We start from the raw sequence: 57,671 nt of genomic DNA, 5'->3' as shown, positions 1-57,671 counted from the left end.
TCGCTGGCCGGGCGGGTATGAGCGCGTGCGAACGGGCGGCAGTGAAAGCGACATGCTGACCAGCACGATCGAGATTCCCTCCTACGGCGCGCGGCCTGCCGTGATGCTGCAGGTGGCGGCCGGTTATTCGGCCAACGCACGGACCATGCGCGTGTTCGGGTTTGCACTCGCCGCCTTGTCGGCTTTGGGTAGCCTTGCCGTGCTGCTGCTGAGTTATTCGGTCACGCGGATCGGGCTTGCGCCGTTGACGCGGCTGACCCGGGACGCATCGGCGGTCAGTCCGAACAATCGTTCGCAGCGGCTGAACACGAGCTCGCTGCCCCTCGAACTGAACGATCTCGCCAACTCGTTCAACGGGGCGCTTGAACGGCTCGATGGCGCATATGGGCGGCTGGAATCGTTTAATGCCGATGTCGCCCACGAGTTGCGTACGCCCGTCACCATCCTGATCGGGCAGACTGAAGTGGCGCTGACCCGCAACCGCTCTGTCGACGACTTGCGCCATACCTTGCAGTCGAATCTGGAAGAGTTCGAGCGCATGCGGGCGATCATCAACGACATGCTGTTTCTGGCCCGAGCCGATCAGGGTGAACGGGCGACAGGACTTGTCGATGCATCGCTTGCCGCGGAAGTCGCCCATACGCTGGAATTTTTGGAGATTGCGTTCGAGGAAGCGCACGTGCACGCGGCATTCACCGGCGACGCGCTCGTGCGGGTGAACAAGTCCTTGTTCGGCCGCGCGTGCATCAATCTCCTGATGAACGCGATCCAGCATTGCGAGGAAGGATCGACCATTACGGTCTCTATCACCCGCGAGGACGACCAGGTGCGCGTGGCCGTCGCCAACCCGGGCGCGCCGATCGAACCCGCGGTGCTCGATCATCTGTTCGACCGGTTTTATCGCGCCGAGGTGTCGCGGACCAATAGTCGCGAGAACCACGGACTGGGCTTGGCTATTGTCAAGGCGACTGCGGAGATGCATGGCGGCAAGGTATTCGCTACTAGTGTGGGAGGCATCAATACGTTTGCATTTTCAGTCGCCGCGTCGCGCGGTGGGCAGCAGGACTCACCCGGAACACCCACTGCCACGCCGTCTGCTGGCGTACCGATGGAGCCGGCTTCGGCGAGCCACTAAGTTGACGTTAGCGTCAAAGCTTGCCCGGCGTTTCGCGCGCCGGGAAGCGGCCCTTTCGGGCAAAACCTCCCTATGCTTGTCTGCCTTGCTGCACTGAAAGTTGCGTCCTGTCGCTGATTCAAAAGATAGGTTGTCGTACAACATGGGCGACTGCATCCGCAATTGAACCCACTGCAATACTTCCTCCGATCTCACGTGGAGCTGTTCTAGCTCAAATCGTGGGAGTGACCATCCAGAGAGGCTAGGGCGATATCCATCCGATTTTTCTCTGAAGCTCGAAAGCATCGCTGTTAAGGGTTAACGGTGATGGAAAGTGCGTCGTGTCACGGTTATGTTCTCATACGACAACATACATCGATAAATGCGCCGCGAAGAGCGCCTTCCTGCGTCCCATTTGTGTCGTGTGGCCGGCATCGGCCTCAATCGATCCGCAATAAAATCCATACAAAGAGCGAGGAGACGAAATGATTCTGTCCGGCCGTTTGTCCGCGAAGCTGGCGGTCCTGTGCATGGCATTGAGCGCCGTGGCTGCGGTAACCGTCGTCACTGCACCTTCTGCGCACGCCGCGGATCCGGTGGCGATCAACATAGTCGATGTGGCGGGGAATTTGCAACTGACCCAGAAGGCGTTCGAGGCCTTCAAGGCCAAGTACCCGCAACTCGTCTCCAACATCACGTTCACCAACGCACCCGCGCCGCAGTTGCCCGGCAAGATCAAGGCGATGCAGGCAGCCGGCCGCTCGGATATCGACCTCGTGCTGACCGGCACGGACGCGCTTGCCGCAGGTATCGAACAAAAGCTCTGGATGAAACTGCTGCCGGATCAAGCCGCTGCGTTCCCCGGCGTACTCGATAAATACGCACCCGGTCCACGCAAGATGCAGGACGTGGCGCAAGGCTATGGCATCGAGGTGACGTACATGCCGGCGGGGCCGCTGATCGAATACAACCCGGCGAAGGTGACCGATCCGCCGAAGACGCCGGAACAGTTGCTCGCGTGGTGCAAGGCCCATCCGGACAAGCTTATCTATGCACGCCCGGCTAATTCAGGTCCCGGCCGCACCTTCCTGATGGGCTTGCCGTATGTGCTCGGCGACAAGAATCCGCAAGACCCGATCAACGGCTGGGACAAGACCTGGGCCTTCCTCAAACAACTGAACGACTGCATTCCGTATTACCCGGGCGGCACGTCGGCGGTGATGAAGGAACTGGGCGAAGGCTCGCGCGACATGACGGTGACCGTGACCGGCTGGGACATCAACCCGCGCGCGCTTGGCCTCGTGCCGGCCGAATACAAGGTCCAGGCCTTCGACAACATGACGTGGGTCAACGACGCTCACTACATGGTGATCCCGAACGGCGTGCCGAAGGAAAAGCTCGACGTGCTCTACAAGATGATGAACTTCATGCTTGAACCCGCGCAGCAGGCAATGACTTTCGACGATGGCTACTTCTATCCAGGCCCCGCAGTGAAGGGTGTCACGATCGAGTCCGCGCCGACGAAGAGCCAGGATGTCATCAAGAAGTATGGCCGGCCGGAATACGCGCAGCTCCTGGCCGACCGTCCGCACGTGGTGCCGCTGAATGCGGCCGCGATGGTCGCCGCATTCCAGAAGTGGGACCGCGAGATCGGTGCGCAGAAGTCGAAGTAGGTTGTTCATGACTGTGCGGCTTGTCGATGGCATTAAGCTCGCCGCACGGCGTCGTTCCATGTATCGGGAATCTGCCATGAAGCATCAGTTTGATGAGTTGCGTCTTGATTCGGTCAGCCGCAGTTTCATGAACGCCGAAGGCCAGGCGGTCGCTGCGCTGCGCGGTCTTGCCTTGAACATCCAGCGGGGCGAGTTCATCGCACTGCTAGGGCCGTCGGGATGCGGCAAGTCGACGGCGCTGAATTGCATCGCCGGCTTGCAACCGCTTACCGGAGGACGAATCTGGCTCGACGATCAGCGTATCGATGTCCTGCCACCCGAGAAACGCGGCTTCGGCATGGTGTTCCAGAACTATGCGCTGTTCCCGCATATGTCCGTGCTCGATAACGTCGGCTTCGGTCTCAAGATGCGCGGTGTTGCGAAGAGCGAAGCCGCTCGTCGCGCGTATGAAGCGCTGCAGATGGTGCAGCTTGTCGGTCAGGAGAAGAAGCTGCCGGGGCAGTTGTCCGGCGGTCAGCAACAGCGTGTGGCTATCGCCCGGGCAATCGTGATCGAGCCGGCGCTCGTGCTGATGGACGAACCGCTGTCGAATCTGGATACCAAGCTGCGCATTGAAATGCGTGCCGAGATTCGGCGCATTCACAGCCAGCTCGGACGCGCGACAATTTATGTGACGCACGATCAGGACGAAGCGCTGTCGATGGCTGACCGCATCGTCGTGATGAGGGAAGGTACGGTACAGCAGGTAGCGTCGCCGAAGGAAATCTATGAGCGGCCGGGCAACCTGCATGTCGCGCGCTTCATGGGGTATCGGAACGTAGCCGAATTTGCGCTCGAAGGCATGCAGGGCGAAGGCGTTGCCGTGAGTGCGCACGGCGTTCGTCTGACCGGTATGCCGATGGCCGGTTTCGACAGCAAACGCGTAAGCGTTGCAATGCGTCCCGAAGACCTGGACCGCGCCTCACCCGGTGCAGAAAATTCGTTCGATGCGCAAGTGCTCACGGTGGAATACGGCGGCCACGATTCGTTGATTCGCGTGAAGGCCGCGTTCGGTAGTCTATGGGCGCGCGTGACCGGTGACGTGGCCGTCGGCGAAACGATCTGCCTGCGTGTGCCGCCATCGCGCACGCTGGTGTACGACGGGGAAACGCCATGAACCTGCCGAACGTAGTGCTACCGGCCGCCGTCCCACGCGACGCCAAAGCGTGGCTGGTTTCTCCCGCGCTGATCTTCATCCTCGCGCTGTTCGTCTATCCGTTCTTGTATGGCCTCGTGCTGTCGTTCCAGCCGATGAACGGCGGCTCCGCGTTCGCCAATTACATCGCCTTTTTCACCGATACGGCGATGTGGCCCACCATCATCGTGACGTTGAAGCTCGCGGTGCCGGCGACGATCATCAACGTGGGTTTATCGGTTCCCGTCGCGTTCGCTTTGCGCCGCAATTCGCCGTATCAGAAGTTCGTGACCACGTTGCTCGTGATTCCTGTGACCCTTGGCACGGTGCTGATCGCGGATGGCATGCTGACGTACTTCGGCCCGAACGGCTGGTTCTCACAAGCGGTGCACGGACTGCATTTTTATAGCGATGAAGTGCGTCTTACGCATAACTATTGGGGCGTGTTGATATCGTTGATCGTGTCGGGATTTCCGTTTGCTTTCCTGTTGACGCTCTCGTACGTGACAGGCATCGACCCGACGCTTGCGCGTGCCGCCGCCACGCTCGGCGCGAGCCCGTGGCAGCAGTTTCGCCAGATCTATCTGCCGCTGCTGATGCCGGGCCTGACGATGGCCGCGTGTCTTTCGTTCGTGCAGGCGTTCTCGGTGTTCCCATCGGCGGTGCTGCTCGGTGCGCCTGCTGGACCCACACGCGTGATTTCGATAGCCGCCGCCGAAGCCGCATTCGAAAGCTACGATTATTCACTCGCCTCCGCGATTGCGATGGTGATGGGCTTCGTGCAGTTGCTGGTGGTGGCAGGCATGCTGAGTGCACGCCGCTTCTTCTACACGGGTCCGGTGACCGGAGGTAAAGGCTGATGGCGACCGATAACCACGCATCTGTCTGGACGGCGCCTGCGTCTCACGACAGCCGTAACGACGGCGCACAACCGGCGAAGCCGATGAAACCGCGCGTAAGCCTTGGCGATCGGCTCTGGAAGATGTTCGTCTGGGGCGCGATGGCGTTTTTCCTGTTCAACGTCCTGTTGCTGATTGCGACCGTCGCGGTCAACTCGGTCGCGACGCGCTGGTTCGGTACGCTGCTGCCGCCGGGATTCACGCTGCACTGGTACGCGCAGGCATGGAACGACTTCCAGCTCGCGAGCGTCTTGTGGGTGACGATCGAGGTGGTCGGGGCGGTCGTGATTCTATCGATCGCACTTGGCGTGCCCGCAGCCTATGCGCTCGCCCGCGTGCAGTTTCGCGGCAAGCGTTTCGCGATGCTCGTGTTCCTGCTGCCGTTGATGGTCCCGCCCGTCACCTACGGCATTCCGATGGCGACCGTCATGTACAAGGTCGGCCTTGCCGGCACGTTGAGCGGCGTGATCCTCGCGAACCTCGTCCCGGCGCTGCCGTTCGTCATTCTCGTGATGACGCCGTTTATCGAGCAGATCGATCCCAATCTCGAAGCAGCTGCTCGCATCTTCGGTGCTAACACCGCGAAATACTTTCGTTATGTGCTGTTGCCGCTCTTGATGCCGGGCATGCTTGCTGCAGGTTTGCTCGTGCTCGTGCGTACCATCGGTATGTTCGAACTGACGTTCTTCACCGCTGGGCCAACGACGCAAACGCTCGTCGTCGCACTGTATTACGCAGTCTTTTCGACGGGCGTGCGCGCGCCTCAGTCAATCGATGCAATGGCGATGATCTACATGGCGATCACGCTCGTGTGGGTGCTGATCGCGCTGCAGTTCGTGAGTCCGACGCAACTCGTTTCGCGTGTCAAGGAACAGCGGCAGTGACATGATCTGCTCGTTGTTTGAAATGCGTGCCTCTCGATTATGGGACCCTGCCAGCCGATAGATACATCGACAGGCAGCAGTGGTCTCTTTACCCTTCGCTTCGCCATCCTTTGTTTCACTTTCAGACTCGCAATCACGCGGCGTCTCGACACCCATCTCCGTAGATTCGAACCGGCGCTCCGATTGCATCGCGAACGCCTGGATCCATCGACAAGAAGACCCGATAACCACGACGAGAACATCGTTGACGACGGACCTTTGCGCTGCCGAACTTAAGCGTTTGGGCGTGGCAAGGGTTCGCCCGGATCGAATGATCGACGGCGGTTCAAAGCCGACAGAACCCGTATAAAACAAGGCTCATATCAGGGTTTCCGATCACAACATCGGGTTTCCCATACCGTCCTGTCTGTTGTGGCGCAAACGTTCTCTGCGCTCTCTCGTACTCTTTCCAACCAACTTCTCCCGATCGCGTGGCGTAGCGCACGGAACGCTTCCTTGAGGGTGCCATTCTGGGACCACATCGCGTCCCTGACTGACGGGAACGCGGGACAAAAACGCGTTTCATTCCGGGGGAAATATGAGTACTACTTATAAAAAAACGTTGAAGACCGCTCTTAGAGTGAGTTGCATTGTCATCGCCAGCGCTATCCCGCCGATGGCCAATGCGCAAACTGGCGTCACGCATCTTTCGGCAGCGCCGTTGCCTCCTTGTTACGACAACCACCACAAGATCGTCCCGGGCGATTGCGGACCGGCGAACGACGGATATGGCATGGAGTCCGATACATCGACCGTGGGCGAATCGGGTTCCGCCGTCGCGGCAGCTACCGAGTCGAACACCGATAGCGTCACCGAAGGACATGGTGACGATGCATCGAATGGGACTTCGGGTAGCGGTGCTGGGTCAGGCAATCGCGGCAACGGCAACGAGAGCGGCGGTGGGGGCAGGGGTTCCGGTGGTACCTCGGGTAGTACGTCAGGCGGCAGTGGTGCGGGTGCGAATAGCGGTGCTGGAAGCAGTGCGGGGAATTCGGGAAGCGGTTCGGGGGCAGGGGCAGGATCGAACTCTAGTAGCGGCGGGTCAAATGGCGCCGGGTCGACGGGCGGCACCTCGAACGGAAGTGGTGCGGGCACAGGATCGGGCAGCAATGGCGGACATGGCAGCGGTTCGTCAAGCGGTAGTTCCGGTGGCGGTGGGTCTGGTGGTGGGTCTGGGTCTGGGTCGTCAAGTGGTGGCAGTGGCGGCAGTGGCGGCAGTGGCAGCGGCGCGTCCGGTGGGAGTTCGGGCGGCGGCGCTGGTGCAGGTGGTGGATCGGGGTCATCAAGTGGCGGGAGTGGAGGGTCGGGGAACGGCGGCGGGAGCGGCAGTGGCAGTGGCGCGTCCGGTGGGAGTTCGGGCGGCGGCGCTGGTGCAGGTGGTGGATCGGGGTCATCAAGTGGCGGGAGTGGAGGGTCGGGGAGCGGCGGTGGAAGTGGCAGCGGCAGCGGCAGTGGCGCGTCCGGTGGAAGTTCGGGCGGCGGAGGTACGGGCTCAGGTAGCGGGTCCGGGTCCACTGGCAGTGGTTCTGGCGGTAACACCGGCGGCAGTACGGGAAGCGGCTCGGGTCATAGCAGCGGTGGTCACGGCAACGACGGTGGTCACGGCAACGACGGCGGTCACGGCAGCGACGGTGGTCACGGCAGCGATGGCGGTCACGGCAACGACGGTGGTCACGGCAGCGATGGTGGCCACGGCAACGATGGTGGCCACGGCAACGACGGTGGTCATGGCAACGACGGTGGTCATGGCAGCGCAGGTGGTCACGGCAGCGACGGCGGTCATGGCAGCGACGGCGGTCACGGCAGCGATGGTGGTCACGGCAACGATGGTGGTCACGGCAGCGCAGGTGGTCACGGCAGCGATGGTGGTCACGGCAACGACGGTGGTCACGGCAGCGATGGCGGTCATGGCAGCGCAGGTGGTCACGGCAGCGACGGTGGTCACGGCAGCGATGGCGGTCATGGAAGCGACGGCGGTCATGGCAACGATGGTGGCCACGGCAATGACGGCGGTCATGGCAACGATGGTGGCCACGGCAACGACGGCGGTCACGGTGGCGACAGTGGTCACGGCAACAACGGTGGTCATGGAAGCGACGGCGGCCACGGCAGCGATGGTAGTCACGGAGGCAATGGCGCCCACGGAACTGGCTCATCGGGTCACGGTTCCAACAGTGGTGAAGGTTCCGGCGGCCATGGCGACAGCAACGGTTCATCGGGCGGCAGCGGAAACAATGGCGGGCAGGGAAAAAGCTCATCGGGCCACGGTTCCAACGGCGGTTCCAGCGGAGGTCACGGCGACGGCAACGGCAACGGTTCATCCAACGGCGGCGCTGCATCCGGCAAAGGATCTAGTGGTAGCAGCGGCGGACACGGCGGCGGTAGTGGTAACGGTGGCAGCCACTGAAGCAACAACGCATGACTGCTAGGAGAGGGCGCTGCCACCGCAGCGCCCTCTTCGGTTTACGCCCGTTGCTATCCGGTCCTTCTGCCAACCATTCCCCATGAGAGCGCTTAGCGACGATCCCTGCCACGAGGATTCGTTTTGATCGAACGAACCCCTGACCGCGCCTGCCTCGCAGCGATGGCATCCTGATCACCAAGAACAACACCGCCCTACTCGCAAGTAAAAAATGATAAGGGAAAATCACGCTATAATTGATTCGTAAAACTAAAAAAATAACGTACAGCCGGAGCGCGCTCGTGCCGACGAAACAATACCGCAACCAATGACCCAGGCCGCGGGCCGAGTTGCGGTTGAAAACGGCCTCGGCGACCGACTTCAAACGTACCGAAATCCTGCTCAGGCAACGCAAAACACGGTCGCGCAACTGCGCAGGCGAAACGCTCGCCGATTCCGCCAGCACTGAGTCTTCGGGCACGGCCAGGATGAAATGGTCGCCGCGGTGATCGCTGCAATCGTATGGGTTTTAGCCGGTCGGCGTGTGCGCCCGGCCGCACAACCGCTAGGGTAGGAACGAAGGCAGTTCGATCCTATCCAGACCTTTAAGCGTTTATTCAGCTTCTTGGCGAAATCCTTAAGATCCAGTGAATAGCCGGCTTAGCCGTTTTGCTTAAATGCAACGCGAGAAGATGTATCGGGGGAATACACGTCTTCACTAATATTAAGGGGACGGTCAACAAGCGGCTGGCATACTAAAGCATCGGGCGCACTTAGGCCACGGACATGTACTCGGTTAATTACGCACTAAGCATCGCGTCCGCCAATGGCTCTACGGATAACGCCGGGAAAACCGTAGAATGCGAAGGCATTCAGGCACCGCAACACGCGACCACACACGACCACACGCAACCGTTCGTTGCGCCGTCATACCGCAGGTCCTTTCTGTCGGGAGCAGTCTTGTGAAAGATCCCCTGGTTCTCGGCTTCGTGCTGGTCGTGGTGGACGTCGTGCTTTGGCGCGCCGCGTTCCCGCGCCACGACACCGTTCGCTTGCTGCTCAGATTGGTGATCTTCGCGCTGCTTAGCGCATTGTTGTTCGGGTCGGCCTTGAGTCCTTTCACGCCGGCGCCGTGGCCTGAATCTCCGGGCCGCCATCTCGCCGCTCAGATCCTCGAGGTTTCGTGGTGGCTCATCGGGGCGCGGCTCCTTACCCTGTCGCTGGATGCAGCGTTCCGATCGCGTCACTGGCACAGGGAGCGCCTTTTCCAGGACGTGCTGGGCGCGCTGGTCTTTCTCGCCGCCGTAGTCGCTTCGCTTGCATTCGTGCTGGGGCTACCGGTGACGGGACTGGTTGCGACATCGGGCGCGCTCGCCATCGTCCTGGGCCTTGCAATACAGAGCACGCTTAGCGACGTGTTCGCCGGGATCGTGCTGAATACGACCGAACCTTATCACATCGGGGACTGGGTATCAGTCGATGGTGTGGACGGCAAGGTGCTGGAAATGAACTGGCGCGCAACGCACCTGCTCACTGCCCAGGGCAATATCGTCATTGTTCCAAATGCTGTCGCGGCCAAAACGAAAATCACCAACAGCAGCCGTCCCGTGGCGCTCCACGGCGTGTCCATCGCACTGCAGATATCGCCGGAAGAACGCCCGGCTACCGTCCTTGGCGCGTTGGAACGCGCGGTGACGGGAAGCAGCATAATGCTGCAAACCCCGGCCCCATATATGCTCATCAAGAAGGTTTCGATCAATTCGATTGAATACGAAGTCACGGTTTATATCGACGACATGAGCAAGACAATTGCCGTCACGAACCAGCTTTACGATCTATGTCACCGTCATCTCGCGGCGGCCGGAATCGAGCTTTGGCCATTGGGTGTCCCGCGGCCGCCACGTCGCGACGTGGCCGACAGCCGGCAGCGGCTCCTGTCACACGTCGATCTTTTCCGCGCCTTGCAAGGCGAAGAACTCGAAGCATTGTCCAAGAGACTGTCTCGTCATGAATACGAGGCCAATCAGGTGGTGGTCAAGTCCGATGCTGTGACCGACTACCTGATGATCGTCGAGTCAGGTGTCGTCTCAGTGGTGGTTGCCGGACCCTCTGGTCCGGTCGAATCCACGCGCTTGGGACCGGGAGATTCCATCGGTGAAGCCGGTGTGCTTGCGGGGCTGCCTGTTCAAGCGCAAATCACCGCTTTGACACGTGCCGTGATTTACCAGCTCGATAAAGCGGACCTGACGCCTTTGCTGAAGAGCCGGCCGGACATCGGCCAACAGATGTGCCAGCTTCTGTCGCAACAGCAAGACTCCTTGCGCAAGCTGAACGCCGAAGTACCTGTGCCTGCCGGCACAGAGCACACAGTGCTGAACTGGTTGCGTGAAGGCATGCGCAAGCTGCACGATTTGACCACCTAGCGTTTCTGTTAAGCCGTGCCTTAAGAACAATTCAGGTCGTGCGTGCGTACCGTCGCGCTGCCTGGAAAAAAACTAGAATCTCCACAGAGAACAGAGGTTCGAACAAATCGATCAGGAGACAGCGTGGACCTTTTCATATCGATGGAAGCATTCGTGCGCGCAGCCGAAGCGCAGAGCTTCGCCAACGCGGCACGCCAGCTCGGCGTCGCGAAATCGGTCGTGACGTCGCGCGTCAAGCAGCTTGAAGAGCATTTCAACGTCGCGCTCTTTCACCGCTCGACGCGCGCCGTACGTCTGTCCGAAGCGGGTGAGTCGTATTATCGCGACTGCGTCCAGCTCGTCAATAAAGTCCACGAACTGTCCGGCCGTGCGAGCGCCGAAACGCATTCGCTCAGTGGAACGCTCAACGTTCACGTACTGCCCGGTTTCGCGCTGGGTCACTTTTCGCACGCGCTGATTGCCTTTCGCGAAGCGCACCCGCGTATCGAGTTCGTGGTCACGGTCAACGATCGCGTGATCGATCCGGTGCAGGAGGGATTCGATCTGGCGCTGCAGATTTATCCGCCCGCGTCGAATCTGCTGGTCGAGCGCAAGCTCTTTCCGGTGCGCGGCGTCTTGTGCGCGGCGCCCGGTTATCTCAAGGAGGAGCCTGTCATAGAAACGCCGCTCGACCTCGTGCGGCACGACTTCGCGCGTTATTCGTATTACCCGTGGGGCGACAAGTGGCCGCTCATGAAAGGCAACGAGTGCTTCGAGATCGCGCTCAACCCGGTGCTTAAAACGAACAGCGTGCACCTGCTGCTCGAATTTGCGCGAGCCGGGGCGGGCGTCGCGTATCTGCCCACCATGGTCGCCGCCGCCGATCTGCTCGAGCGACGCCTTGAACGGGTGCTGCCCGAGTATGCTGCACCGCCGCTATGGCTCTCGGCGGTCTATCCGGCGTCGCACCGGTCGACCACAAAAGTGAAGGCCTTCGTCGATTTCCTGCGTGCGCGCTACCTGCGCGAGCCGCAGTGGGACCGGGCGCTCGGCATCTCGCCGCCGGACGACGAAACCAGGAACGTCGACGACGAACTCGGCGACGCGTGAACCGGCTAACCGGCACGCGGTAAGCGTCTCAGTACTTTCCCTAGCGTCTTTTGCGAGCACGCATGGTTCGCCAAACGCGAACCTCGATCCATTGCCGTGTTGCGCGCGCCGCCCTAATCTTCGTTCCAAGGCAACGCGATCACAAACCGTATTTCACGGAGCAATGGAGACAGACATGCAAGAGACCTATCTCGGCAGCCTCGGCAATTACCGCAAGGGCTCCATCGAAATCATCAAGGGCAAACCCGGACATTACGCCATGTCCAATGTATTCGAGGTAGCGAGCCACGCTGCGCCGTACGAAAAAGTGGTGGTCGGCAAGAACCTCAAATACGTGATCGAGACGCTCCGGGCGGAAGGGTCGTCGCCGTGGTTCAGCGCATCGCACGACGAGTTCGCGGTAGTGCTTGACGGCGAGATCGACGTGCATTTCATCAAGCCATCCGAAGGTTCGCTCGTCAATGCCGATACAGAAGGCAGCGTGCGTCTCGAAGGCGAACCTGCGGGCCAGCCGATGGGTTATGTGCGTCTGCGCCGCGGCCATCAGGCGCTGCTGCCCGCCGGCGTTGCCTATCGGTTCGAAGCGCGCGAAACAGGCGTCCTGCTGATCCAGACCATCCTGGGTCCGTGTTCCATCGAGAAGTGGGCCGAAATCTGCATTCAGTGAGTGAGGCGCGAGCCGCCTTATTGACCCGATCAACCTTCGAGGAGTAAGTCATGGATCAGACAGCAGTGCTTCAAAGCGTCACCGCAACCGACCCGGACAAGACGAGCGGTTACCGCACTTTCACGCTAGGCGATTTCGAATTCAGCCGCGACGCTTATTTCGTCACGGTCAAATGGCCGTCAAAGGGCGAGAGCCGTTCCCACCAGATGCACGCCGACGACTTCCTGCGCGCCATGATGCGCGACGTGGCGTGGGGGTTCTTCTACGGCTGGGTCAACTTCGACGAAGTGATCGGCACGCGCAATCACTACGGCCGCGTGGACATGTATGCCGGTTCGTATAACGCGAGCTTCAAGGAAGCCGGCGTCGACTACACGCAGCAGTTCGAAACGCCGCTGATCATGGCGACTTTCAAGGCAATCCTGAAGGACTGGGTCAACGAAGGTTTCGATCCGTTCGCCGCTCCCGAAGAAACGGGTTCGGCATTCGGTATCAAGCATGGCGACAACATCGGCGCAATCGAGCGTACCCGCATTGCAACGAAGCGCATGCCGGGGATCGAAGGAGATTCGCCGTTGCGCGATGACCTTCCTGTCAACCGCCAGTTTGCGGATGTCGGGCAGGACGAGCCGGAGATCCACGCTGAACCGGGTTTCGAACATGAGCTGCACGCATTCAGTCTCTTCAAGTACCTGTCGCGTTCGGACGTGACGTGGAATCCGTCGGTGACGTCTGTGTGCAAGCAAAGCCTCTTTTGCCCGACGACCGAGGAATTCGTGTTGCCGGTCTTTCACGGCAACGATCGTGTGGAGTGGTTCCTGCAACTCTCCGACCAGATCATCTGGGACGTCGGGGACAAAGACACCGGCGAACCGCGCGCCCGTATCACGATGAACGCCGGTGATATCGCGGCCATGCCCGCCGATATTCGCCACAAGGGATATTCGCAAAAACGCTCGATGCTGCTCGTCTGGGAGAACGCCACGCCTGATCTGCCCAAGCGTTATGAAAGCGGTGAACTCCCGCCGTACCCCGTGCCGCTCTAAACCCGATTCCCCTCTCGCTGTCCCGAACGACGCCAGTCTTGCTGGCGTCGCGGGCAGGGCTTTGTCTTCAGATTCCTTCAGGCAGGACCATCATGCAAACGCAACTCTTCATCAATGGTCGTTTTGTTTCCGCCGAGAGCGGAGAGACGCTGGCCTCGCTCAACCCGCACGACAACTCGGTGATCGCAAACGTCTCGATGGCCGGGCACGCCGATATCGACCGCGCCGTCACCGCAGCGAAAGCTGCGTTTCCGAAGTGGAGCAACATGGCGGCGATGGATCGCGGCCGTCTGCTGCTCAAGCTCGCCGATGCAATCGAAGCGAATGCGGATGAACTGGCCCGGCTCGAGTCGCTGGATACGGGTCATCCGATTCGCGATACCCGCAATCTCGATGTGCCGCGCACGGCCGTCACGTTCCGCTATTTCGGCGGTATGGCGGACAAGTTCGAAGGTTCGGTGGTTCCGGTCGAGGCGGGCTTTCTAAACTATGTGACGCGCGAACCGGTCGGCGTTGTCGGCCAGGTGGTGCCGTGGAATTTTCCGCTGATGTTCACCAGCTGGAAGATGGCACCCGCGCTTGCCGCCGGCAATTGCGTGATCATGAAACCCGCCGAACTCACGCCGCTCTCCAGTCTTGCGATCGCCGAACTGATGGTCGAGGTTGGTTTTCCAGCGGGTGTGGTCAATATCGTGCCGGGTCTCGGTCAGGTGGCAGGGCAATACATCGCCGAGCATCCGGAGATCAGCAAGGTGGCATTTACCGGATCGACGGCGGTCGGGCGCAAGGTCGTGCAGGCCTCGGCCGGTAATCTCAAGAAGGTGCAACTCGAACTCGGCGGCAAGGGCGCGAATGTCGTATTCGCCGACGCCAACCTCGACGCCGTCGTGCAAGGCTCCGCGTTCGGCATCTTTCATAACCAGGGCCAGGCGTGCATTGCGGCATCGCGGCTGATCGTGCATGAAGCGGTAGCCGACGAACTGCTCGAACGTTTTATCGCGCTTGCACGCTCCATCAAGATAGGCGATCCGCTCGATCCGGCGACGGAGATGGGGCCGCTGACGTCGCGTCATCATCGTGACCGCGTACTGTCTTATGTCGATGTCGCCCGCGAACAGGGCGGTCGCATTTTGTCGGGCGGCAAGGCGCCGGATATCGCTGCGCTTGCCAACGGTTGTTACGTCGAACCGACCATTGTTGCAGCCAAACCGGGCGATCGCGTGTCGCAGGAAGAAGTGTTCGGCCCATTCGTAACGGTGAGTACATTCGGGAGCGACGAAGAAGCATTGGCGATTGCCAACGGCACGGAATACGGCCTTGGCGCGGGCATGTGGACACGCGATCTGCAGCGCGCGCATCTCTTTGCGCGCCAGTTGAAAAGCGGCATGGTCTGGATCAATTGCTACAAGCGCGTCAGTCCGGCGTCGCCGTTCGGCGGGGTGGGTTCAAGCGGTTATGGTCGCGAGATGGGCTTTGAAGTGATGCGCGAATACACGCAGCCGAAGTCGGTCTGGGTGAATGTCGACGCGAACATTCCGCCTTATTACCCGCGTTGATCATGGACGCATTCATCTATCAGGGCTCGCCCTCGCGCGTGGTGTTCGGTGCCGGCAGCATCGACCATCTCGAGCGGGAAATCGATCTGCTCGGCGCGAAACGGGTCATTGTTCTGTCCACGCCTCAGCAGCGCGAGCAGGCCAAAGCGATAGCCGCGCGACTCGGGTTGCGTGCCGTCGGCGTGTTTGCCAAGGCGGTCATGCATGTGCCTGTCGAGACCGCGCAAGAGGCTCGTGATTACGCTGCGAGGCTCGGCGCCGACTGCGCAGTGGCAATCGGCGGCGGCTCCACGACCGGCCTTGGCAAGGCGATTGCACTGACTTCATCGCTGCCCGTCCTCGCGGTTCCGACCACCTACGCAGGCTCGGAAATGACGCCTATCTACGGCCTCACCGACGCGGGTTTGAAGAAGACCGGCCGCGATCTGCGCGTGTTGCCGAAGACCGTGATCTACGATCCCACGCTAACGCTGTCGCTGCCTGCCTCGCTATCCGTCACAAGTGGCATCAACGCGATTGCGCACGCGGCGGAAGGGCTCTACGCGCAAGACGCGAATCCGATTATCGGGCTGATGGCGGAGGAAGGCATTCGCGCGTTGGGACAAGGAATCGGACGTGTGGTCGCGCGCCCCGACGATATCGATGCGCGCGGCGATTGTCTCTATGGCGCATGGCTGTGCGGAGCGGTGCTCGGCAGCGTCGGCATGGCGTTGCATCACAAGCTGTGCCACACGCTCGGCGGCACCTTCAACTTGCCGCACGCTGAGACACATACGATCGTGTTGCCTCATGCACTTGCGTACAACCGCGAAGCTGCGCCGCACGCCATGCAGCGTATCGCACGTGCACTCGGGACGACGGACGCCGCGCAAGGCGTGTTCGATCTCGCCCGTGACAACGGCGCACCGACGGCGTTGAAGGATATCGGGCTGCAGGAATCGGATATCGACATTGCGCTGGATATTGCATTGAAGAACCCGTACTGGAATCCAAGGCCGCTTGAACGTGCGGCATTGCGGGCTTTGCTGGTGGCCGCTTACGAAGGGCGGCGACCGGACTGAATACCTCTGAGCCAGGCACGCAAGAAGGCCGGCGCAGCACGTGCAGCAGGATAAGAGACTGAAGGAGACAAGCATGGACGATCATTCCATCGATGGCGCTCGCCGTCATTTCGTGAAGCTCGCAGCGGGCGGTGCGCTTGTTGCAGCTTCACCCATGTTCGCGCGCATCGCAAATGCTGCGGGTACACGCACGCTCAAGATCGGTTACGTGTCGCCGCAAACGGGGCCGCTCGCGCCGTTTGGCGAAGCCGATCGCTTCATCATTGAACAGATGCAGACCGCGCTTAAGGCCGGGATTGCGATCAACGGCAAGCAGTACCCCGTCGCGATCGTGGTCAAGGACAGCCAGTCGAATCCGAACCGCGCCGGCGAGGTAGCGAACGACCTGATCCTGAAAGACAAGGTCGACATCATGCTGGTTTCGGGCACGCCCGAAACGGCCAATCCTGTGAGCGATGCATGCGAGATCAACGAGATGCCGTGCGTCTCCACCGTAGTGCCGTGGCAACCGTGGTTCTTCGGCCGAAAGGGCGATCCGAAGAAGGGTTTTCGCTTCACGTATCATTTCTTTTGGGGCCTTGAAGACGTGATCGCGGTCTACACCGGTATGTGGCAGTCGGTACAGACCAACAAGTCGGTCGGCGGACTCTTTCCAAACGACGGCGACGGCAATGCATGGGGCGACGGCAAGCTCGGCTTTCCGCCGGTGCTCGCGCAAAAGGGTTTTACGATGAAGGACCCCGGCCGTTTTCAGTCCATGACGCAGGACTTCTCCGCACAGATTGCCGCGTTCAAGCAGAGTGGCGCGCAGATCGTGACAGGCGTCGTGATTCCGCCTGACGCCAAGAATTTTCTGGTCCAGGCGCGCCAGCAGGGTTTTAAACCGAAGGTCATTTCCATCGGAAAGGCACTCCTGTTTCCGACTTCGATCGAAGCGCTGGGCGATCTCGGCGATGGCCTCTCGACGGAAGTATGGTGGTCGCCCTCGCACCCGTTCAAGTCGTCGTTGACGGGGCAGTCGGCGCGCCAATTGGCCGATGCCTACGAGAAGGCGACATCGAAGCAATGGACCCAGCCCATCGGCTTCGCGCATGCGCTGTTCGAGATCGCCGTCGATGCGCTCAAGCGCAGCAAGGACATCGACTCGAACGAAGCGATTCGCGACGCGGTGGCTTCGACGAAGCTGGACACGGTCGTCGGTCACGTCGCTTGGGGCGGCGGGCCCGTGAAGAACGTGGCGAAGACGCCGCTCGTCGGCGGTCAGTGGGTCAAAGGGCAGACGCGTCGCTTCGACCTCGCGATCGTGAACAACCAGCTCGCGCCGAACGTGCCGCTGTCCGGCCCGCTCAAACTGATCGGGTAGAGGAGACACGAGAATGAGCTGCGTTCTTAGATTGACGGACGTGTCGAAGCGTTACGGTGCGTTGAAGGTCACCGACAACATCAGTTTCGCGATCGAGCAAGGCGAGACCTACGGGATCCTCGGACCGAACGGCGCGGGCAAGACCACGCTTTTCAACCTCATCAGCGGCGATACGCGCCCGGACACCGGTGCGATCGAATTCGACGGTGCGGATATCGGCACGCTGGCACCGCACCGCCGATGTATTGCGGGCATCGGCCGGTCGTATCAGGTGCCGCGTCCCTTCGGCGGCATGACGGTGTTCGAGAACCTCATGGTCGGCGCGACGTTCGGCGGCGCGTTGAAAGAACGCGAAGCCGCCGGGCTGTGCATCGACGTGCTGGAGCGCACCGGCCTCAAGCGCCGCGCGAACCAGTTGGCGAGCACGCTCACGCTGCTAGATCGCAAGCGCCTCGAACTTGCTCGGGCGCTTGCGACGCGGCCGAAACTCCTGCTGCTCGATGAAATCGCGGGCGGTCTGACGGAACCGGAGACACACGAACTCGTTGATGAAATTCGGCGCGTCAAGGAGCAAGGCGTGACGATCGTGTGGATCGAGCATGTGGTGCATGCGTTGCTCGCTGTTGCTGACCGGCTGCTAGTCATTCACTTCGGCAAACACCTCGCAGAAGGCTCACCCGCCGCCGTGATGGACGACCCTGAAGTCAAGCGGGTTTATCTTGGTTTGGAGGCGTGATCATGCCGGCCATTCTTGAAACTCACGGCCTGACCGCTTTTTACGGCGACTTCCAGGCGCTGTTCGGCATCGATGTAACAGTCAACCGGGGTGAAGTGATTGCGTTGATCGGTTCGAACGGGGCGGGTAAGTCCACCTTTCTGAAGGCGCTGGCGGGACTCCTGCGCGCGCCCGCGCAGCAGATTGTCTACAAGGGTGAGCCGGTCGGCGGCATGGCTGCTGCACGCATCGTGGGCAAGGGTATTGCGCTCGTGCCGGAAGGGCGGCGGCTTTTCGCGAGCTTGTCAGTGGAGGAAAACCTGATGCTCGGCGCGTATTGCTCGCGGCCCGGTCGCTGGAGCCTCGATACCGTCTACGCGCTTTTTCCTGTGCTGAAGGAGCGGCGGCATCATCCGGCAACGGCGCTGTCCGGTGGGCAGCAGCAGATGGTCGCGCTTGGCCGTGCGTTGATGAGTAATCCGGAACTTCTCATGTGTGACGAACTTTCACTGGGCCTCGCACCCGTGATCGTCAGGGAAATTTACGCCGCCCTGCCGTCGATTGTCGCCGACGGCATGAGTGCGATCGTCGTCGAGCAGGACGTGCAACTCGCACGGCGCGTGTCGAAGCGCTTCTATTGCTTTCAGGAGGGGCGCGTGTCTTTGTCGGGGGCGTCGGCCGAGGTCTCCGACGAAGCCATCACGCAAGCCTATTTCGGAGCGGTCTCATGAGTTCACTGATCAACATCCTCTTGCAGGGCGTCTTGCTCGGCGCGCTCTATGCGCTCTTCGCGATGGGCCAGTCGCTGGTGTTCGGTGTCATGCGCCTGACCAATACCGCGCACGGCGACTTCATCGTGCTGCTGGTGTTCGTCCTGTTCGTCCTCACGAACTGGGCTCATATACCGCTTTGGGCCGCCGTGCCGCCGCTGATCGCAATCGCCTTCGGTGCGGGTTACGCGGTGCAATACACCGTCCTCAATCGCGTAAGCGGCCGCGATCCCTTGCCATCGCTCGTGGTCACCTTCGGCCTCTCTATCGTGATCCAGAATGTGCTGCAAGAGGTGTTTTCCGCCGACCCGCGCTCGCTCGCGACAGGCGGGTTCGAATCGATGAGCATTGCGTTGCCGGGCGGCATCGCGCTCGGGCTCCTGCCACTGCTGACGCTTGCCGTAACGGTGGCGGCCACGCTCGGGCTGCAGTGGTTGTTCGGGCACACGCCGCTCGGTCGGGCCTTTCGCGCCACCTCCGACGACCGCGAGATCGTGCAACTGATGGGTGTCTCGCCGCGCAGGACCTTCGCCCTCGCGATGAGCATCGCCTTCGTGCTGATCGCGCTTGCCGCCACGCTCTATGCCATGCGTACGGCTGTCTCTCCCTCTGACGGCCCGGCGTTGCTGCTGTATGCGTTCGAGGCGGTGATCATCGGTGGGATGGGGTCGTTCTGGGGCACATTCCTTGGCGGAATCGCACTCGGCATTGCTCAGCAGGCCGGCTTCTATTTCGATCCTGGTTGGGGCATCTGGCTAGGTCATGTGCTGTTTCTTGCGCTGCTGACGGTACGGCCTCAGGGCCTGTTGCCCAAGACAGCGTGACGCCCGCTACGAGGTGAGCCAAATGAGCGTGATGAACGTTAGTAAGCGAAGTTTCGAAATCCGGCGGGCGACGCGTGCAAGCAGAGTGGCGGTGTTCGTCCTCTTGATCGTCGCTGCGCTGGTCGCAAGTTTCCCCTATTGGGCAGGTCGAGACACCTTGCGCGACTTCACGCAGATCGCCGCGTATCTGGTCTTCGCGATGATGTGGAACCTGCTCGCGGGTTACGGCGGTCTGGTGTCGATCGGGCAACAGGTGTATTTCGGCATTGGCGGGTACGCGATGCTGGTGCTTGCCAACTATGGCGGCGTATCGCCCTTCGTCGCCGTGCCGATTGCCGGCGCTATTGCCGCGCTGATCGCGGTGCCCGTATCGCTTGTTGCGTTCCGGCTGGAAGGCGGGTACTTCGCCATAGGCACATGGGTGATCGCCGAGGTGGTCCGCTTGACAGTGGCGAACGTGTCCTGGCTTGGCGGCGGATCAGGAACGAGCTTGACCGCGCTGCAGGACGTGCCACGCTCGTTGCGCGAATCGCTGACCCTGTGGCTGGCGCTTGCCATTGTCACGGCTTCTATCGGCTTGCTGTATGGCTTTCTGCGCTCGAAACGCGGCCTCGCGCTCACCGCGATGCGCGACAACGCGGTGGCGGCGAACAGTCAGGGTGTCGATGTAAAACGTGCCCGGCTCGGGGTCTATCTCGTGTCGGCAGGCGGCGCCGCGCTCGCGGGCGGGCTCTATTTCGTGGGCAATCTGCGTATTTCGCCCGACGCAGCGTTCTCCGTAAACTGGACTGCCTTCGCGATTTTCATCGTGATGATCGGCGGCCTGGGTACGCTCGAAGGGCCGATCATCGGTACCCTGATATTCTTCCTGCTGAACAAGTTCTTGTCGGATTTTGGCACCTGGTATCTGATCGGACTGGGCACGCTTGCGATCGTCGTCACGATGTTTTTCCCGCAGGGATTGTGGGGTTACGTATCGCGGCGGTTCGGCCTGCAACTTTTTCCCGTCGGCCGGCGCGTCGTGTTCCTCGACACCGGACCCTCGGTTTCACCCGCGCCTAAAGAATCCGCGGACTCAGCGGACCCCCTGCATGCAGCACCTTGAGGTAAGACGATGAAAGACCAGAACAGCGAGACCATCACCGAAACCGTGCTGCAGTCCTTCAGTGGCTGCGCCAATCCTCGTACCAGGGAGATCATGACTGCGCTCGTGCGGCATCTGCATGACTTCGCTCGTGAAGTGCGGTTGACGCAAACGGAATGGCGGCAGGGCATCGAATTCCTGACCGCGACCGGCAAGAAGTGCGACGGCATTCGCCAGGAGTTCATTCTGCTATCCGACACGCTCGGTCTGTCGATCTTGCTCGATGCCATTAACAACCGCCGTGAGGGGGAGTCGACGGAGAACAGCTTGCTTGGACCGTTCTATCGCGAAGGTGCGAAGGACGCCGCCTTCGGTGCGGACATTGCGCAGACCGAAGGCGAACCCGCGCTGTTTCATGGACGTCTTGTCGACATGCACGGGAAGCCGGTAGCCGGCGCACTCATCGAGGTATGGCAGACGGCTGCCAACGGCATGTACGAAGGGCAGGACCCCGAGCAGCCGGAGAGCAACCTGCGCGGCCGGTTCCGATCGAATGCGCAAGGCGAATACGCTTTTCGCGCGATCAAGCCCACCAGTTACCCGATACCCGACGACGGCCCGGTCGGCAAGATGCTCGCGGCGACCGGCCGCCATCCGATGCGCCCGGCGCATGTGCATTTCCTGATCGAAGCACCGGGTTACGAGACTGTGACGACAGCCTTGTTTTCATCCGATGACACGTACGTTGAATCGGATGCGGTCTTTGGTGTGAAGTCGTCGCTGGTTGTGGAGTACGTGCTCAGGGAAAGTAAGGGAGCGAAGCCGTACTTCGAGGTGGAGCGCGACTTCGTGCTGATCGCGAAGGAGTGAAAAACCATGGGCGATCGAGTAAGCGACGGCGCTTATCTTTGCACCCTCGATGACGTGCCGGACGGCGGTGGTTTTGAAGCGCGGGCTGAAGTGCTCGTGCTGCGCAGAGGGGACAGCGCATGGGCCTATCGCAATGTATGCCCGCACTTTTCGATCCCGTTGAACTACGAGCCGAACACGTTCTGTGCCTATGGCGGCGAGCTTCTCATGTGTGCCCATCACAGCGCGATGTTTCGGTTCGAGGACGGGGTGTGCGTGGATGGTCCATGCCTTGGCGCGAGCCTCACACCCGTGCCGATCCGCATCGAGGGCAGGAAAATACGGGTCGATGAACAAGGTCCACGTTAGCCGCAAAAAGAAAGCCGATCGTTACTCGAGCGAACTCTGCGCTTCCCCGCGCTTGAACGACTCGATGTCCCGATACCGTGCACCTGGATGCTCGGCCGGCAACAAGCGCCCCCTACCGAACAGCTTTTCGCGCAAGGTCCCGGGCGTATATTCCTTGCGATAAACGCCGCGCCGCTGCAACTCCGGCACCAGATAATTGACGATGTCCTCGAAGGTCTCGTGCGCGACCGCATAAGCGAGATTGAAACCGTCGACACCGGTCTCTTCCACCCAGGTTTGCAGAATATCGGCAACAGTTGCCGCGGAACCGACGAAGACCGGCCCCATGCCGCCGATACCGCCCCATGCCGCGAGTTCGTCGATAGTCCACGACTTCGCGCCGCCCGCCAGATGTTCAATAGCTGAGACGATGGCGTTGGTCTCCACCTTCCTGACCAGATCGGTCGGCGCGTACTGGCCGAAGTCGACGCCGGTCCAACCCGACATGAACACGAGCGAGCCATCGTAGGAGGTGTAGCGGCGGTACTCTTCGAACTTCGCCTGCGCCTTGGCATCGGTCTCATCGACGATGACCGTGACCAGGTTGTAGATCAGCAATCCGGCGGCGTTACGCCCGGCCTCCGCAGCCTGGTGGCGGACGTCGGCGACATAACTCTTCAACACCTCCTTCGTCGGGGCGGCGACGAATACGCACTCGGCGTGCTGAGCCGCGAACGCCTTGCCCGCGCCAGACGCGCCAGCCTGATAGAGCACCGGCGTGCGCTGAGGTGAGGGTTCGCAAAGATGGTAGCCGGGCACGTCGAAGTATTTTCCGTGATGACCTATCTCATGGACCTTCTCGGGGTGCGTAAAGACCCGGTTGTGACGGTCCCGGACCACGGCGTCTTCTTCCCAGCTTCCCTCGAAAAGCTTGTACAGCACCTCGATATATTCCGCCGCCACTTCGTAGCGGTTCGCGTGCTTGCGCAAGCCGCCTTCGCTGATATTCTTCGCGCCGCTTTCCAGATACGACGTCACGATATTCCATCCAACGCGGCCTTTCGTATGGTGATCGGCTGTTGAAAGGCGGCGCGCGAACGTGTATGGATGCTCGAAGGTCGTCGACGCCGTGATGCCGATGCCCAGGTGCTCGGTCACCATTGCGATGGGCGCCGCGAGCTGCAGCGGATCGTTGACCGGGATCTGCGCCGCCTGATGGATCGCGTGGTAATTGCTGCCCTTGTAGACGTCGTAATAACCGATTACGTCGGCTATGAAGATGCCGTCGAAGAAACCCTTCTCGAGAATTTTTGCAAGATCAGTCCAGTATTCGAGGTCCTTGTATTGCGACGACCGGTCGCGTGGATGAGACCACAAGCCCGGCGACTGATGACCGACGCAGTTCATCTCGAACGCATTGAAATGGATGGTTTTGCTCATAGCTGTCGATTACTCGATTTTCTCTTGAATTTCACTTTCACAACCAGACAATGTAGTCGCCGAATCGATCGACCGCTCTAACGATTTCAGCTTTGCATATGTGCGTGGCTGTAAAGACGATACATCGAGCGACCCCTGGCAGCAGATCATTGGAACTTGCCCTTGAGCCGTTCATATCGAAAGAAAAACTTGTTCTTTGCGTGACACGATAGCTGTCCGTATAAAGCTTCTTTGCCGTGGAACCCCATCAAGCAAGGAGGCGCATCTTGAGCACCGTCGACATCGAAACCGTCTTGCCTGCGTCATTGCCGATCGGATCGGCCAGCGACGTATCGCGCCTGATCAACAACAGCCGGTCGAAGAACAATCACGCTCGCGTGATTGTTCTGCTCGCATTGGGCGGTGTGTTTCTCGACGCCTACGATCTCACGACACTTTCATACGGCATCCAGGACGTCACGCGTGAATTCAATTTGACCCCCGCGCTAAGCGGATTTGTCAGTTCATCGATCATGATCGGAACCATTCTCGGCAGCCTCGCCGGCGGATGGCTCACCGACAAGATTGGCCGTTACCAGGTCTTCATGGCCGACATGCTGTTCTTCGTTGTCGCTGCCATTGCAGCGGGGCTTGCGCCGAATGTCTGGGTACTGATTGCGGCCCGCTTCGTGATGGGATTGGGCGTGGGCATCGACTTGCCGGTGGCGATGGCGTTCCTTTCTGAATTCTCCAAGTTCAACGGGCGCGGGAACAAGGCGTCGCGGCTCGCCGCGTGGTGCCCGATGTGGTACGCGGCGTCGTCGGTATGTTTTCTGATCGTGTTCGCGTTGTACTTTTTTCTTCCAGCTCAGCATGCCGACTGGCTCTGGCGGGCATCGCTCATCTTCGGGGCGGTACCGGCGCTGGTCATCATCGTGGTTCGCAGCAAGTTCATGAACGAGTCGCCATTGTGGGCTGCGAACCAGGGCAATCTGCAAGAGGCGGTACGTATCCTGCGTGAGTCGTACGGCATTCACGCACATGCCGTGGACGATGCGCAGGAACAGAAAGCGTCGAAGCAGCCGCCGGTCAAATTCCGCGTGTTGTTCCAGCGGCCTTACCTGCAACGCACGCTGGTCGCCAGCGTGATGAATCTCTGCATCCCGTTCGAATACACTGCGATCGCCTTTTTCCTGCCGTCGATACTGTCGCAATTCCTCGGCGCGGGTGTGTTCGAAACAATCGCAGCGTCGCTTGGGCTTAACGTGCTGTTCGCGCTGACAGGTGGTTTGCTTGGCATGCGGCTGGCCTATAAATTTCCATCGCGACATGTTGCAATAGCAGGCTTTGCGTTGCAGTTCGTTTCGCTGATTGCGCTGGCGCTGATCGGGCATCCGCAGGCGGCGCTGGGTATCGGACTCGCCGTCCTGATGTTGGGCACATGGTTGTTTGCTGAGGGTTTTGGCCCCGGCGCACAGATGATGATCTATCCGGCGTTGTCTTATCCGACCTCGATTCGCGGCACGGGCGTAGGTTTCGGCCGCTCGCTTGCCGGCATCGGCAGTGCGCTGGCGTTGTTCGTATTGCCCATCCTCAAGGCGCGTTTTGGCACCGACATGTTCTGGATCGTAGCGTTGGCAGCCGTAATTCCGATCGTGTTCCTCGTGTTGATCCGCTATGAGCCGACCGCGCATGATGTCGACGACGAAGATGCGCTCACGCCGGCGACGACAGCCACCGCCTCACGGCCGGCTTGCCAGTGTTAGTCGCGCGCTCGGTGTCGAAACGCTTCGGCTCGACCGTTGCGCTCGATCGATTTGATCTCTCCATTGCGGCAGGGGAAGTCGTCGCGTTGATGGGCGCTAACGGGGCGGGAAAGTCGACTATCGTCAAGATACTGAGCGGCGTGTATCCCGGTGATAGCGGCTCGCTTGAACTGCACGGCAAACCGTACGCACCGGCCTCACCGCAGGAAGCGAAGGCGCTGGGCGTAGCGACCATGCATCAATCGATAGCTGATTCGGTCGTGCCGGCTTTGTCGGTTGCGGACAACCTTCTGCTCGATCGTTTCAACAACGCGGCCACGCCATGGTTCGTCGGGCCTGCGGCCCGGCTGGAAGAGGCGCGTTCCATCGCTGCGCAAGTTGGCCTCGATGTCGATCTGCGTGCGCCGCTCTATACGCTGTCGCTTGCGACGAGGCAGCTTGTCACGCTGGCCCGCGCTCTCGCAGATAAGCCGGCAGTCCTGATACTCGATGAACCGACGGCAAGCCTTTCATCCGCCGAAGCCGAGCGTCTTTTCACCGCGCTCGATACGTTGCGCAAGCGTGGTGTCGCGATGCTGCTGGTGTCGCATCGACTAAGCGATCTGAAGCGAATGGCGGACCGCGCGGTGATCGTCCGGGATGGCCGCCTTGTCGCAAACCTTAAGCCTCCGCTCGACTTCGATGGCGCCATCGAAACGATGATCGGCCGCGCGTTGCCGAAGACGCGTGAGCGTCGAACTGTACCTTCGACTGCAAATCAAGGGCTTCAGGTTCGAGGCTTGAAATTGTTTTCGGGTACGGATAGCCCGCCGATAGACTTCGACGCGGCCCGTGGCGAGATAGTCGCGTTCGCGGGGCCGGTAGGTGGCGGCAAGTCGCGGCTTGCCCGAACGCTTTTTGGTATCGAACCGGTTGTGGCCGGCACGATGACACTCGATGGCAAGCCATGGCAGCCGCGCTCAGCCGCCGAGGCGATTCGCTCGGGCGTTTTCCTCGTTGGCGAGGACCGCTGGAATACGTCGCTCTTTCCGGACAGCGTGCCATTCGCATCGATTGAAGGCACGTTGAGTTTCCCGTTCCTGTCGCGCTGGTTCAAAGCCGGGTGGATAAACAGGTCGCGCGAACGCCGGCAGGCCGAGTCCGCGATCAAGCGCTTCTCCATTCGATGCAACGGTCCCGAGGACCGCGTGGTCAATCTCTCGGGCGGCAATCAGCAAAAGGTCGTGCTGGCGCGATCGCATGCGGAACCTGCCCGCGTGCTGTTGCTCGACGAACCGTTCCAGGGCGTCGATGCCGGCGCCCGCGCGGACATTGCCGACGCGTTGCGCGCGAGTGCGGCGGGGCGGGTCACGCTGGTATTCGTCAGCGCTATCGAGGAGGCGTTCGAAGTGGCGGACCGCGTGCTGCGCTTCGATCGTTCGATTATTGAAACAAGCATTGAAGATCTTGCCGGAGCCTGACGTATGAAACTTGGCGCTTCTACCGAAGCAACATCCGCTGTTGGAACGGAGTTCAGGCGCACCAGCATCAGGACGCAACTCGAACGCAGCGGGATCCTGCTACTGCTCGCGATTTTGGGCGCCGTGTTCACGTGGCGAGAGCAGGCCTTTCTGAGCGTAGACAATCTGTTCAGCATCTTGCAGGCTGCGTCGATCGTCGCACTTCTGGCGGTCGGCGTCAGCATAACGCTGGCGGTCGGTGGTTTCGATCTGTCCGTCGGCAGCACGGCCGCGACCGCCCAGATGGCCGCGAGCTACGTGCTGGTCGTGTGGCACGGCAACGCGTTCGCTGCAATTGCGGCATGTCTCGCGTTAGGTGTCGGTGCAGGACTTTTTAACGGCTTGCTGATCACGCGTCTTCGTGTCCCGGATCAGCTTGCGACGCTCGGCACATTGTTCCTGCTGGCCGGACTCCAACTGATTCCAACGGGCGGGCGCTCGCTGGCGACAGGCACGATCCTGCCGGACGGCACGGAGACCACGGGATCGTTCCCGGCGGCCTTCCTGGCACTAGGACGGGCCCGCTGGCTCGATGTCGTACCCGTGCCGGTGATCGTGCTCGCGGTGGTCACGCTGATCGCCGTGCTCGTCATGGAATTCACGCGATGGGGCCGCGTGGTCTATGCAACTGGCGGTAACGAAACGGCTGCCCGGCTAGCGGGTGCGCCAACCGCGCGTTATCGCGTGGCGGCGTATGTTGCATCGGGCGTGATCGCTTCGCTTGGCGGCGCGTTGATTGCCGCGCGCGTCGGGCGCGGTGATGTCGGTGCCGGCAATTCGCTCCTTCTGGATGCGGTAGCCGCCGCGCTTATCGGTTATGCGGTGTGGGGCGCCAAGCGTCCCAACGTGTTGGGCTCGGTTGTCGGCGCCGTGTTTGTCGGCGTGTTGCTTAACGGGCTGACCATGCTCAATGCGCCTTATTACATGCAGGATTTTATCAAGGGCGCGCTGCTGGTCGGGGCGCTGGCATTTACGTTCAGCATTGGCAGGCAGGCGACGCGTTGAATTTCCGCTAAGAAGAAATGAAGCTAAGCGTAGCAACGTTGCATTGATGTCCTTAGCGTTATCGTTCGGTTTGAACCCGGTCAAGGCGCTGCTAGATTGATGGTGGTCCTATACATAAAAGGGTAAGCATGTCGGCCATTCCGGAAAACACAGCAGCGCGTCCTGCAACGATTTATTCAGACAACGCTTCAACGAAAGTACCGGCCCGCATCATCCGCGACGATGCTGAAGCCATTGCTGTCGCCCATGAAGTCGCGGCTCGTCTTGCTGAGCAGGCTAGTGAGCGCGATCGCGAGCGCCGTTTGCCGTACGAGGAAATCGACTGGTTTTCGCAAGCCGGTTTGTGGGCGATCACGGTGCCGAAAGAATACGGCGGCGCCGGTGTGTCGTATGTGACGCTGACTGAAGTCATCAAGATCATTGCCGCCGCCGACCCGTCGCTTGCGCAGTTGCCCCAGAATCATCTGGGACTGGTGGACATCATTGCGCTAACCGGAACCGAGCCGCAGAAGCAATTTTTCTTCGGCGAGATACTGCGGGGCAAGCGCTTCGGCAACGGCTTTTCGGAGAAGGGCACGAAACACGTCCTCGACTTGAAGACACGCGTTACGGACAAAGGTGACGAGTACGTCGTCCACGGCACGAAGTTCTATTCGACCGGTGCATTGTTCGCGGACTACGTACCTATTTTGGGTCTCGACGACGAGCGCCGTGGTTGGCTTGCCTATATTCCCAAGGGTACGCCAGGGCTGCAGGTCATCGACGACTGGTCGGGTTTCGGCCAGCGCACGACGGCGAGCGGCACGGTTATCGCAGAGCAGGTGCGGGTCCAGGCATCTCACGTATTTCCGGCGCACCGGGTAACGGACTTGCCGACGCTCAATGGCCCGATCTCCCAGATCATTCAGGCTGCTATCGATGCGGGTATTGGGCGGGCAGCGGTGGATGACACGCTGAAATTCGTACGTGAACGCTCGCGGCCGTGGATCGATAGCGGCGTGGAGCGCGCGAGCGACGATCCGCTAGTCGTGCGTGAGGTGGGGCATCTTCACATCCAGTTGCACGCGGCCGAGGCGTTGCTCGAACGTGCGGCGCGGACGCTGGACACGATCGCGGCGCAAGCCGCTACGCCGAGCGAGGACGATATCGCCCGCGCGTCAGTAGCGGTCGGCGAAGCAAAAGTATTGACCACTGAGATCGCATTGCTTGCCAGTGAAAAGCTGTTCGAATTGGCGGGTACTCAATCGACGCTCGCCGTCCACAACCTCGATCGCCACTGGCGCAATGCGCGCACGCATACGCTGCACGATCCGGTGCGCTGGAAATATCACCTGGTGGGCAACTATTACTTGAACGGCATCAAGCCGGCGCGCCATCCCTGGAATTAAAGCCCGGTCTGTAATGAATATAGCGGTTGCGCATGTCGAGCCAAGTCATGGCGCGCCATGTTGTTTCGATGCTCTCACTCCACGGAAACTCCCCTTCATGTTTAAACCTATCGGCCGCGTATTCGTCGCTGCATTGCTCGCCGGCAGCATCACCGCTTACGCGGCAGGCGGCTTGCCCAATGCGCCCGCACCGTTCAATAAAGGCGGCGTCAAGATCGCGCTGGTCAACTATCTTTCGACTGGCGATTTTTTTCAGGCTTACGAGGCGGGCGCGCAAAAGCAGGCTAAGGCGCTGGGTGTCGACTTGCGTATTTACGAGGGCCGTCAGGATGCGGCTCAGCAACGTGACCAGATCCAGCAGGCGATAAATCTTGGCGTGTCAGCGATCATTGTGAATCATGGTCTGCCGGAGTCCTTGAAAGACGTAGTGCAGACAGCACTAGATAAAGGCATCAAGGTGGTGGCCTTTGACGTTGATCTTGGCAATCCGAAGGTTCCGCAGATCGAGCAGAGTGACCATGATCTTGCGACGCTATTGCTCGATCAGGCGGTTAAAGATAATGGCGATGCGTTCGCGGCCGCGTATGTCTATGTGCCGGGGTTCGCTCCGCTGGACCGGCGCGATGCGGTCTGGAAGGCATTCAAGACTGCGCATCCGAAGATTACGGAAGCGGCGCGGTTTGGTACCGTGGACAATCCGATTGCGCAGTCGGTGGCGAACCAGGCTGCTGCGGCGTATCGGGCGCATCCTGACGTGCGTGTGGTCTTCGCTCCGTACGACGAGTTCGCTCGAGGCGCGAAGCTTGCGGCGGACGAAGCGGGCATTGCTTCGAAGGTGCGGATCTATAGCGCTGACATATCGACGGCGGATATCGAGGCGATCCGGGCACCGGGAAGTCCGTGGGTCGCCACGGCTGCGACTAATCCGGCCGTAGTGGGTGCGGTTTCGGTGCGAGCGGCTGCGTTGCTGGTAGCGGGCCAGGACCCGGGGCATCGGATTGAAATCAAACCCGCATTGATCACGCGCAATGACCTGGTCAAGAACGATATCCGCACGATTGCGGATCTTGAGTCGAAGTTTGTGGATTTTAGACGGGCGGATGTGGCTAAGGCAGGGTGGATTCCCGAGGTTCGTGACTAGAGCGGCGGTCGTTCACTTGGCGCCGGCCTGGCCCAGCGTCTTCTGTGCCTCCGCTGCGTTGTCCTTGCTGACGAGAATCGACGGTACATAAGTGGCCGGCGGCAACGTTCGCTCGCCTGCCAGATAGCGCGCGACATTGTCGACAGCGGTCTTGCCAATCAGGTAAGGCTGCTGTGCGACCACCGCCGCGGCGCTGGATTGCGGGTTCTTGACGGGCGCGACGAAGTCGGGGCTGCCATCGACCGCGTAGGTCTTGATCTCCGAACGACGCGCGGCATCGACCGCCTGCGTCGCGCCGATCTGCGGCACGTCCCACGCCGCCCAGATAGCTTGCACGGTGCCCTTCGGATACATGTTGAGCAACTTGCTGACCTGCGAGTAAGCATCCTGCACGGTGTTCGGAATGACGTCGCGCAACTCGGGCTGAATGATCTTGATCTTTGGATACCACTTCAGCACCTCACGCAACTGGTCGTAGCGCATCGCAATGACCGGCACGCCGTAGAAGCCGTTGAAGACGAGGATATTGCCTTCGCCGTGCAGATCGTTCACGAGCTTCAACGCTAGTTGCTCGCCGATGTAGAAGTTATCGGAGGTCGTTACGTTGATGCTCGAGGGGCTGGCGGTATCGACGGTAAAAAGCGGGATGCCTGCTTCGCGGATCTTTTTGAGCCACGGTTCGAGCACCGACACCGTGCCGAGCTGTTCAATGATGGCATCCGGTTTTTGCGCGATCAGCATCTGGAGCTGCGCGATCTGCTGACTATCTTTCCGGCCGCCGTCCAGCGCGATTGGAATTCCACCCAGCCGGTTCACTTCATCTATTTGTCCCCGATAGGCCTTCAGGTCCCAATAATGCTCCGTGCCGGCGACGGATATGCCAATACGCTTGCCCTTGAGCGACGGCGCGTCGGCCGCTGCAGGAGCAGAAAGCGCGGCACTCGCAAGCAACGCGGCCAGCACTGCCGCCATGCGCCCGGTAAACGGCCCACGACCTTTTAGCAAAGCACGAGTCCGATCGGTATTTTCCTTCTTATGCATATCGAATGAGAGTTTGGCGCAGTTAATGAAGGGCGTAAAAACCAGCATGAATCTCGATTCGATTATTCTGTTTTCAGATTTGATTTCGACACTGGAATGTACCAGCCCAGCGTCAAGACAGGCTTGGCGTTGCCTTGATAAGGCGTAAGGGAATGGGTGTACCGAGCATGACAGATCGCGCGTTTCTGAACTATTGGTGTTGAAGCTTAGGGCTAGTCAGGATGCCTTACATTGGAAAAAATTTAGAATCCGCTAAAGAAAAATCCCGCGCGAGGCTTGCCTCGCGCGGGATTTTTATCAAACGAAATGCGGCGTGTCGCCGCCCGGTACGATTAGACCGTTGGCCCGGCGCGCCCGCGGCTAAACAGCCGCAGAATGACTAGCAGGATCACGGCGCCGATCAGCGCAGTAATCAGCGAACCAATGATGCCGCCGCCTAGATGGATGCCGAGAACGCCACCCAGCCATCCGCCGATGAACGCGCCGACAATGCCGACGATGATGTCAACAATGATCCCAAAGCCGCCGCCATCGACGATCCGGCCAGCGAGCGCGCCGGCAATTCCGCCAATGATCAGCCAGAAAATGATTCCGTGTGAAACAGGTTCCATAGCGTTCTCCGTCAGATGAAATCCGCATAGCGGGTTACCAGCATGGTGGTGACGATACTTCTGGGAGGCATCATTCGTGATGTGATTTCCATGGTCCCCCTGAATCGATGGGCTTACCGGTCACAGCAAGCCGCGTGCCCGAAAGGGCCAAAGTGGCAAGAACGACCGATTCACCAAGCTTGCCGCTTAACGTTGTCAGCTGTCATCCGGCTATACCCGAACCCGAATAGTCCCTCTAGCCGCTTCCGATTCACTTTTGCTATCGGACCATCGAATAGTCGGATTGTTTTGCTATGAGAGCGCCCCTATAGTTCGTTCATTAGCGGCATGAAGCAGGCGCCGAATCAACAATTATCCTAAAGACAAGGAGACACGATGAACCAGATCGATCTGGCCGGACGAACCGTGGTGATCACCGGCGGCGCGCGCGGTATTGGTTATGCGGTGGCGCAACGAGCGCTGGGCTCAGGTGCTGAAGTCGCGCTGTGGGACATCGATGCAGAACGCCTCGAACGCGCGCGCGGCGAACTCGCGAAGGCTGGCAAGGTCAGCGTCGCCGTAGTCGAGCTGACCGAGGAAGCGTCGGTTGAACAGGCGGCGCAGGCGACGCTGGAAGCGCATCGAAAGATTGACGTGCTGATCAACTGTGCGGGTATCACCGGCGGCAACGGCACGACCTGGGAGCTGGCGCCGGACGTATGGCGCCGTGTGATCGACGTGAACCTGATCGGGCCATATCTCACGTGCCGTGCTGTGGTGCCGCATATGTTGAAGGAAGGTTACGGACGGATCGTGAATATTGCGTCGGTGGCGGGCAAGGAAGGCAATCCGAATGCGTCGCACTATAGCGCCTCGAAAGCCGGCCTGATCGGCCTCACGAAGTCATTGGGCAAGGAGCTCGCCACGCGCGGCATCCTGGTCAATGCGGTGACGCCGGCTGCAGCGAAGACCGAGATTTTCGATTCCATGTCGCAGCAGCATATTGACTACATGCTTTCCAAGATTCCGATGAACCGCTTCCTTCTGCCGGAAGAAGCAGCATCGCTGATCCTGTGGCTCAGCTCGGAAGATTGCGCGTTCAGCACGGCGTCCGTGTTCGATCTGTCCGGTGGCCGCGCGACGTACTGAAGCTGCCAGCTGAAACGATTCCGCGGATCCCGCCCGCGACATAAAAATATCCGGAGACACGCATGAGCGATCACGCTACTGCGGAGGACGCCGTCACCGCTCGCGTGATGCGTCGTCTGCTGCCGTTCCTGCTGTTGATGTACATGCTGGCGTTTCTCGACCGAGCCAATATTGGCTTTGCTCAGAAAGCGTTGCAGCACGATACGGGCCTGTCGAATGCAGCCTTTGCGTTCGGCGCGGGCGTATTTTTCGTGGGCTATGCACTCTTCGAAGTGCCGAGCAACTTGCTGCTGCATCGCGTGGGTGCGAAGCTCTGGATGTGCCGGATCATGGTGACGTGGGGGCTTGTATCGGCGGCGATGGCGTTCGCGCATACGGCCACGACGTTCTACGTGCTGCGCTTCGCGCTCGGCGTCGCCGAAGCAGGGTTCTTTCCCGGCATCGTCTATTACCTCACGCGCTGGTTTCCACAATCGGCGCGGGCGAGAGCGCTAGGCGTGTTCTATTTCGGCGCGCCGCTCGCGTTCATCTTCGGCAGTCCGCTGTCCGGCGCCTTGCTCGACCTGCATGGCGCGCTCGGTTTCGCGGGCTGGCAATGGCTCTTCCTGGTGGAGGGTTGTCTCGCTTCCGTAGTCGGCGTATGGGCGTTCTGGTATCTCGACAATGATCCCTCCAAGGCGCGCTGGCTCGATGCTACACAACGTGACCTGCTGCTCTCGCGGCTCGCTCAGGACGCACACGCTGCGTCGGAGCATGGACCGCGCAGCGTGCTGGCAGCGTTGATCGATCCGCGTGTGCTGATCTTGTCGGCGGTGTATTTCCTGATCCAGATGTCTGTTTACGGCGTGATCTTTTATCTGCCGCAACAAGTGGCTGCATTGCTTGGAGCGAATGTGGGTGCAAAGGTCGGTTTCGTCACGGCCATCCCCTGGTTATGCGCGGTGCTCGTTACATGGACGGTGCCGCGTTATGCCGATCGTTTTGGTCAGCATCGATGGCTCGCCGTGGCGACGCTGGTCGTCGCCGGCGCGGGTATTGCGGTGTCAGGTCTCGCGGGGCAACCGATGGTCTCACTGATCGCGTTGTGCTTCGCGGCCAGCGGTCTGATTGCAGCGCAACCGCTGTTCTGGACCTTTCCCACGCATTACCTCACTGGCGCAGCCGCGGCCGGAACCATCGCGCTGATCAATTCGCTAGGTAGCCTCGGTGGTTTCGTAGCGCCGATGGTGCGCACGAGCGCCGAGCGTTTCTATACATCGACGAGTGCCGGCCTTGTATTGCTCGGGCTCGTTGCCGTGCTCGCCGCGATCGCGATCATCGTGTTCGTGCGGCCTGCGCGGATATCTGCTTATACGCATGGCGAGCGCGCCAAAGTGTCCTGAACATTAGAACCACCAGAACCACTACGGAGTCCGATCATGTCCATGCCCACTATTCGTCACGTTCGTGCGTTCACCGTTCGCGGCGGCGGCGCCGATTATCACGATCAGGGCGCCGATCACTGGATCGACGACCATATCTCCACGCCAATGGCGCGTTACCCCGAGTATCGGCAAAGCCGTCAGTCGTTCGGCATCAATGTGCTCGGTTCGCTTGTCGTTGAAATTGAAGCGAGCGACGGGACGGTCGGCTTCGCGGTGACCACGGGCGGTGAGATTGGCGCTTTTATCGTGGAGAAACATCTGGCGCGGTTTCTCGAAGGGCAGCGTGTGACCGACATTGAAAAGATGTGGGACCAGATGTATTTCGCCACACTCTATTACGGGCGCAAAGGCATTGTGCTGAATGCGATCTCGGGTGTCGATCTCGCGTTGTGGGACCTGCTCGCGAAGGTGCGCAAGGAACCGGTGTTTCATCTGTTAGGCGGCCCTGTACGCGACGAGCTGCAGTTCTATGCGACCGGTGCACGTCCCGATCTGGCGAAGGAGATGGGTTTTATCGGTGGCAAGATGCCGTTGCAGCATGGACCGGCTGAAGGTGAGGAAGGGCTCGCGAAGAACATCGCGAAGCTCGCCGATATGCGCGCCAAGGTAGGCGACGATTTCTGGCTGATGTTCGACTGCTGGATGAGCCTCGACCTGAACTACGCAACGCGTCTCGCGCATGCGGCGAAGGAGCATGGTCTGAAGTGGCTCGAAGAAGCGTTGCCGCCCGACGACTATTGGGGTTACGCCGAACTGCGGCGCTCGGTGCCGCGCGGCATGATGGTGACGACCGGCGAACATGAAGCCACGCGCTGGGGTTTCCGCATGCTGTTCGAAATGGGCTGTGCCGATCTGGTTCAGCCGGATGTGGGCTGGTGCGGCGGCATCACGGAACTGATTAAGATATCCGCGCTCGCCGATGCCCATAACGTGCTTGTCGTGCCACATGGTTCATCGGTTTATAGCTATCACTTCGTGGTGACGCGGCACAACTCGCCGTTCGCGGAATTCCTGATGATGGCGCCGAAAGCCGACGAAGTGGTGCCGATGTTCAACCCGCTGCTGCTCGACGAACCCGTGCCTGTAAATGGCCGGATGAAGGTGCCGGAGACGCCGGGCTTCGGCGTGCGGCTCAATCCTGAATGCACCCTTGTGCGTCCTTATACACATTGAGGTTATCGTGCTGCTCGACAACAAAGTGGTGATCGTCACTGGCGCATCGCGAGGCATTGGCCGTGCGATCGCCGTGGCTTGTGCGAAGGAAGGCGCGGACGTCGTGCTCAACTATTGGGGCGACAACGACCGCTCGTACGGACGCTTGTCGGCGGTGGAGGAAGTGGTCGACGAGATAGAAACGCTTGGCCGCCGGGTGATCGCGGTCGAAGGGAACGTCGCTCAGCGTGAAACGGGACTGGAACTCGTGAAGCAGGCGGTGGACGCGTTCGGCCATGTCGATGTCCTCGCCAGCAACGCCGGCATCTGTCCATTCCACACGTTCCTCGACATGCCGGCGTCGGTGTACGAAGCCACCGTCGGTGTGAATCTGAACGGCGCGTTTTATGTGACCCAGGCTGTCGCGAACCAGATGAAATTGCAGGGAACCGGCGGTGCGATTGTCGCGACCAGTTCGATCAGTGCGCTCGTCGGCGGCGCCATGCAGACGCATTACACGCCGACCAAAGCGGGCGTTCATTCGCTGATGCAGTCGTGCGCGATCGCGCTGGGACCTTACGGCATCCGTTGCAATTCGGTGATGCCCGGCACCATCGCGACGGACCTAAACGCGGAAGATCTCGCCGACACGGAAAAACGCGCGTACTTCGAAAAACGCATTCCGCTGGGACGCCTGGGTGAGCCCGACGACGTCGCGCAGTGCGTGACGTTCCTTGCATCGAACCGCGCGCGATATGTGACGGGCGCGTCGCTCCTCGTGGATGGCGGCCTGTTCGTCAACCTTCAGTGAACGAACTGGCCGAGTATTTGCGCAGCAACGCGATGCAGTATTCGGCGGGCTCGCTGAGCGTTTCATGTTTGCGCCGCAGCAAGCCGAAGCCCGAGAGACTTTTGCCGATCTCGATGGGCAGTTCGATCAGCAATTGCGCGCGCAGATAATCGCGCACGACGGATTCCGGCAGCATGGCGACCGCGTCGCTGTTTTGAAGCAGCTGAAGCGTGGCGAAGATCGACGCGCATTCGACCACATTGGACGGCGAGGCGAGTCCTGCCCGAGCGAGCTCGTCTTCGAACAACGCGCGCGCCGGGCTGGTGATCGGTTGCAGGATCCAGGGCCAGGAGATCAGCGCGTCGAGCGAGAGCGAGGTTTCATGGGCGAGGGGATGCGCGGCGCGCACGACCAGCCGCATGGCCTCGCGCGAAAGCGGTTCGAAGTCAAAGTCGTTGTGCTGGAGCGGCGTGGTGAGACGGCCGAGCGCGAGATCCACTTCCCGGCGGTGCAGCAATTGCACTACCTGGTCGCTGGTTTCGCCAAGAATGCGCACGTTGAGCAATGGCCGCTCGCTTTTGAGTTCGGCGATGGCCATGGCGAGCACGTCGGGCGCGGCGCCCATGATCGCGCCGATGGTCAGTTGGCCATGACCGCCGCGCCGCTTGCTTTCGAGATCGGCGGCGAAGCGCGTGAGGTCGGCCAGCGACCGGCGCGCGTAAGCGAGCGTGGCGACGCCGAGCGGCGTGGGCTGCATGCCGCGTGCGTTGCGCTCGAACAGCAGGAAGCCGAACGCTTCTTCTATGTCGCTGAGCATCCGGCTGGCGCTGGGTTGTGCGACGTTGATGGCCTCGGCGGCCTGGTGCAGGTTGCGGGCGTCGTCGAGGGCGACAAGCAGCGCCAGATGCTTGAATTTCAGGCGGTTGACGAGGGCAATCTGGGAGACGTTCTGGTTCATCGGGCGTCCTCGTGTGTCCATTAAGCGATTCGGTTTTGCGATCGGCTGATCCTCACTTCGGATTGTCATGTTATCAGTAGGCGAACTATAGTCGTAGCGCAAAAGCCGTGAGTCTAACTACGACTCAACCGGTTCAACACCTATAAAAGGCAAGCCGCAATGGAGACGATTGCGTTCAGGATGACCCTCAAACCGGGCCAGCGCGCTGAATACGAGCGGCGTCATCGCGATCTCTGGCCCGAGCTGGCCGAGGCGTTACGCAACGCCGGGATCCGCGATTACTGGATTTTCCTTGACGAAACCAGCGGGCACCTGTTCGCCACGCTTAAGCGTGAGCGCGATCACACCATGGACGCCTTGCCCGATCTGCCCATCATGCGCAAATGGTGGGACAGCATGACCGACCTGATGGAAACGAACCCTGACCGCTCGCCGGTGCAATACGCGCTCGCGCCGGTTTTCCATCTTCCCTGATTTTTTAGATTTGGCGGCACGAGGACATATCCATGCAGGTTGTCGATCCGCATATTCACCTTTGGGATTTGAAGACGCATCACTATCCGTGGCTGGCGAACCCGGGTACGTCGTTTGTCGGCGATGCGCGTGGTCTGAAACATGACTATCTGATCGGCGATTTGCTGCGCGATGCCGAGCCGGTGCAGGTGTTGAAGCTCGTGCATGTGGATGCCAATCACGATCCCGCCGATCCGGTGGAAGAAACGCGCTGGCTGCAACACGTCGCCGATAACGAAGGCCACGGCATGCCGAATGCGATTGTGGCGGGTGCGGATTTATCGGCATCGGCGGACAAGGTGCATGAAGTGCTCGAAGGACATGCTGCGTTCGCCAACACGCGAGGCATCCGGCAAATCCTCAATGTGCACGCCAATCCACTCTATGACTACGTGGGCCGGCACTACATGCGTGAACCGCAATGGCGCCAGAACTTTGCGTTGCTGAAGAAGTATTCGCTGTCGTTCGATCTTCAACTTTACCCGTCGCAGATGAATGAAGCGGTTGCACTTGCACAAGAGCATCCCGACACGCAGTTCATCGTGAATCATGCGGGCATGTTTGTGGACCGTTCGTCGGTCGAGGGTTTTCGTGCATGGCGCGACGGTTTGCGTGCACTCGCTGCGTGTCCGAATGTGGCGGTGAAGATCAGCGGCCTTGCCATGTTCGATCACCAGTGGAGCGTCGAGAGTTTTCGTCCGTATGTGCTGGAGACCATCGATGCGTTCGGCTGCGACCGCTCGATGTTCGCGTCGAACTTCCCGGTCGACCGGTTGTTCGCGACCTATGAAGGCTTGTGGAACGCGTATGCGTCCATCGTAGAAGACTTGAGCGGTACAGAAAAACATGCGCTTTTCATAAGCAACGCAGAGCGGATCTATCGCATCTGAAGGAGACAGGAATGGGCATTAACAATCCGCCTCGGCTGGAGCTAAGGCACGCGAGCAAGTCGTTCGGCCGCGTGCGTGCGCTCGGTGACGGCAGCCTCGCGTTATGGCCGGGTGAAGTGCATGCGTTGCTCGGTGAAAACGGAGCGGGCAAGTCGACCCTGGTCAAGCTGCTCGCGGGTGTCTATCAGCCGGACTCGGGCGAATTGCTCGTCGATGGACAGGCTCGTATCTTTGCGAATCCCGCCGAGGCACGCGACGCCGGTCTCGCCGTGATCTATCAGGAACCCACGTTGTTCGCGGACCTGTCCATTGCGGAAAACATCTACATGGGACGTCAGCCGCGCGACCGGCTCGGCCGGATTCGCTACGACGAAATGAATCGCGAGGTGGATACGCTGCTGCAATCGCTGGGTGTCAATCTGCGTGCGGAGCGTCTGGTGCGCGGCTTGTCCATCGCGGATCAGCAAGTGGTGGAGATTGCCAAAGCGCTGTCGCTGAACGCGAATGTGCTGATCATGGATGAGCCGACGGCGGCGTTGTCGCTGACCGAAGTCGAACGCCTGTTCGCGATCGTGCGCTCATTGCGTGAACGCAATGCCGCCATCCTCTTCATCACGCACCGGCTGGACGAAGTGTTCGCGCTGACGCAACGTTTGACGATCATGCGCGATGGCCTGAAGGTCTTCGACGCAATGACCGCGGACATGACTATCGATTCGATCGTGAGCAAGATGGTCGGGCGCGATCTCGATACCTTCTATCCGAAAGCAGATGTTGCGCCCGGCGAGGTACGTCTTTCAGTCCGTGGCCTGACGCGCGATGGCGTGTTCAAGAACGTTTCGTTCGAGGTCCGCGCGGGCGAGATCGTAGCGTTGGCGGGGCTCGTTGGCGCGGGTCGCAGCGAAGTGGCGCGCGCGATCTTCGGTATCGATCCTGTGGATGCGGGTGAAGTCAGTATCGCGGGCAAGCCCTTGCAACTCGGCCGGCCGCAAGCGGCAGTTCGCGCCGGGCTCGCGCTGGTGCCCGAGGATCGGCGTGCACAAGGTCTCGCGCTGGAACTGAGCATTGCGCGCAATGCGTCGCTGACGGTGCTCGGACGCCTCGTCAAACATGGGTTGATATCGTCACGCAGTGAAAACACGCTTGCCGCCGACTGGGGCCGCCGCTTGCGACTTAAAGCGAGCGATCTCGACGCCCCCGTGGGCACGCTGTCAGGCGGCAATCAGCAGAAGGTCGTGCTCGGAAAGTGGCTTGCCACAGGGCCTAAAGTGCTGATCATCGACGAACCGACGCGCGGCATCGACGTCGGCGCCAAGGCGGAGGTGTACCGCACGCTAGCGGAACTGGTGCGTGAAGGCATGGCGGTCCTGATGATTTCCAGTGAGCTGCCCGAAGTGCTCGGTATGGCCGATCGCATTCTCGTGATGCATGAAGGCCGCATCAGCGCCGACATCGCGCGCGCCGACGCAAACGAAGAACGCGTGATGAGCGCGGCTCTCGGTGCATCGCCGTCAACGCTGGGGAAGGCCGCATGATGACCCGACATTCTCCTGCGATGCCTGCCGTGCACGCACCTAAGCCCAAACGCCGCAACCTGCTGACGGACCTCGTTCGCAGCCGCGAGGCGACGTTATTTGTCGTGCTGATCGCGCTGGTTGCGGCCACCGCCGCGGTGAAACCCGAGTTCCTCAATCTGCAGAATCTGCGTGACGTTCTGCTCAATGTGTCGATCATCGGCTTGCTTACCGCCGGCATGACGGTCGTGATGCTGATGCGGCATATCGATCTGTCGGTGGCGTCGGTTGTCGGCGTCAGTGCGTATTCGGTCGGCAGTCTCTTCGTGATGTTCCCGCACATGCCGATAGTCGTGGCGATGCTGGCGGGCATTGCCATCGGCCTCGTGATCGGTGGAGTGAACGGCACGCTGGTGACGTTCGGGCGCGTACCTTCGCTGGTGGCGACCTTATCGACGCTGTATATCGTGCGCGGCGCCGATTACGCCTGGGTCCACGGCGGCCAGATCAACGCAACCAGCCTTCCCGATGCGTTCTCGCGCATCGCCACGGGTTCGCTGCTCGGCTTGCCGAACCTGGTCTTGATAGCGGTGGTGGTGCTGGTCGCGATCGGCATTTATCTCAAGCAATATCGCGGCGGGCGCGAGCACTATGCGATTGGTTCAAACCCGGAAGCAGCGCGGCTTGCGGGTATCCGCGTAGAACGCCGCGTGATGATCGGCTTCCTGTTGTCCGGTGCGATCGCGGGCCTCGCGGGCGTCTTGTGGCTGGCCCGTTTCGGCACGGTCGAAGCGAGCACGGCGAAGGGTATCGAATTGCAGGTGGTGGCCGCGGCCGTGGTGGGCAGCGTGGCAATTACCGGCGGCGTCGGCACCATACTCGGCGCGACACTAGGCGCGCTCGTGCTCGGCGTCATCAACATTGCGCTGGTGGTCTTGCGCGTATCGCCGTTCTGGCAGCAGGCCATCCAGGGAGCGTTGATCGTCGCAGCGATCACGCTCGACACACTCCTGGCGCGCTCCGTCGCGCGCCGCATGATGAGGAAACGCGATCATGGCTAAACCCGATTCCGCACTCACGCTGACAAAACGCCGGCACGTCTCGTGGGAAACCATGCTCGTGGTGGTGCTTGTGCTTGGCGTGATCCTCGGACGCGTCCTGTCACCGATGTTCCTGTCAAGCGCGAACCTCTCGAACATGCTCGCCGATTTCACCGAGATCGCGCTGATCGCCTTGCCGATGACGCTGATCATTGTCGCGGCCGAGATCGATTTGTCGGTGGCGTCGGTGCTCGGCGCATCGAGTGCACTGATGGGCGTGCTTTGGCACATGGGTTTGCCCATGCCGCTTGTGATCGCCATCGTATTGGTTGCAGGGACGCTTGCCGGCCTGTTCAACGGCCTCGTGATCGTGCGCTTCAATCTGCCCTCGCTTGCCGTGACTATCGGCACGCTCGCGCTGTTTCGGGGCCTCGCGTACGTGCTGCTGGGCGATCAGGCTGTCGCGGACTTTCCCGCGTCCTACACGGCATTCGGTATCGACACGATCGCCGCATTCCTGCCGATGCCGTTCGTGCTTGTGATCATCGGCGCGATTGTTTTCACGGTGCTGCTGCAGGCCACGCCGTTCGGGCGCAGCCTCTACGCGACCGGCGCGAATCCGGTTGCCGCGCAGTTCTCGGGCATTGACGTGGCGCGCACGAAACTCAAGCTTTTCATGTTGTCCGGCGCGATGAGCGCGCTCGCGGGCGTGGTCTATACGCTGCGCTTCACCAGCGCACGCGGCGACAACGGCGAGGGTTTCGAGTTGTCGGTGATCGCAGCCGTGCTGTTCGGCGGCGTGAGTATCTTCGGTGGACGCGGATCGATGATCGGCGTGCTGCTGTCGTTGCTGATCATCGGCGTGTTGCGCAATGCGTTGACGCTCTCGGATGTATCGAGTGAGACGCTGACCATTGTGACCGGTGGTTTGTTGTTGTCGTCGGTGCTGATTCCGAATCTTGTTGCACGTTGGCGTGTCATGCGTGAAAAGCGCTTGATGACGCAGACGCTTTCATGAAAGTTGGGCTTTTAAAACCAGCGTGAAGACTCCAGAAAAATCGGAGCGGCGCGCGACATCAGGAGACACAAGCATGTTCAAACCCTTTAAGTTAATTCGCGGTCCGGCGTTATGCGCCGCATTGATCGCGGTGTCCGTCGCGGCGACGATTCCGATCAGCGCGAACGCTGCGGATCTGAAAAAGGACCTGAAAATAGCGTTCCTGCCGAAGCAGATCAACAACCCGTACGAAGTCATCGCCGATGACGGCGGGCTGGCGGCCATCAAGGAGATGGGCGGTCAGGGGAAGGTAGTGGGTCCCTCGGATGCGGGCGCGTCGTCGCAGGTCCAATACATCAATACGTTGATCACGCAGCGTCAGGACGCGATCGTGATTGCCGCTAACGATGCCAATGCTGTTGTCCCATACCTGAAGAAGGCGATGTCGCAGGGCATAAAAGTCGTCACCTTCGACTCCGATACCGCACCCGATGGCCGGCAGATTTTCGTCAACCAGGCGAACTCGGAATCGATCGGACGGGGACAGGTGCAGTTATTGTCGAAACTGGTGGGCGGCGAGGGCGAGTTCGCGATCCTCTCGGCCACGCCGAACGCCACGAATCAGAACACCTGGATCAAGTGGATGCAGGAGGAGCTCAAGAAGCCGGAATATTCGAAGCTCAAGCTGGTGAAGATTGCCTACGGTAACGACGACGACCAGAAATCGTTCGTCGAAACGCAGGGCTTGTTGCAGGCGTATCCGAGCCTGAAGGGCATCATTGCTCCGACGACCGTGGGTATTGCAGCGGCGGCGCGTTATATCTCGACGTCGCCGGCCAAGGGCAAGGTTATGGTCACTGGACTCGGTACGCCGAACCAGATGCGCGCGTTCATCAAGAACGGCACCGTGAAGGCGTTCCAGTTGTGGGACCCGGGTCAACTCGGCTACCTCGCGGCGTACGCGGCGGCTAATCTCGCGTCGGGCACGATCACGGGCAAGGAAGGCGACAGCTTCGAAGCCGGCAAGCTGGGCACACGCACGGTGGGCAAGAGCGGCGAAGTCGTGCTTGGACCGCCGACCACGTTCGATTCTTCGAATATCGACAACTTCAATTTCTAGAGCGGCCGACGTTCGATGTAGTGGTTGCCTACGTGAATAAGAACGCCCTGCGGGGCGTTCTTTATTTCAGGAAGCGCTACGTACGCTTGGCATGCATGCCGCACGCAAACGGAAGGGCGGTTACGTAATGGTTACGCAATGCCCGGATATCGGCCAAGTCGAGTGCCACGCCCGCACACGCGCCCAAAGCCCGCAAGTCATGCAGGGCGCCGATATTTGCATAAGCGGTCCCGCCAGACGAGCGGCTTTAAACCCGGTAAAACTCGATATCCTGCCCTGCATGCACGGCGCGCTTGAGCCACTCTGGCATGTCACCTACACCGTCCCATGTGTCGCCGCTTGCGTTTCTGAATACCGGCGTAGCGCCATTGGTATTCTCGGGCATTTGAGGCATGGACGGCAGTGCGCGCTTGGACGCCGCGCTCGAACCGTTCGTCAAAGGAGGAGGGGTGACGGAAACGGGCACGTCGGCCAATGCTTCGGCCAGAGCCGTTTCGGTAATGCCAAACTCAGCCATTCGGCTGCGCAAATAGGCAATGATGCTGTCTCGCTTTCTTTCGTCCACGGCTGTCCTGATTCAGCTTTTACTTTCTTGAAGGCGAGCCATCTGCCCGCGCGGACCGGGGCGGCTCGAGGAATGTGTGGGTTGACTAAAATCGTGTCGCGCCGAGTGACGCGCGTCAATTAGTGTAATACCGCAAATTACCGCTTTAACCCGCAGCGCCTGCTAATCGGGCTTCTGCGAGCGCGCGGCTCGACAAACTGGTTACTGTGTTTGAGACCGGTGCGAGATGCGTAAGCCGCCGAATCAGCAGCTGTAGCTTCGACCAGATCGGTGCACGGCTGGCGGCTGCTCATGTTTCAAATGCACCATGCACGCAGCCGCTAATTTCAACAATTTGCCCAGACAACCGCGGGCGCCACGAAGAAATGATAGCGCCGAATACCGCTATTGTATGCCTAAATCATTTTACCGATTATGTTGCTCGCCCGGCAATTCTGCACCGTGCGCGCGAATCGCTGCAATCAGTTCTGCCGGCGTGATTTCATAACGCACCTCACGATGGATACCGGCCTTCCTTTCGTCAATCTCGATCAGGAGGACGGCCTTGCCATCGGCTGCAGGTTCGAGGCGCAATGTTCGCACTTCCTGACCGGTGGCTTCATCGCGCTCCGTCAGCAAGGTCATGGATCCTGTGGCGGGACTTCTGGTCATTCATTTTCTCCCTTGCGATATCCGACATCTTTCTTGTTGAGACCCTTCGAACGGCTTACCCGTCACGGCCCTTCACACAAAGGCACCAGAAGCGGGCGCAGGACGGCGGATCTCAAAGCCGCCGCCCTCATTATTGCTTGTCAAAACGATACCCGTCCAGCACCTGAATGCGTGTTCGCCGTGCCGCTTAACAATTGACATTCAGTTGACATACGGGAGGCGATGCCGCTCCTCTATGCCGCCAGCGTCGCGCGGGCCTGCGCCGTGATCCCGAACGAGCGCAGGCGGGCGGCGTGATCGTAGATTTGCGCGGTCACCATCAACTCGTCCGGCTGGGTTTGTTCGATCAGCGAGGCAAGTCCCGCTTCCACCTGCCGTTGATCGCCGATCACCGAGCACGCCAGCGAATGCTCCACGCCGGCGCGTTCCGCTTCGTTCCACGCAATCTGCTCGACGGGCGGCGGCAACTGGCCCGGCGTGCCACGTCGCAGATTAATGAATTGCTGTTGTAGCGATGTGAAGAGAACCTCCGCCTCAGCCGTGGTGTCGGCGGCAAAAACATTGACGCCCACCATCGCGTAAGGGCGATCGAGTTGTTTCGACGGCCGGAATTGGGTCCGGTAAACCTGCAGTGCGGTCAGCAGGTAGTCTGGCGCGAAATGCGAGGCGAAGGCGAACGGCAGGCCGAGCGCAGCGGCGAGCTGGGCGCTGAAGGTGGACGAGCCGAGCAGCCAGATTGGCACGTTCAGCCCGGAGCCCGGCACGGCGCGTACGCGCTGGCCTTCCACGGGATCGGCGAAATAGCGCTGCAATTCCACGACGTCGTCGGGGAAATTATCCGCGCTGCCCTGGAGGTCGCGTCGCAGCGCGCGGGCGGTTGTCTGGTCGGTACCGGGCGCGCGGCCGAGGCCGAGATCGATCCGTCCGGGAAACAGCGACTCGAGCGTGCCGAACTGCTCGGCGATCACGAGCGGCGCGTGATTCGGCAGCATTACGCCGCCCGAGCCAACGCGGATCGTGCTTGTCCCTGCGGCAACGTGTCCTATCACCACGGAAGTCGCGGCGCTGCCAATGCCGGTCATGTTGTGATGCTCGGCGAGCCAGAAGCGCAGGTAGCCGAGTTTTTCGACGTGCTGGGCCAGTTCGCGCGAGTGGCGGAAGGCGTCGGCGGCGGTCGATCCGGCGGGAATAGGGGATAAATCGAGAACTGAAAACGGGATCATTGCGGCTTCCATGACTTCGTGCAGCGGCGGCGCGCGGCCCCGGACGAAAATCCAAAACGCACCGTGCACGCGTGGGTGAAAGCCGATTGTGCCGAAAGTCAGGAAAGTCTGCCGTGTCTACCCTCACGCGAGGCGGGGATAACCGCGCTTCACGGCGTCCGTTTCAATGTCGAGAATGCTTGCGTAGTCGTCGAGTGGTCGATTGGCAAAGCCATCGAGCTTGAGCCGTTTTGCCAGCGGACGATCCTCCGCGATGGTGTCGGCGAGAGCGATCGCCAGCGCCTCGATGCCGTCCGGCGGCACCCGTTTCGATGCAATCAGCGGCAAGCCGGGCGCGCTTCGCGTCGCGCCGATTTCGACCACGCCGCGGCCGAGATGGGCAAGCTTGTCAAGCACGAATGCGAAGGTCACGCAGTCGATGGCGGCGATATCGGCGCGGTCGTCCAGCAGGACTTGCAGCGACGCCAGGTGCCCGCCCGTTTCGATCACCGACGCGAAGAACGGACGCCCGCCGGCAAGCGGCGCGACGGCGCTGCGCAGCAGGTTCATACCGCTATTCGAGTCGGGGTTGTTGAACGCCGCGCGCAGTCCGCGGCATGCCGCGAGCGACGTGACACCCGCCGCGGTCCTGGCGACCAGAACGCTGCGATAGTCGCCGCCCGCGCAGCCATCGACGGAAAAAACGGGCGTTGCGACAAGCTGCACGCGTCCTGCGAGCGCTTTCACCAGCGGATAGCCGCATGTCTGCGACAGCAGCAGGTTCTCACGCAGCCAGAATTCGTCCAGGGATGTCGCGGGATCGACAATGGCGAGCGTGTCGCCGCGTGCCTCGAGCCAAGGCCGCAAACGGCGATGGACATGGTCGAGCAAAGCGCGCCAGTCGTGGGCGAGTGCCGGCGTGACGTTGTACATAGGTAACGCGGCCACCCAGTTCATGCAGGTTCTTTCCCATTCCACCGACGAAAACCTCGTCGGAGAGACACATCAGACAGGCTGCGCCGCGTCGTCGCCAAGCGTTGCGGACCCAGCCACGGAAGCCCGAGCCAGCGCAATCTGATCGGCTCGCACATTAAGCGCGTGAAGCGGATGCAACGCGGGTGCAACCGGTTGCACCACATGCCGCACCAGCCATTCCTGATAACCGCGCACAATAAAGCTGCCATTGCGCTGCAGATACGCGTCGCGGTGCTCATGATAAACGTTAGCCAGCGCGAACCAGGGCACGCTCGGCAAGTCGTGATGAACCGAGTGAAAGTTGTTGTTGAGAAACAGAAGACGCCAGACCCACGATGCTTCGTTGATGACCGTGCGTTCGGGGATGTTGTCGGCGGCGCGATGTTCCTGGAACGAACGGATCGCACTCAACGCAAGCGCCGGATAACCGACGCCGAGTATGAAGAGCGCCGGACTGATGCCGCATCGGCGGTCGAGCCACGCCGCGAGCAGTCCGAGCAGGACGAGATGCAGGGCCCAGGCGCTTGCGATGCGGCCATTCCCTCGCGCTATCCGGGCGACTGCGTACATCATCGTTTCCACGATGGAAAACCACGGGCCAAGCACGATGCGGCCGAAGAACGTGTTGCGGATAACGAGCAGAAACTGCACCGCCGCTCCGGCACTGCGCCAGCGTTCGGCGGAGACGAACCAGGTTTCCGGATCGAGATCGGGATCGGTGAGATGAGCGTCGTTGTGATGGCGCAGATGCGATTCGCGATACACCGCGTAGGGAAACCAGACCGCGAGCGGGGCGACGCCGAGCAGTGCGTTAAACAGGGGAAAATGCGTCGGATGGCCATGCAGCAGTTCATGCTGCAAGGACAGATACAGGCACGACAGCACAGCCAGGATGCTTACGGCCAGGGGCATTCCTATCGACCGCGCATTGAGCGCCGTCGCGAACCAACCGCCATACACAGCCACAATCAGAAACCAGGTCGGCCACTCGCTGCGCCAGCGCCAGGACGCGCGTAGCTGATGAATCCGATGGCGTTGAGCATCGTCGATATAAAGGCTCATGGCAATTCTGTAACGGAACGAGCCACGATCTTAGCGGCGCTGCGCTGCCTGCCAAACCAAGCATTCCCGCTAAGCTTGTTCCCGTGTGAAGAATCGGCGTGCCAGAGTTGCCCGCTGGGAACCTGCCTGCCTTTTACTATGGGCGAACGGACGCGCCCCATTATTGGCGATCAGACAAATCACGCTATGCTTGAATCCTTCCTGACCCTTTGCCATTCCCCAGCTTGCAAAGAATGACTAAACCGCCCGCGCCGACATCCTCGAATGCCCTTCCAATCCCATCTTCCCGCCCGGGAATATTCACGGCAAAAACACTCTGGATGCTCGGTGCACTTGGCGGCTTCAATGTGCTTGCGTGGGTCTGGGCATTCGTCGCATTCCACGCTTATCCGATGCTGCTCGGCACCGCGCTGCTCGCTTATTCGCTGGGCTTGCGGCATGCGGTCGACGCCGATCACATAGCGGCTATCGACAACGTCACGCGCAAGCTCATGCAGCAGGGACAACGCCCGCTTGGCGTGGGCTTTTTCTTCTCGCTTGGGCACTCCACCGTGGTGGTGCTCGCCACAGCGCTGATCGCAGTCACGGCGCTGGCAATGCAGGGCAGCCTGGCGTCATTCAAGGAGATCGGCGGCGTGATCGGCACGGTGGTGTCCGCGCTGTTCCTGTTCGCGATCGCGGTCATGAACCTGTTCGTGCTGCATGGCGTATGGCGTGCGTTCAGGCGCGTGCGGCGCGGCGAGCCCTATCAGGAAGAGGATCTTGATCTGCTGATCGGCAACCGCGGTTTGATCGCCCGGTTGCTGAAACCGTTGTTCCGCCTGATTACGCGCAGTTGGCACATGTACCCGCTGGGTTTGCTGTTCGGCCTCGGTTTCGATACCGCCACGGAGATCGGCTTGATGGGCATTGCGGCGGCCGAGGCTGCGCGCGGCATGCCGCTGTGGTCCATTCTCGTGTTCCCGGTCCTGTTCACGGCAGGCATGTCGCTTATCGATACCGCCGACAGCATGCTGATGCTCGGCGCCTACGGCTGGGCCTTCATGAAGCCGATCCGCAAGCTTTACTACAACCTCACGGTGACGCTGATCTCCGTGGTCATCGCTGTGCTGGTGGGCGGTATAGAGACGCTTGGGCTGATTGCGGACAAGCTGCAACTGAAGGGCGGTATCTGGGATTTCGCGGGCGCGTTGTCCGATCATTTGGGCACGCTCGGTTATGTGATCGTGGGCGTGTTTGTCATGACCTGGCTACTCTCTGCATTGATATACAAATGGCGCGGCTATGATTCGCTCGATCGCGAGGTTGCGCGCTGAAACGAGCGGGCTGCCGCCGCAAGCTTCTTAATGAACCTTCGAACCCACGATCGATAAACACACCTGATCGTTTTACTTTGAACACGACTTCGGGCGGCTCGAAAGCCGCGCTCGATTACGCGCGTGGTGCGCGATGGCGAAAGCGCCGTAGTTACGCCGCTTTCGCCCAAAGCCTGTTGGTCGTTCTTTTGCGCCCCGAGGTGGGGTCGCCCTGCGGTTGCGAAAGGGAGTCCAGCACCTTGCGTAGCGCATCGATACGGCGCCGTTGCGCCGGCACCAGCACGTAACCGGTACAGACTGCGGTCAGCCGTTCGTGCCAGTATTCGACGTTCAGCGTGCCGGCCGCTTTCTGACTCATCGCCCGCAACTGGCCGATTGCACGTTCGATGTGTTGAAGCTCCGCGTCGGCCTGTGTCGACGTTCCTGGACCTTCCGAGGTCGGACATCTTTTGGCTTTCATCTGCGCCCCCATGCTTGCCGGCGTCCTTCAGGCCACGCTGTCGATTCTCTCGATGACTGGCGTGGCCGTTGCGGCGTCCGGCTATACCTCTTCGCCTGCGCGTCTATGTGCGCGTCGGGCGGCCCCCGGTTTGATGCGACCGTTGATGCATGGTCGCAAGCGCCGGATACGCGCACCGTCTGAAATCGCACATTGAAGGCCATCGATAACCGTGCGAAGACGCAAAGCGCGCGAATAAACGGGCAATGCAAACGTTTTCGGTGCGCTGGCACACGAAGGGGATGCGCCGAACAACGCTATTGTCCGGCGGCGCAATGCTTAACGTAGGACGTTGGGGCGGAGCGTAGGGAGCGTAGGGAGCGTAGGGAGAGGAGCGAACCGGGCTTCACTGACGACCGACCGGTGACGATTGCCACTGTCTCAGGACATCGAACAGATGCTTGACAGCTCGTCACTCGTCCCCTGGAATCCGCGACTTGCCGCTGCGTTTGATCTGCTCGTCCATCGCCAGGTCGAGCTTGCTGACGCGTCGCGGTTTCTCGGGCTTGAGCGCGTTCACAAACGCCACGAAATCGTCCATGGTCTGCGGTGCGGAAAGTTTCTGCTCACCGCTTGCCGCCCGGTCGACGAGATAAAAAAGCCCGCCGCTCAAGCTGACGGCAGCATAGTGCGGGTTGCCGGAGCGTGTCTTGAGACGCTCGACGGCGTTGATGGCTTTAGTCGAACGCACGATCAGTCGACCAAAAAAGGTCGTGCTGCGAACGGGCCATCAAACACCTCATCAAAACACCTCAAGGCGCGCATTTCTTGCTCGCGCCTTCAAGCCATAGATTCGACAGATGGCGCTCGCCCGGATAAAACCGATACGACGTTTCGCCGTTATCGAAGCGAACCTTGATCACGTTGGAGTCGCCGAATTCGAGCATGGTGCCCTGGGGAATCGGCGTTTTCTTGAACGTCGCGTTGTGTTTCTGCGCTTCGTCCGTCAGGCATTGAACGATGCTCGCCACCGACGCGCTGGTCGCCGTTTCCACTTCGGGCTGGCCGGCATCGGCGTTATGAAACTGTGCACAGGCTTGCAGCAGGAACAAGGGGAGCGCGAGAGCGCCGACAATCTTTTTCATGGTGTCCTTCAAAGTTTTCGACTGACTTTTTCGTCGAATTTCGGCTAAGGCAATCTGCCATTACATCACGGCGGCCTTACGTTTTCCGTCCGCGTGGACCCTGACTAACCGTGACGAAAGCTCGCCGGCGCTCATGCATCCGGGGGCACGCCGAGAAGCTGCATCGTACCGCCAACCACGCCTGAGAACACCGGCCCGGCGACGGTGCCGCCATAGTAAGCACCCGCCGAGGGTTCATCGATCATCACGGCAACGATCACTTGCGGATCGCTCATCGGCGCCATGCCGACGAACGACGCGCGATACTTGTTCGCCGCATACGTACGCCCGACCTGCTTGCGCGCCGTCCCGGTCTTCCCGCCCACGCGATACCCGTCTACTGCTGCCGCACGTCCCGTGCCACGGGGTCCCATCGCGAGTTCGAGCATGTCGCGCACGGCCGCCGCCGTCGCGGGTTTCGTCACCTGTACCGGGTCAGGCGTGACCTGGCCGCGAATCAGCATCGATTGCCGGAACTCGCCGGTTCCCGCGTAAGCCGTATAAACCTGCGCGATCTGCAACAGCGACAACGAGAGGCCGTAGCCGTAGGCCATGGTTGCCTGCTCGATCGGCCGCCAGCGTTCGTACGCCCGCAAACGCCCGGTCGCAGCGCCCGGGAAGGTCAGGTCCGGCGCACGACCGATGCCGTATTCGCGATACTTGTCCCACACCGTTTGCGGGCGAAGCTTGAGCGAGAGTTTGGTCAGCGCGATATTGCTCGACATCTGCACGGCTTCGGAGACCGTGATGACACCGTGGTTCGATGTATCGTGGATCACGTTCGGCCCGAGCTTGAACGTGCCTGGCGAGGTATCAATGCGCGTGTCCGGCCGCACATGCCCCATGTCGATAGCGAGCGCCGCCACCAGCGGCTTGATGGTCGAACCCGGCTCGAACGTGTCGGTCAGCGCGCGGTTGCGCAACTGCTCACCGGTCAGCCGCGTGCGGTCGTTCGGATCGAAGGTGGGATAGTTCGCGAGAGCAAGGATCTCGCCGTTCTTCGCGTCGAGCACGACCACGCTGCCTGCGCGTGCGCGATGCTTCGTGATCGCCGCCGCCAGTTGCGTGTGCGCAAGCTGCTGGATGCGGCGGTCGATGGTCAGATGAATCGTCTCGCCATTCTCCGGCAACTCGACTTCGCCGATCTCCGACACCACTCGCCCGAGCCGGTCGCGAATCACCTCGCGCTGACCGTGTTCGCCCGTCAACCGGTCGTTCGCCGCGAGTTCGATGCCTTCCTGGCCCTTGTCCTCGTTATCGGTGAAACCGACCACGTGGGCCGCCGATTCCCCTTCGGGATAGAAGCGTTTTGTGTCGGCCACGAGCGTCACGCCCGCCAGCCCGGTTTCCGCGATACGCGCGGCGGTGTCGGCATCCACTTGCCGTTTCAGCAGCACAAACGAGCGCTCCGCGCCTAGGCGGCGTGCCAGTTCTTTCTCGGGCATGCCAAGCAGGCGGGCGATAGGCGGCTGGGTCTGCGGATCGAAGCGTGACGGCGTTGCCCAGATGGCGTAGGTTGCGAGACTCACGGCCAGTATTGCGCCGTTGCGGTCGACAATGCGCCCGCGCGTCGCGCTGAGTTCCAGCGTGCGTTGATAACGCTTTTGCCCCTCGCCGATATAAAAATCCTGGTTCACGACCTGCACCCACAGCGCGCGCGCCGCGAGCGACGCGAACGCACCGAACATCAGCAGCACGACCAGCGTGGAGCGCCATCGCGGCAACCGGCTTTCGAGCACGGCATTTTTCACGGGCGTCCGATAAGATTCATGGGCTCGCTTGGCGGTTTTACGCATCGCGACGAATCAGGACGGGGTGGATACGGACGACCGGATGATGCGCTCGAGCACGGTGTCGAGTCCGCCGGCTGGGGGCGAGGTTTCGTTATCGGCCAGCGCGAGCCCGAACACGTCTTGCAGTACGCCGCGCAGTTCGGCGGCCGTTGTCAGTTCGCGCTTGGCTTCGAAACCACTGGCCTTGCCGCGTCGCGTCAGGGTCGCGTCGAACAGGGTCCGGCGTTCACCGGGCATCACCCGCGCCACGATCAGGTGGTTCAGGAATATCGACTCGGGAAAGGTCGATACATAATGGTTCGCCATTGCGTAATCGGCGGGAAATTGCGGTTCGAGGTCGAAACGATAGATCGGCTTCCAGGCATCGCCGAGTTTCACCTGTAGCAAGAAATCGCCGCGCTCGATCAGGTCGATGCGAAACGTCTCGTGCGGTGTCGTCTGTTCGCGGCCGGTGTCGAACAGCAGCGGGGCGCTCAACGTCATGCTGCCGAAGCCGACGTCCGTCAGCCAGGTTTCATCGGGCGTTTCGACCAGGAGCATCATGTGGGTGCGCGGCGGCATCGCGGCCGGGTCGCTCCACATCACGCGCGCGGCAAGGCCGGTGGTTTCGAAGCCGAGCGTGTTGAGCACCGCGCGAAACAGCAGGTTGTGTTCATAGCAATAACCGCCGCGCCGCGCCGTCACGAGCTTCGCGAACACCGACTCCAGGTCGAGACGCGGCGTGCGCCCAAGCAGCGCGTCGAGGTTTTCGAACGGGATGGCCTGCGGATGCAGCCGATGCAGCGCGTGCAGGGTATCGGACGTGGCCTGGTGAGGCCCGCGATCTGGCGCGGAATAGCCGATGCAGCCGATGCGGTCGAAATAGGCGGCGAGTTGTGCCGGGGAGAGTGTTTGATTCATGTGAAACTCCTGCCCTGATAAGGGAAACGAGGCCGGGCGAGCCGCCGCGAGGTGCCGACATTCTACGGCACAGCCCCCGCGCTGATTACATATTGCATACGCCGGATGGCATAAGCAGGCCGATTGGCCGGGATTTTGAACTGTGAAGCGGCCAACATGGTCTTTAATAGGCAGTGCGCTCAACTCTTTTTTCAAAGAACCCTATGTCGACCTCACTCGCTACCGCAACCTCCTCGCCGCCACTGGCTAAGCATCCCGCCCCGCCGTGCACGCTGGTCATCTTCGGCGCAGCCGGGGACCTGACCAAACGGCTGCTGATGCCGGCGCTGTACAACCTGTCGTCGGATGGCCTGCTCGACGACAGAATGAAGATCATCGGCGTGAACCACGGCGAACTCGAAACGAGCGTGTGGCGCGACCAACTGACTGATTCGCTTAAAAAATTCGCCGCCGATAAAGCCGGCGCTTTCCATACCTCGAAACTCGACGAGAAAGCGTGGAACTGGGTCGCGGACCGCCTGCAATACGTAGCAGGCGAGTTTGAAACCGACGACGTATTTAACAAGCTGAAGCAGACGTTGGGCGACAACGGAAATGTCATTTTTTATCTCGCCGTCAGTTCGCGCTTCTTCAAGCCGATCGTCGAGCGGCTCGGCAAGGTCGGATTGTTGAAAGAGAGCGAGCAGGGCTTCCGGCGCGTGGTGATCGAAAAGCCGTTCGGGCATGACTATGCCTCGGCGAAGGATCTGAACGAGAGCATTCTCAAGTTCGCCGGCGAAAACCAGATTTATCGCATCGATCACTTTCTCGGCAAGGACACGGTTCAGAGCATTCTCACCGTGCGCTTCGCCAACGCGCTGTTCGAGCCGATTTTCCGGCGCGAATACATCGATCACGTGCAGATCACAGCGGCGGAAACCATTGGTGTGGAAGGGCGCGGCGGGTTTTACGAGCAGACCGGCGCTTTCCGCGACATGCTCCCGAACCACCTGTTCCAGTTGCTCGGCATGGTCGCCATGGAACCGCCGAATTCATTCGACGCCGAAGCCGTGCGCGACAAGAAAGCGGAAATCTTCGACGCCATCCAGCCTCTGAAACCCGGCGACGTCGTGCTCGGCCAATACGAGAAATCGCCGACGATGGCGGGGTATCGCGAGGAACCCGACGTCGCGCCGGACAGCCAGACGGAGACCTATGCGGCGGCTCGGGTGTTTGTCGAAAACTGGCGCTGGGCTGGCGTGCCGTTCTATCTACGCACCGGCAAGCGGATGACGGCGCGGCGCACGGAGATATCGGTGCAACTGAAAGCGGTGCCATTCCTGTTGTTCCGCGATACAGCCGTGGATAAGCTCGTGCCGAACGTGCTGACCTTGCGCATCGACCCGGAACACGGCACGACCTTCGATTTCAACGTGAAGGTTCCAGGGCCGGTGATGCAGATCGGGGCGGTCAAGTCATCGTTCAAATATGGCGATTTTTTCGCCGAGAGACCGAACGTCGGATACGAAACACTGCTGTACGACTGTATGCTCGGCGACGAAACGCTGTTCCAGCGCGCCGACAGCATTGAAACGAGCTGGGCGGCGGTTGACAACGTGTTGCATCCCGAAGGCGGTCCGTTGCCGGTACATGGCTACACCGCGGGCCGTGCGGGACCGAAGGAAGCCGACGCGCTGCTGAATGCCGACGGTCGCGCGTGGCGCCCGCTGGCCGACGAACACACTCAAGACGACAAGAACTAAGGAGAACAGCATGGGGACGGCAGCACGCAAGACAGCAGTGAAAAAGACGGCCGCAAGCAAGACAGCAAAACGCAAAAGCGCGAAAGAACGGATTCTAGCCATCGATGTGGGCGGCACTGGCCTGAAGGCTGCCATCATCGACGCACACGGGAAGATGGAAACCGAGCGGCTAAAAGTGGCCACGCCGCATCCGTGCCCGCCAGACGTGCTGGTGGAAAAACTGGTGGAGCTGGTCGGACCGCTGGTAAAGCCGCTGCCGCCCACGCAGATCTCGATCGGTTTTCCGGGCGTAGTACGCGACAACCATGTGCTGACCGCACCGAATCTTGGCAATGAATACTGGCGCAACGTGCCGCTCGCGCAGATGCTCGCCGAGCACTTGGGGAACCTGCCGGTGCGCATCATCAACGACGCCGAAATGCAGGGGCTCGCTGCCATCGACGGTAAAGGTATCGAGCTCGTGCTGACGCTCGGCACGGGCGCCGGCACCGCGCTTTTCCGCGATGGCGAACTGATGCCGCATCTCGAACTGGCGCACCATCCGGTGAGCAAGAACAAGACGTACGACGAATATATCGGCAACGCGGCGCGCGACAAGGCGGGCAACAAGCGCTGGAATCGTCGCGTGGAGAAGATCATCGGCATCCTGAGTTCGCTGGTGAACTACGACAGGCTGTGGATCGGCGGCGGCAATGCGGCCAATCTCAATTTCGACTTGCCGGGTAACGTGAAAGTCGTGTCGAACGAGGCAGGCATTGAAGGCGGCGCGAGGCTCTGGCACCCGCGCTCCGTGCGCGAGACGCGGCAATTACCCGCGGGAGCGTTCGAATGACAGCCATCGGCGCTACCGGTTTGAAGCTCACTGCCGGTCATGGCGACCCGGAACAGGCCTTGGCCGCGTTGGCCAAGATCGAACTCGTGATCTCCGATTGCGACGGCACGCTGCTCTACACGGACAAGTCGCTCGGTGAGGCCGCGAAGGAAGCCGTGCGCAATCTCACCGCCGCGGGCGTCCAATTCACGGTAGCGAGCAGCCGGCCGGGCAAGGGCATGCATTCGATCGTGGAAACGCTGGGAATCAAGACGCCGTTTGCCGCTTTCAACGGCGGCAAGCTCGTCGATCCCGCCGGCTGGAAAACGTTGAGCGCTCATTGGCTGCCGCGTGACGCGGCGCAGACGGCGCTGCAAAGCCTGGAGCGTGACGGGATCGACGCGTGGGTGTTCATCGACGACCAGTGGTACATCACGAATCCCGGCGGCGAATACGTGCCGTTGGAACGCCGGACGGTCGGATATGACGCTGTGGTGGTCAAGCGTTTCGAAAATATCGATCTGAATTCGATCGAAAAGATTGTCGCGTCGACGAATGATGCGGCGCTGCTTCAGCGCAAGGAAGCCGAGTTCCAGGACACGCTCAAAGGCCGCGCGATGGCGATGCGCTCACAAACCTATTACCTTGACATCACGCATCCGCTCGCGAACAAGGGCGAGGGCGTGCGCGAACTGGCGCGGCTTGCGGGCGTTGCGATGGAAAATGTGGCGGTGCTGGGGGACATGGGCAACGACGTCGCCATGTTCGATGTGGCGGGCGTGTCCATTGTGATGGGGCAGGCGTCGGCGGAAGTGCAGTCGCACGCGACGTTTGTGTCGGCCACGAACGACGGCGACGGCTTCGCCGCAGGCCTCAACGGATTGCTGGCGGCCCGAAAGGGGCGTTGATTTGTTTTGAATAAAAACAACGCGCCTTAAAGAACAAAGCGAGGATAAAGCAGAATAAAGCGCGTGAGAGAGCGGCATCGGCGCCATGCGATGCTGACTGGCAGCATCCAGCGGCGGCGCCGACGAAGCTTGGCTCTCGACTCTGACGCACAGGACTGTGCAGGACTCGCCTTAACGGCGCGCCACGACAGCCTTTTTGCTTAGCGGCGACGCATTTGCGGACGCTGACCACCGCCGCCGGTCGCGCGTTCGTCCTTGTGCCGGAAGTTGATCCGGCCTTTCGTCAGGTCATACACCGACAATTCCAGCGTCACGCGGTCGCCCGCGAGAATCCGGATGTGGTTCTTGCGCATGCGGCCCGATGCGTACGCGCCCACGACCACGCCGTTGTCCAGCGTCACGCGGTAGCGGCTGTCGGGAAGCACTTCGTCAACAATGCCGTCCAGCTCGAGTAACTCTTCTTTCGCCATATAAAGCTCCTTAATTCATTGATTCGTTGCGATTGTATGCGAGACCGGCCCGACCTCGCGATGCCTTTTGATGCCTAACTGTCGCGCTTAGTCACAGATCCGCAACAGTCTGGCCGTCGATCTGGCCGTCGATCAGCTTTTCCGCATGCAGCAAGCACGCCCGGCGCGCCTGACCGCCGTTTTCGAACGATCCCGTCTGCGCGATCCGGAACACACGGCTTTCGCCCGTTGCTTCCTCACCGGCCGGCGGCGCGCGGCGGATGCGCACCGACGCCTCA

Annotated in this window: 54 protein-coding genes and 1 pseudogene (1 of these 55 running past the window's edge); 38 read left to right on the top strand and 17 right to left on the bottom strand. The window is 60.7% G+C overall.

From position 1 onward, the window contains the following. The 5 genes from EOS_RS11740 to EOS_RS11720 all read left to right on the top strand — a co-directional run. A protein-coding gene (locus EOS_RS11740) for a heavy metal sensor histidine kinase (protein ID WP_082163315.1) crosses the window boundary here: on the top strand, positions 1-1,135 show its 3' portion. The gene continues 311 nt to the left of window position 1, outside the view; 1,135 of the gene's 1,446 nt are visible here — the last part of the coding sequence; its start codon lies off the left edge, out of view; its stop codon occupies positions 1,133-1,135. 464 nt (positions 1,136-1,599) lie between these two features. Next, positions 1,600-2,787, top strand: coding sequence for an extracellular solute-binding protein (locus tag EOS_RS11735; protein WP_047846804.1), 1,188 nt, complete (start codon positions 1,600-1,602; stop codon positions 2,785-2,787). A gap of 76 nt (positions 2,788-2,863) precedes the next feature. Further along, positions 2,864-3,943: an ABC transporter ATP-binding protein gene (locus tag EOS_RS11730; RefSeq protein WP_047846834.1), complete on the top strand. Its 1,080-nt coding sequence runs from the start codon at positions 2,864-2,866 to the stop codon at positions 3,941-3,943. Next, the gene (locus tag EOS_RS11725) at positions 3,940-4,821 is read left to right on the top strand and encodes an ABC transporter permease (protein ID WP_047846803.1); all 882 of its coding nucleotides are present in this window, start codon (positions 3,940-3,942) and stop codon (positions 4,819-4,821) included. Before EOS_RS11730 ends, EOS_RS11725 begins: the two co-directional genes overlap by 4 nt. Further along, positions 4,821-5,744 (top strand): ABC transporter permease, encoded by a 924-nt coding sequence (locus tag EOS_RS11720; protein WP_047846802.1) that lies wholly within the window; start codon positions 4,821-4,823, stop codon positions 5,742-5,744. The genes EOS_RS11725 and EOS_RS11720 overlap by 1 nt, the downstream gene beginning before the upstream one ends. A 711-nt stretch (positions 5,745-6,455) precedes the next feature. Here the strand turns inward: EOS_RS11720 and EOS_RS48735 are convergent. Further along, on the bottom strand, positions 6,456-6,584 hold the full coding sequence (locus EOS_RS48735) for a hypothetical protein (RefSeq protein WP_268760314.1): 129 nt from the start codon (positions 6,582-6,584) through the stop codon (positions 6,456-6,458). Between the two features lie 29 nt (positions 6,585-6,613). Here EOS_RS48735 and EOS_RS11715 point away from each other — a divergent pair, with 29 nt between their 5' ends. The 14 genes from EOS_RS11715 (at position 6,614) to EOS_RS11650 (ending at position 22,000) form a co-directional block, all read left to right on the top strand. Further along, on the top strand, positions 6,614-8,212 hold the full coding sequence (locus tag EOS_RS11715; RefSeq protein WP_160312480.1) for a hypothetical protein: 1,599 nt from the start codon (positions 6,614-6,616) through the stop codon (positions 8,210-8,212). Positions 8,213-9,146: 934 nt separating this feature from the next. Then, positions 9,147-10,607, top strand: coding sequence for a mechanosensitive ion channel family protein (locus tag EOS_RS11710; RefSeq protein ID WP_047846801.1), 1,461 nt, complete (start codon positions 9,147-9,149; stop codon positions 10,605-10,607). 123 nt (positions 10,608-10,730) lie between these two features. After that, complete coding sequence (locus EOS_RS11705; RefSeq protein ID WP_047846800.1) at positions 10,731-11,696, top strand: LysR family transcriptional regulator; 966 nt, start codon at positions 10,731-10,733, stop codon at positions 11,694-11,696. Positions 11,697-11,871: 175 nt separating this feature from the next. Continuing rightward, on the top strand, positions 11,872-12,363 hold the full coding sequence (locus EOS_RS11700; RefSeq protein ID WP_047846799.1) for a cupin domain-containing protein: 492 nt from the start codon (positions 11,872-11,874) through the stop codon (positions 12,361-12,363). Positions 12,364-12,413: 50 nt separating this feature from the next. Further along, positions 12,414-13,409, top strand: a complete 996-nt coding sequence (locus EOS_RS11695; protein ID WP_047846798.1) for a hypothetical protein — start codon at positions 12,414-12,416, stop codon at positions 13,407-13,409. Positions 13,410-13,501: 92 nt separating this feature from the next. After that, a complete protein-coding gene (locus EOS_RS11690) occupies positions 13,502-14,965 on the top strand; it encodes an aldehyde dehydrogenase family protein (protein ID WP_047846797.1) in 1,464 nt (487 codons plus the stop codon). Between the two features lie 2 nt (positions 14,966-14,967). Beyond that, positions 14,968-16,026: a maleylacetate reductase gene (locus tag EOS_RS11685; RefSeq protein WP_047846796.1), complete on the top strand. Its 1,059-nt coding sequence runs from the start codon at positions 14,968-14,970 to the stop codon at positions 16,024-16,026. 73 nt (positions 16,027-16,099) lie between these two features. Further along, entirely contained in the window at positions 16,100-17,389 is a 1,290-nt protein-coding gene (locus tag EOS_RS11680) for an ABC transporter substrate-binding protein (RefSeq protein ID WP_047846795.1), read from the top strand. Between the two features lie 13 nt (positions 17,390-17,402). Beyond that, a complete protein-coding gene (locus tag EOS_RS11675; RefSeq protein WP_047846794.1) occupies positions 17,403-18,125 on the top strand; it encodes an ABC transporter ATP-binding protein in 723 nt (240 codons plus the stop codon). 2 nt (positions 18,126-18,127) lie between these two features. Continuing rightward, complete coding sequence (locus tag EOS_RS11670; RefSeq protein WP_047846793.1) at positions 18,128-18,835, top strand: ABC transporter ATP-binding protein; 708 nt, start codon at positions 18,128-18,130, stop codon at positions 18,833-18,835. Further along, positions 18,832-19,698 (top strand): branched-chain amino acid ABC transporter permease, encoded by an 867-nt coding sequence (locus EOS_RS11665; RefSeq protein ID WP_047846792.1) that lies wholly within the window; start codon positions 18,832-18,834, stop codon positions 19,696-19,698. Before EOS_RS11670 ends, EOS_RS11665 begins: the two co-directional genes overlap by 4 nt. A gap of 22 nt (positions 19,699-19,720) precedes the next feature. Further along, complete coding sequence (locus EOS_RS11660; RefSeq protein WP_235442783.1) at positions 19,721-20,803, top strand: branched-chain amino acid ABC transporter permease; 1,083 nt, start codon at positions 19,721-19,723, stop codon at positions 20,801-20,803. A 9-nt stretch (positions 20,804-20,812) separates the two neighbouring features. Next, positions 20,813-21,652 carry an intradiol ring-cleavage dioxygenase gene (locus EOS_RS11655; protein WP_047846791.1) on the top strand — a complete coding sequence of 280 codons (840 nt, stop codon included), beginning with the start codon at positions 20,813-20,815 and terminating at the stop codon, positions 21,650-21,652. Between the two features lie 6 nt (positions 21,653-21,658). Then, positions 21,659-22,000, top strand: coding sequence for a Rieske (2Fe-2S) protein (locus tag EOS_RS11650; RefSeq protein WP_047846790.1), 342 nt, complete (start codon positions 21,659-21,661; stop codon positions 21,998-22,000). A gap of 21 nt (positions 22,001-22,021) precedes the next feature. Here the strand turns inward: EOS_RS11650 and EOS_RS11645 are convergent, their stop codons facing one another. Further along, a complete protein-coding gene (locus tag EOS_RS11645) occupies positions 22,022-23,419 on the bottom strand; it encodes an LLM class flavin-dependent oxidoreductase (protein WP_047846789.1) in 1,398 nt (465 codons plus the stop codon). 266 nt (positions 23,420-23,685) lie between these two features. Between EOS_RS11645 and EOS_RS11640 the strand changes: the two genes are divergently transcribed. From EOS_RS11640 to EOS_RS11620, 5 genes are all read left to right on the top strand, one after another. After that, on the top strand, positions 23,686-25,164 hold the full coding sequence (locus EOS_RS11640) for an MFS transporter (RefSeq protein ID WP_047846788.1): 1,479 nt from the start codon (positions 23,686-23,688) through the stop codon (positions 25,162-25,164). Between the two features lie 11 nt (positions 25,165-25,175). Next, positions 25,176-26,624, top strand: coding sequence for a sugar ABC transporter ATP-binding protein (locus tag EOS_RS11635; protein WP_407639125.1), 1,449 nt, complete (start codon positions 25,176-25,178; stop codon positions 26,622-26,624). A 3-nt stretch (positions 26,625-26,627) separates the two neighbouring features. Next, positions 26,628-27,668: an ABC transporter permease gene (locus EOS_RS11630; RefSeq protein ID WP_047846786.1), complete on the top strand. Its 1,041-nt coding sequence runs from the start codon at positions 26,628-26,630 to the stop codon at positions 27,666-27,668. Between the two features lie 128 nt (positions 27,669-27,796). Beyond that, positions 27,797-29,056, top strand: a complete 1,260-nt coding sequence (locus EOS_RS11625; protein ID WP_047846785.1) for an SfnB family sulfur acquisition oxidoreductase — start codon at positions 27,797-27,799, stop codon at positions 29,054-29,056. Between the two features lie 97 nt (positions 29,057-29,153). Then, positions 29,154-30,197, top strand: coding sequence for a substrate-binding domain-containing protein (locus EOS_RS11620; RefSeq protein ID WP_047846784.1), 1,044 nt, complete (start codon positions 29,154-29,156; stop codon positions 30,195-30,197). A 12-nt stretch (positions 30,198-30,209) separates the two neighbouring features. On the opposite strand, the gene EOS_RS11615 is transcribed toward EOS_RS11620, so the two are convergent. Next, positions 30,210-31,169 carry a sugar ABC transporter substrate-binding protein gene (locus tag EOS_RS11615; RefSeq protein ID WP_047846831.1) on the bottom strand — a complete coding sequence of 320 codons (960 nt, stop codon included), beginning with the start codon at positions 31,167-31,169 and terminating at the stop codon, positions 30,210-30,212. Positions 31,170-31,570: 401 nt separating this feature from the next. Continuing rightward, positions 31,571-31,849, bottom strand: a complete 279-nt coding sequence (locus EOS_RS11610; protein ID WP_047846783.1) for a GlsB/YeaQ/YmgE family stress response membrane protein — start codon at positions 31,847-31,849, stop codon at positions 31,571-31,573. Between the two features lie 375 nt (positions 31,850-32,224). Here EOS_RS11610 and EOS_RS11605 point away from each other — a divergent pair, with 375 nt between their 5' ends. The 4 genes from EOS_RS11605 to EOS_RS11590 all read left to right on the top strand — a co-directional run bounded on the left by EOS_RS11605 (position 32,225) and on the right by EOS_RS11590 (position 36,364). Continuing rightward, a complete protein-coding gene (locus EOS_RS11605; protein ID WP_047846782.1) occupies positions 32,225-32,977 on the top strand; it encodes an SDR family NAD(P)-dependent oxidoreductase in 753 nt (250 codons plus the stop codon). A gap of 62 nt (positions 32,978-33,039) precedes the next feature. After that, positions 33,040-34,359, top strand: coding sequence for an MFS transporter (locus tag EOS_RS11600; RefSeq protein ID WP_047846781.1), 1,320 nt, complete (start codon positions 33,040-33,042; stop codon positions 34,357-34,359). A 36-nt stretch (positions 34,360-34,395) separates the two neighbouring features. After that, on the top strand, positions 34,396-35,574 hold the full coding sequence (gene rhmD, locus EOS_RS11595) for an L-rhamnonate dehydratase (RefSeq protein WP_047846780.1): 1,179 nt from the start codon (positions 34,396-34,398) through the stop codon (positions 35,572-35,574). A 7-nt stretch (positions 35,575-35,581) separates the two neighbouring features. After that, positions 35,582-36,364, top strand: coding sequence for an SDR family NAD(P)-dependent oxidoreductase (locus EOS_RS11590; RefSeq protein ID WP_047846779.1), 783 nt, complete (start codon positions 35,582-35,584; stop codon positions 36,362-36,364). Here EOS_RS11590 and EOS_RS11585 read toward each other — a convergent pair. Next, complete coding sequence (locus EOS_RS11585) at positions 36,351-37,301, bottom strand: LysR family transcriptional regulator (protein ID WP_047846778.1); 951 nt, start codon at positions 37,299-37,301, stop codon at positions 36,351-36,353. The genes EOS_RS11590 and EOS_RS11585 overlap by 14 nt on opposite strands. A gap of 159 nt (positions 37,302-37,460) precedes the next feature. Here EOS_RS11585 and rhaM point away from each other — a divergent pair, with 159 nt between their 5' ends. The 6 genes from rhaM (at position 37,461) to rhaS (ending at position 43,375) form a co-directional block, all read left to right on the top strand. After that, a complete protein-coding gene (rhaM, locus tag EOS_RS11580; RefSeq protein WP_047846777.1) occupies positions 37,461-37,775 on the top strand; it encodes an L-rhamnose mutarotase in 315 nt (104 codons plus the stop codon). A gap of 32 nt (positions 37,776-37,807) precedes the next feature. Beyond that, positions 37,808-38,704 (top strand): amidohydrolase family protein, encoded by an 897-nt coding sequence (locus EOS_RS11575; RefSeq protein WP_047846776.1) that lies wholly within the window; start codon positions 37,808-37,810, stop codon positions 38,702-38,704. 11 nt (positions 38,705-38,715) lie between these two features. Continuing rightward, positions 38,716-40,239 (top strand): sugar ABC transporter ATP-binding protein, encoded by a 1,524-nt coding sequence (locus tag EOS_RS11570; RefSeq protein WP_047846775.1) that lies wholly within the window; start codon positions 38,716-38,718, stop codon positions 40,237-40,239. Beyond that, positions 40,239-41,279 (top strand): ABC transporter permease, encoded by a 1,041-nt coding sequence (locus tag EOS_RS11565; RefSeq protein WP_047846830.1) that lies wholly within the window; start codon positions 40,239-40,241, stop codon positions 41,277-41,279. The genes EOS_RS11570 and EOS_RS11565 overlap by 1 nt, the downstream gene beginning before the upstream one ends. Continuing rightward, positions 41,272-42,276 carry an ABC transporter permease gene (locus tag EOS_RS11560; protein WP_047846774.1) on the top strand — a complete coding sequence of 335 codons (1,005 nt, stop codon included), beginning with the start codon at positions 41,272-41,274 and terminating at the stop codon, positions 42,274-42,276. The genes EOS_RS11565 and EOS_RS11560 overlap by 8 nt, the downstream gene beginning before the upstream one ends. A 73-nt stretch (positions 42,277-42,349) precedes the next feature. Continuing rightward, on the top strand, positions 42,350-43,375 hold the full coding sequence (gene rhaS / locus EOS_RS11555; protein WP_047846773.1) for a rhamnose ABC transporter substrate-binding protein: 1,026 nt from the start codon (positions 42,350-42,352) through the stop codon (positions 43,373-43,375). Positions 43,376-43,622: 247 nt separating this feature from the next. On the opposite strand, the gene EOS_RS11550 is transcribed toward rhaS, so the two are convergent. The 5 genes from EOS_RS11550 to EOS_RS11530 all read right to left on the bottom strand — a co-directional run bounded on the left by EOS_RS11550 (position 43,623) and on the right by EOS_RS11530 (position 47,830). Continuing rightward, on the bottom strand, positions 43,623-43,940 hold the full coding sequence (locus EOS_RS11550; RefSeq protein ID WP_047846772.1) for an H-NS family nucleoid-associated regulatory protein: 318 nt from the start codon (positions 43,938-43,940) through the stop codon (positions 43,623-43,625). 405 nt (positions 43,941-44,345) lie between these two features. Beyond that, on the bottom strand, positions 44,346-44,591 hold the full coding sequence (locus tag EOS_RS11545; protein WP_047846771.1) for a hypothetical protein: 246 nt from the start codon (positions 44,589-44,591) through the stop codon (positions 44,346-44,348). Positions 44,592-44,824: 233 nt separating this feature from the next. After that, positions 44,825-45,814 (bottom strand): LLM class flavin-dependent oxidoreductase, encoded by a 990-nt coding sequence (locus tag EOS_RS11540; RefSeq protein WP_047846829.1) that lies wholly within the window; start codon positions 45,812-45,814, stop codon positions 44,825-44,827. Positions 45,815-45,937: 123 nt separating this feature from the next. Further along, positions 45,938-46,750 (bottom strand): phosphate/phosphite/phosphonate ABC transporter substrate-binding protein, encoded by an 813-nt coding sequence (locus tag EOS_RS11535; protein WP_047846770.1) that lies wholly within the window; start codon positions 46,748-46,750, stop codon positions 45,938-45,940. A gap of 48 nt (positions 46,751-46,798) precedes the next feature. Continuing rightward, the gene (locus EOS_RS11530) at positions 46,799-47,830 is read right to left on the bottom strand and encodes a fatty acid desaturase (RefSeq protein ID WP_047846769.1); all 1,032 of its coding nucleotides are present in this window, start codon (positions 47,828-47,830) and stop codon (positions 46,799-46,801) included. A gap of 320 nt (positions 47,831-48,150) precedes the next feature. Between EOS_RS11530 and EOS_RS11525 the strand changes: the two genes are divergently transcribed. Next, positions 48,151-49,146: a HoxN/HupN/NixA family nickel/cobalt transporter gene (locus EOS_RS11525; protein WP_087881921.1), complete on the top strand. Its 996-nt coding sequence runs from the start codon at positions 48,151-48,153 to the stop codon at positions 49,144-49,146. Positions 49,147-49,297: 151 nt separating this feature from the next. Here the strand turns inward: EOS_RS11525 and EOS_RS11520 are convergent, their stop codons facing one another. The 5 genes from EOS_RS11520 to EOS_RS11495 all read right to left on the bottom strand — a co-directional run bounded on the left by EOS_RS11520 (position 49,298) and on the right by EOS_RS11495 (position 53,462). Further along, positions 49,298-49,606 carry a hypothetical protein gene (locus EOS_RS11520; protein WP_047846827.1) on the bottom strand — a complete coding sequence of 103 codons (309 nt, stop codon included), beginning with the start codon at positions 49,604-49,606 and terminating at the stop codon, positions 49,298-49,300. Positions 49,607-50,057: 451 nt separating this feature from the next. Then, positions 50,058-50,336, bottom strand: coding sequence for a hypothetical protein (locus EOS_RS11510; protein WP_047846767.1), 279 nt, complete (start codon positions 50,334-50,336; stop codon positions 50,058-50,060). 61 nt (positions 50,337-50,397) lie between these two features. Next, positions 50,398-50,730, bottom strand: coding sequence for a hypothetical protein (locus tag EOS_RS11505; RefSeq protein ID WP_047846766.1), 333 nt, complete (start codon positions 50,728-50,730; stop codon positions 50,398-50,400). Between the two features lie 131 nt (positions 50,731-50,861). Beyond that, a complete protein-coding gene (locus tag EOS_RS11500; protein ID WP_047846765.1) occupies positions 50,862-52,565 on the bottom strand; it encodes a peptidoglycan D,D-transpeptidase FtsI family protein in 1,704 nt (567 codons plus the stop codon). A 9-nt stretch (positions 52,566-52,574) separates the two neighbouring features. After that, positions 52,575-53,462, bottom strand: coding sequence for an arylamine N-acetyltransferase family protein (locus EOS_RS11495; RefSeq protein ID WP_047846764.1), 888 nt, complete (start codon positions 53,460-53,462; stop codon positions 52,575-52,577). 203 nt (positions 53,463-53,665) lie between these two features. On the opposite strand from EOS_RS11495, the gene zwf reads away from it, so the two are divergent. Genes zwf through EOS_RS11480 form a run of 3 tightly spaced genes read left to right on the top strand, consistent with a single transcriptional unit; the run spans position 53,666 to position 56,923 of the window. Continuing rightward, positions 53,666-55,204: a glucose-6-phosphate dehydrogenase gene (gene zwf, locus EOS_RS11490; RefSeq protein WP_047846763.1), complete on the top strand. Its 1,539-nt coding sequence runs from the start codon at positions 53,666-53,668 to the stop codon at positions 55,202-55,204. 10 nt (positions 55,205-55,214) lie between these two features. After that, complete coding sequence (locus EOS_RS11485) at positions 55,215-56,036, top strand: ROK family protein (RefSeq protein ID WP_082163313.1); 822 nt, start codon at positions 55,215-55,217, stop codon at positions 56,034-56,036. Further along, positions 56,033-56,923, top strand: a complete 891-nt coding sequence (locus EOS_RS11480) for a Cof-type HAD-IIB family hydrolase (RefSeq protein WP_053063843.1) — start codon at positions 56,033-56,035, stop codon at positions 56,921-56,923. The genes EOS_RS11485 and EOS_RS11480 overlap by 4 nt, the downstream gene beginning before the upstream one ends. 200 nt (positions 56,924-57,123) lie before the next feature. Here EOS_RS11480 and infA read toward each other — a convergent pair whose 3' ends face one another. Continuing rightward, positions 57,124-57,393 carry a translation initiation factor IF-1 gene (infA, locus tag EOS_RS11475; RefSeq protein WP_047846762.1) on the bottom strand — a complete coding sequence of 90 codons (270 nt, stop codon included), beginning with the start codon at positions 57,391-57,393 and terminating at the stop codon, positions 57,124-57,126. Positions 57,394-57,484: 91 nt separating this feature from the next. After that, positions 57,485-57,671: pseudogene (locus tag EOS_RS47000) on the bottom strand (hypothetical protein); the annotation flags it as partial.

This window comes from Caballeronia mineralivorans PML1(12) (assembly GCF_001028175.1).
In the GTDB taxonomy this organism is placed as follows: domain Bacteria; phylum Pseudomonadota; class Gammaproteobacteria; order Burkholderiales; family Burkholderiaceae; genus Caballeronia; species Caballeronia mineralivorans.
Note: the sequence above shows the minus strand (reverse complement) of the source record. Positions and strands in the feature narration are given on the sequence as shown.

Coding starts and splice junctions, on each gene's coding strand:
- EOS_RS11735 (WP_047846804.1), top strand. CDS start 1,600: ATGATTCTGTCCGGCCGTTTGTCCGCGAAGCTGGCGGTCCTGTGCATG.
- EOS_RS11730 (WP_047846834.1), top strand. CDS start 2,864: ATGAAGCATCAGTTTGATGAGTTGCGTCTTGATTCGGTCAGCCGCAGT.
- EOS_RS11725 (WP_047846803.1), top strand. CDS start 3,940: ATGAACCTGCCGAACGTAGTGCTACCGGCCGCCGTCCCACGCGACGCC.
- EOS_RS11720 (WP_047846802.1), top strand. CDS start 4,821: ATGGCGACCGATAACCACGCATCTGTCTGGACGGCGCCTGCGTCTCAC.
- EOS_RS11715 (WP_160312480.1), top strand. CDS start 6,614: ATGCATCGAATGGGACTTCGGGTAGCGGTGCTGGGTCAGGCAATCGCG.
- EOS_RS11700 (WP_047846799.1), top strand. CDS start 11,872: ATGCAAGAGACCTATCTCGGCAGCCTCGGCAATTACCGCAAGGGCTCC.
- EOS_RS11695 (WP_047846798.1), top strand. CDS start 12,414: ATGGATCAGACAGCAGTGCTTCAAAGCGTCACCGCAACCGACCCGGAC.
- EOS_RS11690 (WP_047846797.1), top strand. CDS start 13,502: ATGCAAACGCAACTCTTCATCAATGGTCGTTTTGTTTCCGCCGAGAGC.
- EOS_RS11685 (WP_047846796.1), top strand. CDS start 14,968: ATGGACGCATTCATCTATCAGGGCTCGCCCTCGCGCGTGGTGTTCGGT.
- EOS_RS11680 (WP_047846795.1), top strand. CDS start 16,100: ATGGACGATCATTCCATCGATGGCGCTCGCCGTCATTTCGTGAAGCTC.
- EOS_RS11675 (WP_047846794.1), top strand. CDS start 17,403: ATGAGCTGCGTTCTTAGATTGACGGACGTGTCGAAGCGTTACGGTGCG.
- EOS_RS11670 (WP_047846793.1), top strand. CDS start 18,128: ATGCCGGCCATTCTTGAAACTCACGGCCTGACCGCTTTTTACGGCGAC.
- EOS_RS11665 (WP_047846792.1), top strand. CDS start 18,832: ATGAGTTCACTGATCAACATCCTCTTGCAGGGCGTCTTGCTCGGCGCG.
- EOS_RS11660 (WP_235442783.1), top strand. CDS start 19,721: ATGAGCGTGATGAACGTTAGTAAGCGAAGTTTCGAAATCCGGCGGGCG.
- EOS_RS11655 (WP_047846791.1), top strand. CDS start 20,813: ATGAAAGACCAGAACAGCGAGACCATCACCGAAACCGTGCTGCAGTCC.
- EOS_RS11650 (WP_047846790.1), top strand. CDS start 21,659: ATGGGCGATCGAGTAAGCGACGGCGCTTATCTTTGCACCCTCGATGAC.
- EOS_RS11645 (WP_047846789.1), bottom strand. CDS start 23,419: ATGAGCAAAACCATCCATTTCAATGCGTTCGAGATGAACTGCGTCGGT.
- EOS_RS11630 (WP_047846786.1), top strand. CDS start 26,628: ATGAAACTTGGCGCTTCTACCGAAGCAACATCCGCTGTTGGAACGGAG.
- EOS_RS11625 (WP_047846785.1), top strand. CDS start 27,797: ATGTCGGCCATTCCGGAAAACACAGCAGCGCGTCCTGCAACGATTTAT.
- EOS_RS11620 (WP_047846784.1), top strand. CDS start 29,154: ATGTTTAAACCTATCGGCCGCGTATTCGTCGCTGCATTGCTCGCCGGC.
- EOS_RS11615 (WP_047846831.1), bottom strand. CDS start 31,169: ATGGCGGCAGTGCTGGCCGCGTTGCTTGCGAGTGCCGCGCTTTCTGCT.
- EOS_RS11610 (WP_047846783.1), bottom strand. CDS start 31,849: ATGGAACCTGTTTCACACGGAATCATTTTCTGGCTGATCATTGGCGGA.
- EOS_RS11605 (WP_047846782.1), top strand. CDS start 32,225: ATGAACCAGATCGATCTGGCCGGACGAACCGTGGTGATCACCGGCGGC.
- EOS_RS11600 (WP_047846781.1), top strand. CDS start 33,040: ATGAGCGATCACGCTACTGCGGAGGACGCCGTCACCGCTCGCGTGATG.
- rhmD (WP_047846780.1), top strand. CDS start 34,396: ATGTCCATGCCCACTATTCGTCACGTTCGTGCGTTCACCGTTCGCGGC.
- EOS_RS11585 (WP_047846778.1), bottom strand. CDS start 37,301: ATGAACCAGAACGTCTCCCAGATTGCCCTCGTCAACCGCCTGAAATTC.
- rhaM (WP_047846777.1), top strand. CDS start 37,461: ATGGAGACGATTGCGTTCAGGATGACCCTCAAACCGGGCCAGCGCGCT.
- EOS_RS11575 (WP_047846776.1), top strand. CDS start 37,808: ATGCAGGTTGTCGATCCGCATATTCACCTTTGGGATTTGAAGACGCAT.
- EOS_RS11570 (WP_047846775.1), top strand. CDS start 38,716: ATGGGCATTAACAATCCGCCTCGGCTGGAGCTAAGGCACGCGAGCAAG.
- EOS_RS11565 (WP_047846830.1), top strand. CDS start 40,239: ATGACCCGACATTCTCCTGCGATGCCTGCCGTGCACGCACCTAAGCCC.
- EOS_RS11560 (WP_047846774.1), top strand. CDS start 41,272: ATGGCTAAACCCGATTCCGCACTCACGCTGACAAAACGCCGGCACGTC.
- rhaS (WP_047846773.1), top strand. CDS start 42,350: ATGTTCAAACCCTTTAAGTTAATTCGCGGTCCGGCGTTATGCGCCGCA.
- EOS_RS11545 (WP_047846771.1), bottom strand. CDS start 44,591: ATGACCAGAAGTCCCGCCACAGGATCCATGACCTTGCTGACGGAGCGC.
- EOS_RS11540 (WP_047846829.1), bottom strand. CDS start 45,814: ATGATCCCGTTTTCAGTTCTCGATTTATCCCCTATTCCCGCCGGATCG.
- EOS_RS11535 (WP_047846770.1), bottom strand. CDS start 46,750: ATGAACTGGGTGGCCGCGTTACCTATGTACAACGTCACGCCGGCACTC.
- EOS_RS11530 (WP_047846769.1), bottom strand. CDS start 47,830: ATGAGCCTTTATATCGACGATGCTCAACGCCATCGGATTCATCAGCTA.
- EOS_RS11525 (WP_087881921.1), top strand. CDS start 48,151: ATGCTCGGTGCACTTGGCGGCTTCAATGTGCTTGCGTGGGTCTGGGCA.
- EOS_RS11520 (WP_047846827.1), bottom strand. CDS start 49,606: ATGAAAGCCAAAAGATGTCCGACCTCGGAAGGTCCAGGAACGTCGACA.
- EOS_RS11505 (WP_047846766.1), bottom strand. CDS start 50,730: ATGAAAAAGATTGTCGGCGCTCTCGCGCTCCCCTTGTTCCTGCTGCAA.
- EOS_RS11500 (WP_047846765.1), bottom strand. CDS start 52,565: ATGCGTAAAACCGCCAAGCGAGCCCATGAATCTTATCGGACGCCCGTG.
- EOS_RS11495 (WP_047846764.1), bottom strand. CDS start 53,462: ATGAATCAAACACTCTCCCCGGCACAACTCGCCGCCTATTTCGACCGC.
- zwf (WP_047846763.1), top strand. CDS start 53,666: ATGTCGACCTCACTCGCTACCGCAACCTCCTCGCCGCCACTGGCTAAG.
- EOS_RS11485 (WP_082163313.1), top strand. CDS start 55,215: ATGGGGACGGCAGCACGCAAGACAGCAGTGAAAAAGACGGCCGCAAGC.
- EOS_RS11480 (WP_053063843.1), top strand. CDS start 56,033: ATGACAGCCATCGGCGCTACCGGTTTGAAGCTCACTGCCGGTCATGGC.
- infA (WP_047846762.1), bottom strand. CDS start 57,393: ATGGCGAAAGAAGAGTTACTCGAGCTGGACGGCATTGTTGACGAAGTG.